Below are 54743 nucleotides of genomic sequence, written 5' to 3' on the forward strand. Positions count from 1 at the left end.
AATTTCATTAAGTGTTAAAGAAGTTTTTCACGGAGCAACAGAATGTAATGGTAATGGTCTTTGTTTCAATTTTGATGTGAATAGTCCCATGTGTCCATCGATGAAGTTATCAGGTAATCGAGTTTATTCACCAAAAGGCCGAGCAACCTTAGTGCGCGAATGGCTACGTTTAATGGTTAAATTAGGTATGACAGAACAAGAACTTAATTCGTTATTAACAACAAAACACAGTTCGTTAGTTGTATTTGCTAAAAAAATAGCCAACACCGTTAAAGCAAAATTTGGAGAATATGACTTTTCACATGATGTAAAAGATTCAATGAATCATTGTTTGTCATGTAAAGCGTGTTCAACACAATGTCCGATTAAGATCGATGTACCTGATTTCAAAGCGCGTTTTTTACAGTTATATCACACCCGTTATTTAAGACCTGTGCGCGATTACTTGCTGGGAAATATTGAGTCATACCTGCCTTTAATGGCAAAAGCACCACGCTTTTTTAATTTTTTTATGAAGATGCCCGTTACAGAATATGTGACTAATAAAACCGTGGGTATGGCCAGTTTACCTATGTTGTCTGTGCCAACATTAAAAAAACAATTGATTGGTCATAACACTGCAAATATCAAACTTGAACAACTACAGAAATTTTCACAAGAGGAGCGCGCTAAGTATGTACTTGTCGTTCAAGATCCATTTACCAGCTATTATGATGCCAAAGTGGTCTATGATTTTGTCTGCCTGATCGAAACGTTAGGATATAAACCCGTCGTTTTACCATTTGTACCCAACGGTAAAGCTCAACACATAAAAGGGTTTTTAAAGCAATTTGCCAAGACGGCACAAACAGCTGCACAGGTATTATCACAAATAGCTCAATTGGGTATACCCATGGTTGGGGTCGATCCTGCATTGGTACTTTGCTATCGAGATGAATATAAACTTATACTTCAAGATAAAGTCAGTAATTTTAAGGTATTACTTTCACATGAATGGTTAACCAATATTGCTGACCACTTGCCAAACAGCCCACAATTAAAAACAACTGATAGAGAAAAATGGTATTTGCTAGGGCATTGTAGCGAAACGACGCAATTACCCGCCAGTAATCAACAGTGGCAACAGATTTTTAAACAGTTTGGTACTGATTTACAACCAATCCGAGTAGGGTGTTGTGGTATGGCGGGCACTTATGGGCATGAAGTTAATAATCTTACCGCATCAAAACAGTTATATGAATTATCTTGGCAACAAGCATTGACCAGCTATCCTAAAGAACGTTGTTTGACAACAGGGTATTCTTGCCGTAGTCAGGTTAAACGATTTGATAAGTTTATTATGAAGCATCCGATCCAAGCATTACTCACTATGATGCAGATGAATTGATTGAAAAAATAGAAGAATATATAGAATACTACAACACCAAACGGATTAAAGCCAAATTAAAAGGCCTGACTCCGGTTGAATATCGAAATCAGGCCTTACAAGCCGCTTAATAAAAGTGTCCAACTTTATGGGGTCACTTCATTATTTGCGCTTTTAAAAGAATGATTGCAATAAGTTATTATTCTAAATAAAGATCTTGCATGGTTTTAAAATCTTGATCTGTAAAACCTAACTCTTGCTTAATGTAATTTGCTGGTGAGCCAGCCACTTTTTTCATTGTATCAAGAATTTCCATCATAAAACTGACGCGGGTATCGATTAAACTCAATAAATAACCGAGTACATCTTCATCATCGGTAATCTTACGATAGGCAGCCATTTTGATTTTATTTCGCTCTAAACGATTATCATGAGTCAGCATATAATCATAAATAATATCGGATTCAGATACACCTAACATAATTTGGATCAATAATACACCATATCCCGTTCTATCTTTACCGCCTCGACAATGTTGAAGACTTGGGCTGTTGTCGGCATCTAAAACGGCTTTTAACATTTGTCGATAGGCATTTTTAGATTTTTCACTTAACACAAAGTTACGATATTGTTCAAGCACTTGTATGCCATCGCCATTAACTAATTCTCGAGGAATATCTCTTAGTACACTCTCAATCAATGCTTGATCTTCATTGCTTGGGTCGGCTGCAAATTGAGCTGCAAGTTCCGCCGTTTGAGCTGATGCATCTAAATGAAACGTCTGTTTTTCCCCAATGGATGAATTAGGACTGGTTTTAATTTCATTAGCACTGCGATAATCAATAATTGTTTTAATATTTAATGCAGTAATATATTGTTGGGCATCGGGTTTTAAACCATGAAGATGATTGGAACGATATAATTGTCCCCATTTAACACGTTTACCGTTCGCACCAACATAACCACCAAAATCTCGGAAATTATTCAAACCGGTTATTGGTAACGTTCTTTCACCAAATATTAAGGGTGATTGACCTCCCTTTTCTAAAATGAAATAAATACGCTTTTTAGCTTGTAACGGATCATCAAAAATCACCGGACTTTGTACATTTTTGCCAATCAATGTTTTAGCTTGGGTATGGGCATTAGCCTCTTGAGTCCAATAAAGATCAACGGATTGTTGATCTAATGAATCAAATGTTATGACGATTTGTCCTTGATTATTACGCACTGCTGATACAGCTTCTTTATTTTGTTTTTCCATCGTTTTTTACCTAATTAATGTAGTATACCCAACATCGAAAGAATCACTCCAATCACCATTACTGCTATGATTAATGAAACAGTATATTTTCCTTGGAATTTTCTGACTAAATAAAACACACCTAAAGCAAAAAGGATAGTTAATAAATTCGGCATGACTTTATCAAACATATCTTGTACTTTGATTGACTGTTCACCAACTTCTATTAATAGGGGCGTTGAAACTTTAACGGTCGTGGCAATGAGAGAGCCGAGCACCATCACACCCACCACATTGGCTAAATTACTAATTCTTTGAATGATATTTGAATTTTTAGATTGTTCAATAAGATCAACCCCTTTATTGTAGCCATAGTGAACAAAGAAATATTTGGTGAAAATATTGACTAAATTATAAATAAAGAACATCAATATCGGTCCAATCACATTACCTTGTAAAGCAAAAGCTGCGCCGATACTGCCACAAATTGGCATCCAAGTGAATTTTAATAAGCTATCGCCCAATCCGGCAAAAGGTCCCATTAAACCCGCTTTTAATGAAATTACCGCATCTTTTTCTTCTTCTGTGGTTTTTTCTTCCATTGCAGCTGTAACACCCAATATCAATGCCCCAGCGTTAACTTGAGTGTTAAAAAACTCAAAGTGACGTTTCATGGCACGGATGCGAGTTTCTTTATCGGCATCTTTATAAAGCCGATCTAAAATAGGGATCATGCAATGTGCAAAACCGATGGTTTGTAATTTTTCATAATTAAAAGAAAAAGGTATGGTTTGTATACGCCAAAAGACACTATTGAGATCTTTTTTGGTAATTTTCTTTTCGTTATTCATAGATCATACTCCTCTTCAACTGCACTATTATTTACTGTAGATTTATCCTCTGTGTTACTACTTGAATTTTCATTCTTTTTACCAGCCATAAACGCCATGTCATATAGAACCGCAAACGCCAGTGCAATGAAAGTAATTGGGATAATCGGTAATTTAAGATAACTGGTTAATACAAAACCGAGTAAAAAGAAAAACCACATAGTCCCTTTTAAGAGCATGAGTAATAAAATACAGATACCCACAGCAGGAATTAATTTTGACGCAACGCCCATACCTGTAATGATATCTTTCGGAATCGCATCTAAAATGGTTTTAATTAAATCACTACCAAAATAGATTGCTAAGAAACAAGGTACAGCACGAATCAAGAACCAAACCGGTGTAGAAAAGTAATGAACTTTGACCAGTCCCTTATAACTCCCATTTTGAATACTTTTTTCTGCCAATGGATTTAGAAAGCAAGCAAAAGATCGCCAAACAATCAATAACTGCTGGCAAAGTATTGAAACAGGAAGCGCTAATGCGACACCTGCAGCAATTCCACCTTGAGTTGCAATGCCGAGCGAAACACCAATTATCGAACCTGCAACAATATCAGGTGCGGAATAGGCACCCACATTACCAATACCCATCCACATAAGTTCAAGAGTGGCACTGATTGCAAGTCCTTGAACCAGATCGCCCATAATAATGCCAGCTATCGTTCCTGTTAATAATGGTCGACGTAGCATTTGTGGACCAACATCATCTAATGAACAGATTCCCGCCCAAATGGCGACAAGAATAGCCTGTGTTAACATAGGTTAACCTCCAAATATAATTAATAAATAGCTAATTAAGACTAATTAATCAGTGTTTTGAGTAAAACAACGGGATCTTTGGGAACCATTTGAATCTCAACAATCACATTTTTTTCAATCAGATTTTTGAATGCTTGTTCTTCTTCAGGCGTAACGGAAACCGCTCGTGATAATTGATGGCGTCCTTCTTGCATGCGCATTCCGCCAACGTTAAGTTTTTCAAGCTCTAATCCTCCTGATACCAGCGCATCGACATCAATGCTGTTGGTAAATAACAACATAGTGCGTTTTTTGATAGGTGTTTTTTTGAGGATTTCAATAAATTGTTGAACGCCAAATACTAAGACTTTTAATTCTGGTGGGGCAGACATGGTTAAAACCGATTGTTGAACTTTATCGTTGGCAACTTTATCATTAATCACTAGAACTTGTTCAATATTATAATTTTTTACCCAAGTAGTGATAACTTGTCCGTGAATAAGACGATCGTCGATTCTTGCTACATTAATTGGCATATTGTTCTCCTTACAAATCAGTAGATTGTTCTCGTTGAGAATTTAGTACTTGTGCAACGTCAACACAGCTTTGCGGAAAAACTTCTTCAATGGCAGCTTTAACGTCGTTAAGTGATCCTTCTCGATTATTTAAAACTTCAAGCAATACGGGAATATTAAACCCACTAAATAGCAATACATCACCATGTTGTATTAATAGTTCACCGGCAAGATTACACGGCGTACCCCCCATAATATCAACGAGAATAATGACACCGTCACCTTTATTCAGACTCTGATAACTTTCAGCCATCTGCTGACGTAGATTATCAATATTGCTATCAACTAAAACCGATATTACTTTGATATCTTGTTGTTGCCCCATAAGCATCTGAGCACATTCAAGCGCACCTTGGGCAAAAGGGCCATGACTGGCTAAAATAATGGGTAATTGTTGTTCCATTTTCAGTTTCCTTTATCCAAACTACATTTAACAAAATGTAATAATGTTACTTTAAATTAATAAATATTTAGTAATAAAATTACATCTAAGTGAAAATTAAGTCATCCTTTTTTTTTTAGATTTTTAGGAATTTGTGAACTGGATCATGTTTAGTTAAAAAAATCGTTGAATAACTTAATGTTTTATTCATGATTTGAAAGGTTTAAACAATCCAATAAGAAAGGGAATGGGACAACATTAAAGCTTAATGAGTAAAAAGCGCTAATGTATCTTTGAGTAGAAATTAAAATAATATCTTTTAAAACCGTTATTTATGATGAGGATATTTACGTTTTTCGCGACTTTGAGTCTGCTCAAGCAAATGTTCATCATATTTTCGGATGAATAAATTGGTCAGTAACATATTCATAACCGATATTTGCGAAATTTTAGAACGAATTGGAATCAGTCGTGAAGCATGCTCCATCGAGGTAGTATGTAACACAATGTTTGCTAATAAAGATATCTGACTTTGCCCCATTTTTGTGATTGCAATAGAGGGCACTTTTAAACTTTCGGCAAGTTTTAATAGCTCCACACATTCTGGTGTTTCACCTGAATGTGAAATAATAATGATCAAATCATTTTTACCGAGCGTGCTAACAATACTTCGGCTGATATGCGAATCAAAATGGCAGTTAACATCTTTTTTAATTTTAATGAGTTGATACTCCAACTCTTTTCCAACTAAACCGCTACTGCCCACCCCAAAAATAACGATCTTGTTACTCGCTATAATCAAATCAATGGCGTTATCCAATGCGTTAAGGTTTACGATTGAATGGGTATCATCGATAGAAGATTTTTCCATAGCCTGAACTTTTCTATTCACATCTTGCAAGGTATCATTAAGATTAATGTCATCTTGTAAGATGTCCGTACTTAATTTTTGTGGTGATGATGAAATAAGATCAACTTTAAAGTCGCTAAATCCACTGTAACCGAGTTTATTGCATAACCTTAAAATAGTACTGGTACTGACACAATTGAGCTTAGCTAATGTCTGAATACTCATATTTTTTACTGCTTGAGAATTGCTTATAATGTACTGCGCAACCTCTAATTCTTTTACCGACAGGTCATTTTTTACTTCCCTGAGTTTCAAATTAATCATGCTCACCTCGAAATTGAAATACCTGAACGTCAGTATAGTAAATAAGTTCAAAAATTGAAAAATATTTTAAATTGCACACAAAGAAAGCAATCATTAATCTTAATTCAATTATTTAAACAATTATTTAAACTAATGATAGTTAAAATAATAGAATTGATTAAGTACTTATCTAAGATTTATTCGATTTATTATTAATTTTGAATAGGTAAACTAAACGATAACTTAAAGGGAAGTGGATATTAACGATGTGTTATTTTGAAAAGTTTATGGAGGCGCGTCCCGGAGTCGAACCGAGGTAGACGGATTTGCAATCCGCAGCATGGCCACTCTGCCAACGCGCCGTAGTGCTCTGTCTCAACAGGTGGCAAATAGTAGCATTGGCTTTATAAATCGTCAAGGCTTAATAGACTATAATTACAGCAGTCATAATAAATTGATTTAAAATGATGCATTTTTCTTGTAAAAAAGTTTCAGGTCATGCATGTGTTTCAGTAAAAAATCGATTTTAGGTCACAATTAATTGATATAAATTGAGTACAAAATAATTAATAAAAGTCGTAAAATCTAAAATTTGATTTAAGTGATGTAAACCAACAATCAATCCTTAGTACCATTGAGAGGAAAACGATCGCTTATTAAACGAGCTAATTATCAAAAAATTGACTGTTAGTAAGATCTAATTTTTAATCCGACTTGTTCTTATAAACTTTTACTTGAGTTGGAGAGAGTTAGAAAAATAGGGCGATAGCCTATTAACTATAATATTAAACGATAAGAGATGCATCACATTCATCAATAATTTCTTACAGGAAGTAAAAATGCTAAAAATCATCAATAGATCCATTTTTCTATTTTTATGCTGTTTTTTTGCATTGCAAGTCAATGCAAACCAAGTAAAGAATAATGCTAATATCCTACTAAGCCAAGAGACTATAAAATGGCAATTAGTTGCAATTGATCATCTCTCTAATGAGTCCATTGAACCTGAAATATTTCATAATCAATTGAAGAAAATAAAAAGCATAGTAATTAAAAGTGCAAAAGATAAATTGATTATTGATGAAACTCATAGCGTAAATTTAAATCAAACGCCCGATGACTTATCGCCAGCTAACCAGCGATTACTAAATAACATCTTGGAAAAATTAAATTTAACTTATCAGCAACAAGATTATCAACATTATACAATTAACACATTGCCAACGTTCTATGATCTAAATCAGTCGGTAGTCGTTATTTCCAATTACCTATTTTTGTTCACTAATAATGAAATTGTTTTGGCGTTCAAAATCAAACAAGAAATACAGCATGAATTAGCAAATATTGAAAGTAAACTGAATTTAACCCATCTACCATTAAATAATCGTTATTGGTCTAGTGAAAATGAACTTGGTGTTTTTACTCCAATAAATAATCAATTTAATTACTTTTTTAAAGGCAATATTGAAGAAAGTGATCTAATGCTTTTAAAGATAAAATCTAACAAAAAAATAAAATTGTTATTACTTTTTACATATAATGAAAATTCATCGGGTAATCTATCCCTAATAAGCCTGACAAATGATTTTGATGTAATTGACCGATTAGAAATTGGTGAAATCTATGAATTAGAGGATGGGGGAATCATTACAGAGTATTCTATTGATGCCAATTATCTCATTACACTCAATCAAGTCGAACACCGAAATAATCAATCACCCAAATTATTAAGTAAAACTTACTATAAAATGAATGAGGAAGGGCGGTTTATTCAAGTGCAATGATCATTAAGTTCTCTTGTATAAAAAACTTAGCAATAGATTCTATCTAAAACTAAAATTCAGACAAGAAAATAAAACGGTATAGACTCCTGAAAAATTTTTACAGATTTGATGTTAATTATTTAATATAATTGGATTTATCATTTAATATTCGTTTATCTATTTATAAATAATTAAACCTTATTGACGGTTTGTCAGAATTTTATAAAAAATGAAACGGTATAAACTCCTGAATAATTTTTACAGATTTGGTGTTAACTATTTAATATAATTGGATATTATCATTTAACATTCGTTTATCTATTTATGATTAATCAAACCTTATTGACTGTTTGTTAGAATTTTATAAAAAATGAAACGGTATAGACTCCTGAATAATTTTTACAGACTTGGTGTTAAATAGTTAATATAATTGAATTTATTATTCAACATGCGTTTATCTATTTATGATTAATCAAACCTTATTGACTGTTTGTTAGAATTTTATAAAAAATAAAACGGTATAGACTCCTGAATAATTTTTACAAATTTGATGTTAATTATTAAATTTAATTGAGTTTATTATTTAATATTTGTTTATCTATTTATGATTAATTAAACTTTATTGACTGTTTATTGGATTGAATAAAATGAACTATTCGGAATCGATAAAAGGGTATTTGTCAAAAAGTGTCAGTTTTTGCTTAGAGTTCAGAAAAAAATAGAGTTAACTAAAACAGTATATTCTTTGTTCAACTTGAGTGAATTAGTATTTCAACGCTTCTAAAATCAATTTAAATACATTTGAATGACCTTTTCGGCTTGGGTAATAGATATAAAATGGTTCATAGGTCATGGCAAAATCGGCTAATAATTCAACTAATGTTCCTTTTGCTAATTCTTCTTCTACTTCTAACCGACCCACCCAAGTAATACCTAAACCGTCTAATGCTGCCTGTTTACGGAGATGATTATTAAAAATTAATTGTGATGAAGGATGATAAATTAGAGTATTACCATTATCGTTAAATTCCCATGATAATTCTGCACCATGATGAGAAGAGATTCTTAATCCTATTAATTTATGATGATCTAAATCATTAATATGCTTGGGTTTTGTGGTATTTTTTAAATAATCTGGGCTGGCAACCAATGCCATTTTTAACGGCTCTGATATTTTTACTGCAACCATATCTTTAGCGAGATCGTCACCGATACGGCAGCCCATATCAAAACCTTGTTCAACAATATCGACCCAATTATTGTCGGCTTGAATTTCAACTTTTATTTGAGGATATTGAGTTAAAAAATCGCGCAATTTAGGATAAAGAATCATTTCTACCGCAAGACTTGTCGAATTAATTCTGATTGTTCCCGACGGCGTTTCAAGAAAATTTGCTAAGGCATGAACTTCGTCATTAATCGATTTGAATAAGGGGGCAACTTGCTTAAATAACTGTTCGCCTGCTTCGGTTAATGACATACTGCGGGTGGTACGATTAAATAATCGTAAATCAAGACGGCTCTCTAAATTACGCATACTATGACTCAGTGCCGAGGGAGAAATTTGTAAAGACTTGGCCGCTTTTGCAAAACTGCCCGCTTGGGCTATCGTTATAAAGTAATTTAGTTCATTAAAGTTATACATATCGGGTTGGATTAATGAATTTTATTCATCATACTATAAATCAATACCCTGTTTATCTCAATAAAATTACTGTTTAAAATCAGTTCATCAAAAGACTGTTATCTGTTTTTTGTTGAAACAATCGTTTACCTAAGTCAATTTAGCAGCAAGAAAGGAGGAAGTTATGGATTACATTAAACTTGGCACGTCGAACATTGAAGTGTCGCGATTTTGTTTAGGGTGTATGAGTTTTGGCGATCCAGCCAGTCAAATGCATGCATGGACACTTGATCCTGATCAAAGTGAAGCGATTATTAAACACGCTCTTGATTTAGGCATTAATTTTATTGATACTGCTAACACTTATTCGGCTGGTACCAGTGAAGAATATGTAGGACGAGCAATTAAAAGAAACATTGCCCGCGATAAAGTTGTGATTGCAACCAAAGTTTATTTTAATGAAGGTCATCTTTCCAAAAAAGCGATCGAGACAGAGATCAATGGATCACTTAAACGCCTTGGCACTGATTATGTGGATTTATATATTATTCACCGTTTTGACTATAGCACGCCGATAGACGAAACAATGGAAGCGTTGCATAATCTGGTGAAAGCAGGAAAAGTCCGTGCATTAGGTGCGTCAGCGATGTATGGTTATCAATTTCATAATATGCAATTAGCTGCTCAGCAAAACCACTGGACACAGTTTGTATCGATGCAAAATCATTATAATTTATTGTATCGGGAAGATGAACGTGAGCTCATTCCTGTTTGCAAGCAATTTAATGTTTCATTAACGCCATATAGCCCTTTAGCGGCAGGCAGATTGTCTCGTTTAGAGTGGAAAGCTGACACATTACGCAGTAAAACTGATAAGGTTGCTATCTCTAAATACGACAGTACCCAAAATACCGATGCCAATATTGTAAAAAGAGTTCATGAAATTGCCGAAAAATATAATGTAACTATGACACAAGTGGCTTTAGCATGGCAGTTTGCTAAAGGGGTTGCTTCACCTATCATTGGAGCAACTAAAACGCAATATCTTGACGATGCAGTAGGGGCATTGAAGGTTAAATTAACGCAAGAAGATGTTACTTATCTTGAGGAACTTTACATACCACATCGTATTATGGGCGCTTTATAACTCGAATTGAGTGATTGAAATTATTACCCTTAAAAAGGTTTGATATCATTTTAGGGGTAATTGTCAAAAAGCTTGAGAATAGCCTTAAGGTTTAACTCTATCTTACTTTTAATTAAATCAATATCGGTTAAATTTTAACTTGATATCAAGCCATCAAATTCAATTTAGAAAAATTTACCAGCAATTCTATAACAAAATGAAATAATTAATTTTTAATTTTGTTACGAAAATTACTCATCTTATGTCCTACTGATTTGAAAGAGTGATCATTTATCTCAGTACTATTTCGAGTTTCTTCAAACTTAACTATTTTCTATTAAATTTTGTTCGCATATAGCCAATTTGCATAATGATATAATTTTTTTGTATTAAATGATTGCTGCGCTAGTCACTATAATGTTAGTGGTAAGAATAATAAATATTATTTAGATATATTTAATATACTCAAATTTAAGGATTAATGATGCGAAGGATTTTTAATTTAGCCATTTTAATGTTGAGCTGTTTATTTTTGTTTGGTTGTGAACAAAAATCAAATTCAGAACAAGCCAATAAAACTGACAAAAAAGAGATCGTTGTTGGTTTACCGCCGAGTATGCACAATATTTTGATGGAGCGAGTGGTAAAACCAGAATTAGAACAAAAAGGTTATACGGTAAAACTGGTTAATTTTAGTTCTTTAAGAGATTCGAATACTGCGTTAGTTGAAGGTAGTATTGATATGAATGCAGCTCAGCATCAAGCGTATTTAGATGTTTATAATAAAGAAACGAATAACGACTTAGTATCATTAGTCCATATTCCATCCATTTCGGCTGCGCTGTTTTCACAGTCGCATCGGTCTGTTAATGAGATTGCCCCAAATCAAATAATTGCTATTCCAAATGATCCCTCTAATACCGCTAGAGCGCTGTTATTGTTGCAAAAATTAAATTGGATCACACTTAAACCAGACACAAAATCGGGTACAGCAAATATCAATGACATTGCTGAAAATAAGTATGACTTAAAATTTAGATTATTATTATCAGAAATCATACCCAGAACGTTAGGTGAAGTGGATTATGCCATTATGCCAGGAGGTGTAGCATGGTTAAGTAAGATACCCGCTGATAATGTTTTATTTCAAGAACAATTATCCCCTAATTTGGAGTTAATGGTCGTTGTAAAAAAAGAGAATTTAAATACGGCATGGGCTAAAGAGGTTAAAGCGATTTATCAGTCTGATGTTTTAAAAAGATTTATTAACGAAGATCCTGATGCTAAAGGTCGATTCATCTGGCCTCAACAGTAGATTAAATTATTGAAATTTTTTGCAGGGATAACGTTATTATTAATAGCAAAATATTTACTTAATCAGTTATTGTATATATTTATAGCATAATGATTATATCCAGTTAGTTATCTCTGTAACGAATTAGATAAACAGTGATTTGAAGTAGGTATTTATTAATATTAATGATAAAATTTATCCACATTAATAATAATTTTAAAATTTTAATACGATGAAAAAAATAAAATATACTTTACTTGTTACTTGCAGTTTAAGCTTGGTGGGCTGCTTTGAAAGTAGTTCACTCGATCGTTGGATAGATAATCCGACGGCTAATGAAATTAAATTGACTATTGATGATAATGAATTAACGATTCCTGCACAATCAGGCATACAATATAAATTTGATTATGGCAAACATACTTTAACGTATAACAATGATTCACTAAACTTCATTGTTAAACCCGCTAAATTTGGAATGGCAAGCTTTATTAATCCTACCCAAAGTAACTATTTTATTTATACTGTCGTATATTCAACTTCAAATATAAGTCAGGAAGAGTATGACAAACTTTCACAAAGAGCGATAAAAAAATTACCTATAATTGTCAATGGTGAAGAAGCAGAAATAGAACTTCCAACTGTCGAGATTAATGATGTATTCATCGATAGAATGGATACTAAGTGGGATTATTCGTTTGATGAACCTTTTCCTGAAGAGTTATTTGAAGAGCTAAATTTACCTAAAGGCTCGTATTATTACGATGACAAAAGAAAACTGTTTCGAGAAGTGGATTTTATTGATTATTTGAAAAATGATGGGGTAGAAGAAGCGATCAGTTTCTCTTATCAACCCAAAAAGTTCAACGAAACTACCAAACATGTCTTTCCAAATATTGATTTAACAGCCATAAAATGTGAAGCCGGTCAAACGTACATGAAAGAATTATTAAATGACTGGCATCATTTATTCACGCTAAAAGGTGGAGATTTTGCAAGTACTTATAATAAATTGACGTCTAATGACGCAAGTCATAAAAATTATGAATCAAAAAAATTGTGTAATCCTGAGACAGATCCAGACGGTACCTATGATAAAGCATTGACTAAAATTACTGATGCTATTCGTGATATTCGTGATGTGCACTTTTTTGTAATTAAATCATAATGCACTGATAATTTAGAAATTATCTAAACGATATTCTTAATCCACTCGTCATAAATAGGCGTAATATTATTTGTAATAATATTATGCCTGAATATTTTTTTTACCTTTCTTCTTTTATATTATGTAATGATTACTCATTAAATTTTTAAAAATGTGTTATATAAAAAGATGAAAAAATTTAAGACAAGTAATCAATCAACAATCAAATAAAAGTGTGATGAATATCTGATCTTTATTTAAAAACCATTAAGAAATATTATAATTTTGCAAGTGATTATGTTATTATTTACGCCATCTTTTAACAAAATTAACAAATGAATGTGATGAAAAAAATTAAATCTACTTTAACTCTTATTTGTAGTTTAACTTTAGTTGGCTGTTTCGACTCTACTTTTAGCAATAGTTCTGTTGACCGATGGATTGATAATCCTACTGCAAACGAAATAAAAGTCACTATCGACGACAAAGAACTCACCATTCCTGCAAAATCAGGCATTAAATATGCCTTTGAGTATGGCAAACACACTCTAACATATAATGGTGATTCACTTACTTTCATGGCAAAACCTGCAATATCAAACAATACTGGATTTATTAATCCAACACAAAGTAACTATATTTTGTTAACAACCTACTATACCAACAGTGATGAAGTCTATGATCAATTGATCAAGCCTTACCTTAAACTTATTCCAGTTTCCGTAAACGGCGTACCCGCAGAGATGGAATTACCAGTACAAATTTTTAATGATGTATTTATCGAAAAAAATAGTAATTCTTGGGATTATTCAGTCGATGAAGAACTGCCTGATTCCGTGACGGTTCGAGGTGAAAACCAATATCAAGCACAAAAGCGTAAAATGTACCGCGAAGATGATTTTCTTGATACCATAAATTCAGAAGATATCGATGAAAAAGTGAGTCTTCCTTACACGCCTAAAAAATTTTCTGAAATCAAGAAACATGTATTACCAACCCTTGATTTAGACAAAATTGAATGTAAAGAAGGACGCGAGTTTCTGGAATCACAGCTTAAAGATTGGAATAAATTTTTTACCACTAAGGGCAGTGAATCAGGTAATACTTATAAACAGTTGACTTCACACGAAACGTTCAAGAAAAAACATTCACTATGTTCTGGTCAAGACCCGCAAAATACTTACCAATTCACGACCAGAGAAATTGAAGACGCAATGGATGATTTGAGACAAATAAATTTCTTTGTTACCGAATAGGTGAATCTTTACCTAACAAACCAAAGCGATTATTAAATACCTAATAACGCTTCATAAGAACTTACTAAATGGGCATAAAATCAGTTTAATTTTATGCCCGTATTTTTTACTCTTATTTAATCTTATATAACGATAAAAATGTTTAGTCATTTTTTACTTCATAAGGTATTTTGTAATTTAATGCCTTAACTAAAGTTCCATTAAAACAACCAATCATGCAAAATTGAAATAAAATTATTGAGCTATATCACACAAATTATAAAAAAAGATTTATTTATTATTCATTCTAGATAATATTTATCAAAAGAATAAATGAAAGGAATATCGTATGGGTAAAACTAAATTAAAATTAGCCGCTATTATCGGAGCCGTAATTCTTAGTTCTTCGATGGCTTTTGCTTCACTTGAGGATGCAAAAGATTTAAAAATCATTAGTTATAATGTCTATAATGGCATGAAATTGGATGAGTCAGAAGGAAAACAAAAATTTATTGATTGGGCGAAAATGCAGGATGCCGATATTATTGCTTGGCAAGAAATGAATTTTTTTACTCGTGAAAAACTTGAAAAATTTGCGGCAAGTTATGGTCACAATTATGCAGTATTATTAAAAGAGGCACCAGATGATCCCGCCTCTTTCCCTGTTGCGATCACGTCAAAATACCCAATTGTGAATGTAAATAAAGTCGTTGATAATTTATGGCATGGCGCTTTATATGCGGATGTGGGTAATTATCATTTTGTAATAACCCATATGAACCCATTTTGGACGTCAAAAAGAATAGATGAGATCAACTTGATTATTGATTCAATCAAATACAGTACAGATCCAAAAGGTAAATGGATTATTGCTGGCGATTTAAATTCATTCTCCCCAGCAGACAAAACGGAATATGACAACAGCAAATTATTGGAAGATATCAAAGATAAACAAAAGAAACGACCAATCTTAGATAATCTTGTGAATGGCCAATTGAGTTATACGGTACAACAAAATTTACTGGATGCGGGTTATATTGATGCTTTAAAATTGAAAAACAAACAATTTATTTCAACTGCACCAACTAAAGTATTTTATGATCAGGCATCAACGCCATTGCGATATGATTATATTTATGTTTCTCCGAAACTTAAAAAGGATGTCATTGATGTTAAAGTTTTGAAAGATGAATTTACTGATACTTATTCCGATCACTATCCAGTACAAATGATCATTCATAATAAATAATAACAATACTACTTAACTTAACTTAACTTAACTTAACTTAATTGCTTAATAAGTCAGCCATACTGCAATAGTATGGCTTTTTTATATTCATCAGTTTTAATGCTAAAAGTGATAGGTTGTGATAAGACTCTCAAAAACAAAATGTAATTTAAAGTAATATTAATGTTTAGCAATTTTAACTCGCTAAATCTTTTTAAAGGATAAATAACGATGAAAAAAAATTTTTGGGTAGTTAGTTTGATTGGACTGTTTTCACTTTGTTTCAATGTTTATGCTGATGACGATCTGGTAAAAACACAATATCAAAGTTCGCCTAATAAAGTCTATGCCGAAGGTAAACAACCACAAATAACGGTGGCTAATTACAATATTGCTGGCGGACTTAGGAAGCATAAAGTGGATCTAGATTTAGTCGCTAATGCCATTAAAGCCATGAATGCTGATATTGTTACACTTGAAGAGGTCGATCAAAAAACCTCTCGCAGTGATGGTTTGGATCAGGCAAAAGTTTTAGCTGAAAAAACTGGAATGCATTATGTTTTTGGTAAAGCGACTGAAATGAAAGGGGGAAATTACGGCAATGCAATTTTGTCTAAGTACCCAATCGAAAAAAATAAAGTTTTTTTATTGCCATCGGGTTCTTTCGAGCAAAGGTCACTTATGCTTAGCAAGATTAATGTTCCCGGCTTTGATTCTCCTATTTATATCTTCAATAGTCATTTTGATTGGCATGAAGAAGATGAAGTGAGAATGTCACAAGCTCGATTTATTAATAGCATCGTTTTTGATGATCTTGATTTAGATGATGAGTTTCCTAATTTAGCAACGGGAATTATGATCTTGCTAGGTGACTTTAATTCTGTTGAAAGTGACAGGGTGATTAAAGAACTTGATAAATATTGGAATCGAGTTAAAAAAGATGGTGTTGATACACGTACTTGGCCAGCGGGCAATCCTGGATTAGATCTTGATCACATATTTACCAGTCGTAACCAAGTCTGGAGTGTAGAGCAATTAACCATACCTAATGATGGTAATGAGTGGAACGGTATTAAATGGCCATTAGTCAGTGATCATATACCTGTTATTGCTAAGCTAAAATTATTAGAACAATAATGAATGGGCGGAATGCCCATTTTTTATGAATATACGCAAGCACTGGATTTATCACTATGACTAATACACTCGTGCCTTGTATACAAGAAGCTAAAATAATGGCAACGACAATCGTCACAAAGTAAAGGGTAATTTGCTGTTTTGCTAATAATTCTTTGATAGTTGGCAAATCAATAATAGATTTTTATTTAAAGAAGATTGTTTTATAGCTTATCAGAAAAGTAGATGTTTATCTTCATACTCATTGGCAAAGTATAGTTTGTTTATTTTCAGCTTTGTTAACAGATATTTTTTTACTTTTTTACTTTTTTACTGGTGATTATTTGTTAGTGAAAAAGTTTCAACTCAAAATGATTATTATGAAAATCAATGATGTTAAGCAAATTAACTTAATTAAAGTTTTAAACAAAAAGCACTAACTTAGTTAAAAAAACTCAATATTGTGAGTCTCATCACATTGCACAATAAAAGCAAGCATATCCCTGAAATTATTAAATGCTTCCGTTTTTAATTACTCTTTACTTTCCTAACTGTAAGTTAATTAAATTAAATTTACTCAATCTGGGATTTATCATATCACATTTAATATTTCATTTTGTTAAAACCAAAAGTATTTATTGAGGAATATGAACAAAGTAGAAACTGCTATCACGATCACAATTTATTTTTTCTAACCCGTTTATACTACTTATTGAATTTGTTAATCTTTTCCTTAAGTTTTGTTATCGAAAGTGAGGTAGTAATGAAAAAATGTATGAAAAATTGGATAACTGTGGGGATATTGTCCACTCTGTGTTTACCCATCCATTCTGTTTGGGCTAAGGACTATCAATTGTCTGGGAAGAATACGACTATTAAAATTTCAGATAGTGCCAATCAAAAAAGTATTACTTCCTTAGATTTTATTAATGCTAAAAATAGTGATCAAATCAAGGTGAACACCTTGTTTGAAATTACACTGAGCACGGGTAAAAAATTGACGGATAAAGATTTTCAATTAAAAACATTAAAACAAAATGATAATAATTTAACGTTAACCTATACTGGTCATGATCTTAATGTTGAAACGTTATTAAATTTAAATGATGATAATCATTTTGCGAGTTTTGAACTGCAAATCACCCCTAAAACTAAATCACTTTCAATGACGGCTATTTCTTTGATGCCATTTCATTCACAAGCACCTTTTGTTTATGGTTCTGTGGTGAGTTCACCCATTATTAGTGATACCTTTTTTATCATTCCTGAAAATCCGCTAACAAACACTGTTGCTTATGAGGGGGGCGTTTCGCAAAAAATTCCTCAGGAAATTCCTTTACAAGCAAATCATACTTTAAGTTATAAAACCTATATCGGTACTTTTGAAACAGGTCAGTTAAGACGTCATGTTAACCAATTTATTAATTATGTGCGTGAACGCCCTTATGCACCTTATTTACACTATAATTCTTGGCTTGATATTGGTTTTTTTAATCCTTATACCGAAAAAGAAGCATTACTACGCATCGATCAGTATGGAAAAGAATTGGTAGAAAAACGTCATGTTAAGCTTGATGGTTATCTATTTGATGATGGTTGGGATAACTTAAAAGGTAACTGGGGATTTGGCAGCAATTTTCCTGACGAATTTAATAAACTAAAAAGTGCTTCAGAAAAATATCATGCTGCATTGGGTATATGGTTGTCACCATGGGGTGGCTATAACAAACCACGAGATACTCGTGTTAAAAATGCATCTGAATTTGGTTATGAAACAATGGATGGCAAATTGGCACTATCAGGGCCTAAATATTATGCTAATTTTCATAAACGTATTATTGAGTTAATTAATCAGCAAAATATCAGTATGTTTAAACTTGATGGCACAGGTAATGCTGATAAGGTTATTGCAGGTAGTGAATTCACCAGTGATTTTGATGCTGCTATCCATCTAATTAAGGATATGCGCAGTGCTAATCCTAATTTGTATGTCAATCTAACTACAGGTACACAAGCCACACCATCTTGGTTGTTTTATGCTGATTCCATCTGGCGGGGAGGCGATGATGTTAACTACTATGGCCCAGGTACAAAAGTTCAGCAATGGTTGACCTATCGTGATGCGGAAACCTATCGTTCAATTATTATGAAAGGTCCTTTATTTCCATTAAATTCGTTAATGTTACATGGCATTGTCTATGCTAAACAGGCCAAACATCTACAAAAAGAGAGCGACACTGATTTTGCTGATCAAGTTTGGAGTTATTTTGCAACGGGTACTCAGCTGCAAGAAATGTATATAACTCCTGAATTACTTTCAACTACAAATTGGGATACTTTGGCTAAAGCCGCGATCTGGTCGCGTGATAATCAACATGTATTATTTGATACACATTGGATTGGGCAAGATCCTACCAAATTAGCTGTTTATGGTTGGGCAGGTTGGTCAAGTGATAAATCAATTATTACGTTACGTAATCCGTCTGATAAACAGCAAGTTTACTATCTTGATTTACAAAATGATTTAGAACTACCTACCAATGCCGTTCAACATTTTCAAATCAATATTGATTATATAAGTAAATCTCATGCAGATAAACCAGCCAAAATTGACAAAACTGCAATGATAACATTAGCGCCATTTGAAACAGTGATCATGTCTTTAACGCCTCAGTAATCATAAAACACCTTATCTTACTTTGTTAAGGTAAGGTGTTATCTTTGAGCGATTAAATAGAGTATTAATTAAACTTGAAAAATTAGTAATTAAACAATAATAGATACATTAGATTATCAACAATCGTTAATAACCAATTTATATACATCGACAACCTAGAAAAATCCTACAACATTTTGATGACACTCAATAAAGAGTGAACAGCCATTTATATTCTATAAAAAAGGTTTGGCTTGAAAATAAAGTGAATAAAATAAAAAACTAACAATCGTTAATAACCAATTTATATACATCGACAACCTAGAAACATCCTACAAAATTTGATTACACCCAATAAAGAGTGAACAGCCATTTATATTCTATAAAAAAATTTTGGCTAGAAAATAAAGTGAATAAAATAAAAATTCATAATTTGCCTATTAAATTGGCAGATTATTCAGTTATCTTTAATCAGACAAGTTAACTTCAGCTTTTCTTCTGGCAAGGTAGATAGCTTTATGATTATCATTCGCCCACTTGATAAGCGTATTCATTGGTTTTAAAAACGATCGTCCCAAATCGGACAAAGCATATTCAACACGTGGTGGGGCTTCGGCATAGATGGTTCTAACAATATAACCATCTTTTTCTAGTTTTTTTAATGTGCGCGAAAGCATTTGCCGAGAAATGTCACCAATTTCTTTATGTAATGCAGTAAAACGTATCGTTCGGTTTTCAAGTGTTTTTAAAATTAATAAACTCCATTGGTCACCGATTCTATCAAGCACATCACGAATTGGACAGGGATGATCAAATTGGATCGACGTATCATCAAATAGTTTGGTCATTTTAACTCTATTTTCTAGTAATAATTAGATAAGTCACACCGATGTGACCTAGTTACATTTAGGTTACTTATTGTTTTAGTTCAATTTTATTGCTACCATTTAATCAGTCTACATTATAGACTAATATAAATTGATTGCACGGATTTTTGAGTTTAATTGACTATTTAGGAGTGGATATGAGTATATTAAAAAACAGTATTGTAGCAATATCATTATTATTTATAACAACTGGTGCAATTGCCAATGAAAAACCAACTCGTGATATTGCCCAAGAAGAAAAGAATAAAACATTGGTCGTTAATTTTTATAATGATTTCTTTAATAACCATCAAATTAACGAAGCGTTAAACATTCTTACTGAAGATTATAAACAGCATAATCCATATGTACCGGATGGTCGAGCACCGTTTATTACCTACTTTTCCGCATTTTTTAAAGAACATCCTCAATCCAGTGCGCAAATTGTTCGTACTGCTGTAGATGGAGATCTTGTTTGGCTTCATGTTCACTCTAAAGAAAATGAAAAAGATCTGGGTAAAGCGGTACTGGATATATTTCGAGTCAAAGACGGTAAAATTGTTGAACACTGGGATATCATTCAAAATGTGCCAGCAACTGCTGCAAATTCTAATACCATGTTTTAATGAGTATTCGCCTTTAACCAATATTATTTTAAAAGATAGGATATGGTAATTAATACGGCGTCTTAGCAAATGTCTAATTTAAATAAAAGCACTTAATGAGTGCTTTTATTTATTATTCTTTCAATATTTAATTGTTTCAACTACCTCAATTTTCACTGCTCAACATTTTTAGCGTATACAGATAATACAATTTATTGGCTGGATTTATAAAAACATTATCCCTACTCATGTTGAAATAACAATAGTGAAAGCCTCTATATTTTTCTTTTCATTTTCTACTAAACCCAATATACTTGCCAACCTATTAATTGATAATAATTATCATTATTAATTGCGTGGTTGATATTCAATAATTATCTATCACTTAATATATTGATTAATATTATGGAAGGAATCAGATATGAAACATAAAAAGACAGGCCTATTATTACTCTTTATGAGTTGCTCTCTCCACGCTGAATCATTGATAGGTGAAAACCTCACATCTGATAAGGATGATAAGCAACAAAAAGTCGCCGATAAATCTAACTCACCGAATTCAGTGAAAAATAACGCTCAAAATGATGATATTGATGATGTTATAACTGTTATTGCTCGATCGACGTCTCAAGATGAACTTAAAAAGATTAATAGTGTTATTGCAGGCCGTTCCACACTTTCTTCAAGGCTAATTGAACAAAAACAAGCCGACAATGTCGCCGAATTACTCAATACATTACCCGGGGTCAGTTCTACGGGATCAGTAAGACCAGGCGGGCAAACTTTAAATATATGGGGATTTGGCAAAGTTGAAGATGTCAAAATTATTGTTGATGGTGCGCAAAAAGGCTTCCAAAAATATCAACAAGGTTCAGTATTTGTTGAGCCTGAATTATTAAAACAAGTGGAAGTTAATAAGGGTCCACACGATGTAAAGTTTGGTAATGGTGGCTTTGGTGGTGTGGTCAAAATGGAAACGAAAGATGCAATAGATTTGCTTGATCCTGACCAATATGTAGGTGCTTTGGTGAAATACAGTTTCCATTCTAATAATCATCAAAATATGATGACAAGTGCCGTTTATGGGCGAACACAAGATGATATGTTTGATGGGCTGGTTTATTACACCAATCGCAATAGTGGTAATTTTAAGCGACCAGACGGCTCCAGATTTGTCTTTTCAGAAGATGATATGTATACCTACATGGCTAAGTTAAATTTTAGACCCAATGAAGAACATACATTCACTGTTTCAGGTATTCGTTCTAAACGTGATTCATGGCAACCATGGGCAGCTAAATATGTCGAAAAAATGACGCCCCCAACGGCTGCTCAAATTAAAAAATATGGTTATAAAGCTGCGTGGTTAAGAAAGTTAGTCAAACGCGATCAAACCGATGAATCAGCCCAATTTAAATGGAACTATCAACCAACTTATAATCCATTTATTAATTTTACTTTGCATACCACTTATTCTAAAACCAAACAGCATGATACGCGTCCGAGTAAATATAATCCCGTTTCATCATTGGGCACAATGGGTAACGAAAGTTGGGTTAGCTATACGGATAAAACAGTTGAACTTGAAAATATCAGTATTTTTTCTACAGGACCGATTGATAATGCTTTAAAAATCGGTGCACAAGTACATTTACACGACCGTGATACCTTGATGTATTATAAGGGTTATGAAAAGAAACCTAACTATAATCATGGTTATTTTCAACCTGCTTATATGCCATCTGGTAAACAACAGAATTATAGTTTTTATATCCAAGATGAGCTTTCTATTGATACTTTTGTTCTAACACCATCACTTCGTTATGATTATGTTCGTAATCATGGTAAGCAAAATTATGCTTCAGCTTACAACGATCCAGATCCTCGTTTTGGTCATGACTATTCACCCGTGAATTATTCTGGTTGGACACCAAGATTTGGAGCTTATTGGCAGACAACACAAAATATCGGATTTTTTAGCGATATTAGTTATGCTTGGCAAGCTCCGACAATTGATGAAACCTATGAAGTGCAATTTACCCCTAAAAATGGTGGTTCAGGTAAAATCAGTGCCACAAGTCGTAATTTAAAAAAAGAGCGTAACTTGTCAATTCGGGCAGGTAATATTCTCGATTTCAGTAATATATTATTAGAAAATGATAAATTACAAATCAGAAATACGTTATTCAGACAGCAAGTTAAAAACGAAATTTTTATTACGCGTGGCTTTAATGGTTCAATTTGTGGACCCGGTAACTCATGCCCGCTTGGTCAATCCAATTATCATAATGTTCCGGGTAAACTTGTGATACAAGGTTTTGAATTAGAAGCTTTCTATGATAGTCGATATTGGTTTGCCAGTGCCACTTACTCTATCCAAAAAGGGGAACGTGATTCAACACCGCAGGCAATATGGATGCATAACAAAACTTATGTGGCAACGATTGCTCCGCGCACAGCAACCTTAACCTCTGGTTTTAAAATTCCACAATGGAATGTTCGGGCAGGTTGGAATGCTCAATTTGTGAGAAAACAAGATCGCACAGGTCTTGAAGATAGAAATCATGATGGTATAAAAGATCTGGGCGCTTACGGTTTAGGGCGTTCATCAGGCTATTCAATCCATAATTTATTTGCAACATGGCAACCAACCTTTTTACCGAAAGCGGAAGTTAAGTTAGCTGTTGATAATCTATTTAATAAAGATTATAGACTTTATTTAGGTGAAAATACCTATGGATTAGCGCGTAACTTTAAAGCCAGTTTTTCATATCGATTCTAGTGTGTATATTCAAATTCTGCTAAATAATGGGCAGAATTTGAAAATTGCAATTCATTTTATTGCTATCACATTATGCTTTTAAAAATTCCGTTCTCATTTAGAAAGGAATTTTTTATTATGGATGAGATTTATTTTAATCGTTGAAATAGCCGAAGTTTGACTTTTTTGCACTTAAAAAAAGCTGCGATCTGATGACTTATTTTTTCAGTTATCTTGATGTGATCAAAGAAGTGTCGAATTAAAACGAAGTTAAGCAATAAAATTGGGTAATTTATTTTTTTATGTCACAATGGGATGAATTGACGCAGTTTATCTTCAAAAATCTTTTTTATAAAATGCATGAAATAAGCCATATAAAAGTGTTTATTCATTAACTATTTTATAAAAACAGGTTTTTTATATCGTAAAATCGATTTAACTCAAGTCAAATTATCTGCCAACTAAAAATATCAAGAGGAAAAAGTAAATGACTCAATCAAGACACACAAAAGGTCTGGAAAATATCGAATCTTTATATGGTGAAATGGGGGTCAATGGTTTAAAAACTAACGCAAAATTAGCGCCGAAATTCGATGAATATATTTGTGATTTTGCTTATGGTGATATTTATAGTCGTCAAAGTTTGTCCTTGTTACAAAAACAGATTGTCACCATATCTTCGCTTATTACTCAAGGTTGTGTGCCAAAAGAGTTAAAAATGCATATTCATGGTGGCTTAAATGCTGGATTAACGGAGGAACAAATTTTAGATATTTGTGTTCATTGCTTACCTTATGTAGGCTTTCCTCGTGTAACTAATGCATTAGAAATTGCCCACCAAGCTTTTGAAGAAAAAAAAACGAAATAAACCATTCAAAACAGCACACATTAATTTTAATATCACACGTCAATGTGAATGAAATGCCATAAAAATTCCATAAAAATAGTTTTTATGGCATCCACAAGGATAATGATTAATAAATAATCCTAACGATTTCCTGATGAGTTAAAGTAAAACATAGCGTTTGGATTGTTTAATCCATATAACCAAAAACAGGGTTCGGCCAAAACTAAATAAAATATAAGAAAACCATAAGCCATTATTTCCAAAGACGGGCACAGCAAAGTATTGTGCTATAAACCAAACTAACAACGCCAATAACATTGAGTCGCGTATAGATGAGGTGTAGCTAATACCTGAAAACACGCCATAATAGATTAATCCACCTGCTGCAACAATAGGGAATACCATTAACCAAGATTGATACTGTAGCGATAGGGTGATAATCTCAATTTGATTCGTTAATAGTTTTATAATTGCAGTATCAAAGGCTAACCAAATTGCAATCAAAATTATTGGGCAAATAATGCAGGCTTGTAGTGACCATCGTAAAGTTTGATTATAAAGTTGAATATTTTTATTACCTTTAGCTCGACCACTAAAGACGCTTGAAGCATTAGCAAAACCGTCAAATAGATAAGCCATCATGTAATGAATCTGAAATAGAACGGCATTGGCGGCTAATACTTCAGTATTGAATGTTGAGCCAATCGAAATAAAGTGGTTAGTTACCGTTAATAAACAGATGGTGCGAATCATTAAATTAGTATTAACTAAAATGACCCCTTTTAATGATTGCCATGACAAAATAGATTTTACATCCATTTTTTGCTTAGTTTTGGGTAAGTACTGGTAGATAAACCAAATACCGACCAAAGTACAACATATTTGAGCAATCAATGTTGCAAAAGCTACTCCTTGAATGTCCCAATGCATCCACCAAACAAAAAGCATCGCCATTATAATATTTAGTAGATTGATAAAGACTTGTAAAAACAGCACGGCTTTTACTTTGGATATCCCCATTAACCAGCCAACTAGGACATAATTAATCAGAACAAAAGGCGCCCCCCAAATTAAAATCGAAAAATAGAGATCCGCATAATGCTGTACATCTTGATTAGGTTGGATGATGTGCATTGAGGCACTAAAAATTAACTTTTGAAAAATAATAAATATCAAACCTAAAAAAAGAGCAATAAACAGAGGTCGGATAAGAGACGATCTTAATAATAAACAATCATCCAAAGCTTGCGCAGCAAAACCAGTGGTACTGACCCTTAAAAATCCAAATAGCCAATAAATGGTATTAAATATTACTGTTCCTATGGCAATACCAGCAATAAAGGCAGGATTAGGCAAATGACCAACTAAAGCCGTATCGACTACACCCAGTAGTGGAGTGGTGATGGTTGAGAGAATAAACGGAATAACTAATTTGAGATAATCTTTAAACTGATATTGATGATTCGAAGTTGATGAATGGGTCATTTTTAAAAACCTAAAATTGATTCAAGTAACTGTTTAGAATAAGGATTTTTAACTTGACTTAATTGTTCTATTTTATCAATGTATTCAATGATTTCACCTTTATAAAAAAAGGCAATTTTATCACAAAGGTAAGTGATTGTGGTTAGATCATGGGTAATAAAAATACTGGTTAGATTAAGCTCTTTTTGTAAGTCGGCAAGTAGTGCTAAAATTTGAGTTTGGACTGAAATGTCTAATGAGCTAACTGCTTCATCAAATAAAATAAATTGAGGAGAGCAGGCTATCGCTCTTGCAATGCAGACGCGCTGCAATTGACCACCACTCATTTCATGTGAAAACCGCTCATAAAAAGAGCTGTCTAATCCTACTTGTTCTAACAAAGCATTGATACGCCGCTTTCGATCATTTTTAGCTAACTTTTCATAAATATCAAGTGGTTCAGCAATAATCTGTGCAGCAGTAAAATAGGGGTTAACAGAAGCATTATAATCTTGAAATACCGTGCTGATATTTTTACGCATGGCTGATTTTTTCCATGCACGAGTACTAATATCTTGCCCATTAAAATAGATTCTGCCACTGTCAGGTTTTTCTAAGCCTAAAATTAGCTTTCCTAATGTACTTTTCCCACTACCACTTTCACCAATGATACCGAGACACTCTCCTTGCTTTAAATCAAACGATACTCCTTTAATAACCGTCGTTTTTTTATTACTAAACAAACGTTGGTTAGGTTGTAGAAAAGATTTTTTAACATTAGCAACTTGTAATAACGGTGGCATTAAATTGTCTCCAATATTAAATTTGGATGATTGGCATAAGTAACCGCATTAAATTTATTTAATAATTGTTTGCGAGTATCGATTAGATAACGAGTATATTCATGTTTAGGGTGATAAAAAATCTGATCACGACTCCCCGATTCAACAATCTTTCCTTTATTCATCACAATAATCTCATCGGCAATATGATGAATGACACCTAGATCGTGAGAAATAAAAATCATGGTCGTTTTGGCTTTGATCTTTTCAAGCATTTTTAAAATATAAAACTGGCTAATCGAATCTAATGCCGTTGTGGGTTCATCAGCAATAATAAGTTCAGGCTCTAGCATTAACGCCATACCAATCATTATGCGTTGTAACATGCCACCACTTAACTGATGAGGGTACTTTTTATAAATCTCTTTGGAATTATCAAGACCTATATTATCAATCATCGCTAACGTTTTAGCGATTGCGTCGTTTTTGTTAATAGTGAGATGTGCTTGCAAGGTTTCGACCACTTGCTTACCAATGCAATAAAGTGGATCAAAAGCACTCATTGGGTGTTGTAAAATTATCGAAATGACACTACCACGCATTTGATTCAACGTCTTTTTATTCTGTTTTAATAGATCGAACGCTAAATTAGCATTTTGGGGTTTAAACAGGATTTGCCCAGTCACGCTAAAGTAGGATTCTAATAAGCCGATGATCGCTTTACATGTCAAACTTTTGCCACTGCCACTTTCCCCAACAATGCCTAAGCATTGATGATGATTGACCGTAAACGATATATCATCGAGTAGCTTGTTACCCTTATCAAGGGAAACGGTCAGTTGTTTTACGGTTAACAATGGGCTACTCATGCAGTTTTTTCCTTTGGATCTAAAATATCTCGTAAACAATCACCCAACATATTAAATGCTGCCACAACGATTAAAATGGCTATACCCGGAAAGACCATTTGCATCGGGTGCTGTGTCATAACGTTTTTTGCTTCACTTAACATTAACCCCCATTCAGCAGTAGGAGCTTGGACACCTAATCCAATGAAAGATAAAGCCGAGATATTTAAGATTACCCAACCCGTATCTAACGTTGCTAATACAACCAGTTCTGACAGTATATTAGGCAATAAATGACGACAAATGATAAAGGAATGCGGTGCACCAATGGCTCGTGAAAAAAGAATATAATTTTTTCGACTGTACTTGATCACTGAACTACGAATCATCCGACTGTACCAAGCCCATTTAACGACAATATTAGCAATAATGACGTTTTCAATACCTACGCCTAATACCCCAACAATCGCCAAAATCATCACTTGGCTTGGAAATGAGAGCATAATGTCACAAAGGCGCATTATACATTCGTCAAGTTTACCTCGCTGATAACCAGAAATAAGGCCGATAACACTACCAACGATTATGGTAATGATCATGGTTAATAGTGATAAGAATAGGGTTGAGCGAATACCATACAGTAGTCGAGAAAAAATATCTCGACCAAGATGATCACAACCAAGCCAATGTTCGCTCGATATCGCAGCATATTTACGAACGATGCGAACTTTATTGGGATCAAACGGTGCAATATAAGGGGCTAATATGCCTAAAATAATCATTGTGGTGATGATGATCAGGCAAATTAAAGCCGTTTTATTGTTAATCAGTTTCTTAATTAGATTCATATCGCACCACCATTATCACGTAATCGAGGATCTAGCCATTGATGAATAACATCTACAATAAAGTTACATACCACAAATAAAATAGCCATAATCAATATATAAGCTTGAATGACGGGATAATCGCGATTCATAATAGCTGCGATACACAAACGACCCAATCCCGGCCAAGAAAATATATATTCGACAACAAAAGAGCCAGCGATTAATTGCGGAATAGTCATGCCTAAGGCGGTGATGGTGGTGTGCAGTGAATTAACAAGCACATGTTTAAGTATAATCGTTTTCTCTTTCAAACCTCGACAGCGAGCATAAAAGACCGAATAATTATGCATGTTTTCTAACATATTATTACGAATAAAACGGATATATGTTGAGATATAAACAAACGATAAAGTTAAGGTTGGTAGAATCAGATTTCGCCATGTTCCATAACCATTGGTGGGCAATAAATCTAAATAATTGGCAAACAGCCAAATAAAGAGTAAACCTAACCAATAACTCGGCATTGCCGTGCCAAGAAAAATAATAATACGAACAATATGATCGAAAGCTGAATTAGCAAAAATTGCACATAATACGCCTAAAATCAAACTGATGATGAGTGTAAATGCAAATGATGACATTGCTAAAATTAAGGTCGGTATTAAGCTGCGAATTATCTCATCCCAAACGAGTCTGTCTCGATGAATAAAAGAACGACCAAAATCAAGATGTAAAACATCATAGAGCCAAATAAAATATCGTTCCAAAAAAGGCTTATTTAATCCGAGTTCTTGGCGCATACTTTCAATAGCATCTGGGGTTGGCATGATTTCGTTTAAGCGTAATGCAACTTCAGCAGGATCAGAAGGTGCTAGATTGATAAGTAAAAAAGCGATAAAAGAGATACCGAATAATATCGGTATCATCATCGTTAAACGTTTAATAATATAATTTAACATTATTGGTCAATAATATTAGTCTTTTAAAAATGCATTTTCTCAAACGGAATATCAAATTGAGAAGGGGCGAACTCAATTCCTTTTAAAGATTTAACCGCAATCGCACGATTACGCTCATAAGTCAGCGGAATATAGACTGCTTCATTATGTAAAGTTTCTAACACATAACGGAATAGATCTTGTCGCTCTTTTTCATCCGTTGAAATTAATGCTTTACTGATACTTGCATCAATTTGTGGTTTTTCTTTTAAACCTTGTTGTGCCATGTAATCACCATATACAGGTAATTTCATCCCTGATAAAAATGATTGTGGATCATATGGCGTACCCCATGAAATATCAAACACCATATCAAAATCACCGGCTTTTTGGCGATCACGATAACCTTGTTCTTCTTCACCATGAATATTAAGTTTTAATCCGACTTGCTCAAATTCATCTTGCATATATTGAGCAATGGTTTTTTGAGATGCGGTATTACTGTCGTAATATAAGGTAATTTCAAAAGGTTTACCGTCTTTTTGACGATAATCTTGACCTTTAACTTTCACCCAGCCAGCTTTATCAAGTAAGGTTTCAGCTAGTTTAGTGTCATAGACATAAGGTTTTAAACCAAGATTAGCATAAGGAATATTGGTTGCCATTAATGTATCAGCAGGCGCTTCACTGTTATTGAAAATACCCTCTGAGATATCTTTTTTACTGATGATATGTTCAATTGCTTGGCGCACATTCACATCGCTAAGTTGGCTTCGAGTTGTATTCATTAGAACAATTCGGCTTGAAACTGGTTTAGACATTAAGGTTTGAAACTTATCCATGGTAGAAAAACGTTCAAACGAATCAGCATCAACCATATTTTTACCATAAATCAGATCGATTTCGCCTTTTTCCAATGCCATTAGTCGACTTTGATTATCCGCGATAACTTTCATCGTCACTCTTTTTAGGATTGGTTTTGTTCCCCAATAAGTTGGATTTGCGTTAAATACTGCATATTGATCTTTCTTATGATCACCTAAAACATACGGGCCGGTACCAATGTAAGACTTAACCCCATTTTTAGTTTCACCGTCGATCATAGAGTTAGGTGAAATAAAACGCATTGGGCGAGTTACAGCAATTTCAATCATAAAAGGGTAGTAAGGTTCGGAAAGATTTACTTGTAACGTATAATCATCTATCGCTTTGACTTCGGTAATCAAACGCACCATTTCTAACCAAGTATGACGGACTTTATTTGATAATACCGCATCCCAGTTTAGTTTTGCACTGTGCGCATCAAATTTTGCGCCGTCACTAAATGTAACGTCTTTTCTAAGTTTGAATGTATATGTTTTACCGTCGTTAGTGATAGTCCAGCTTTCTGCAAGCCAAGGCGAAAAAGTACCGTCTTCGTTATAGTGAACTAATGATTCATACAACATATTTTGCGCCCACATTTCACCTGAGTATAAATGCGGATTTAAATCACGAATATCACGAAAATTGGCGAAAGTAATATCATCTTTAGCAAAACAGTTAAGACTAAAGCTGCTTAAAATTAGAATGATGAGTATTTTTTTTAAATGAGGGAAATTAAAAGACATACCTATTCCATGAAATAATTATTGTCAGGGGAGGCGGATGATACAACAAATGAGAATGATAATCAATATCATTTAAGTGGGATGATTTAAAAACAGACAGAATGCGGATATTTATATTCAATTAACAAATAATACCACATTTTATGGGGTTAATCTTACTAAATATTAACATTTATTAATACTCGCGTTGAAAAGGTAAAATAATAAAACAATTATTATCAAATTACTTTATAATGCCTATGATTATTCATCTTTCGTTTATTTTAGGAATCAATACATGTCATTTGACTCTCTTGGCTTAGATGCCGAGATTTTAAAAGCAATCCACGAACAAAACTACACCCAACCCACACCCATTCAACAACAAGCTATCCCCGTTATTTTATCCGGTAAAGATTTAATGGCCAGTGCTCAAACAGGTACAGGCAAGACAGCTGGCTTTGGCTTACCCATTTTGCAGAAGTTAGTTGAACAGCAAGCAAAGGCAAGCAATCAGTCTCAACCTAAAAAAGGTAAACGTCGATTATATGCTTTGATCTTAGCCCCAACACGCGAATTGGCTGCTCAAATTGGAGAAAATATTCGTGACTACAGCCGATATTTACCGATTCGGTCTTTAGTGGTGTTTGGTGGCGTAAGCATTAATCCTCAAATGATGAAACTACGTGGAGGGGTCGATATTTTAATTGCAACTCCGGGTCGTTTACTCGATTTGGTGCATCAAAACGCAGTGGATCTGTCGTCGGTTAAAGTGTTAGTATTGGATGAAGCCGATCGTATGTTAGATATGGGTTTTATTCATGATATTCGGCGTGTGATTGCTAAATTACCTAAAAAACGTCAAAATTTAATGTTTTCGGCGACTTTTTCAGATGAGATAAAAGCGTTAGCACAAACCATTTTAAACTCACCTGAATCTGTTGCTGTGGCAAAAACGAATAGTGCATCAGAACAAATTACCCAGTATGTGCATCGGGTAGATAAGCGTCGTAAACGTGAATTGCTCTCTTATTTGATTGGTAAAAACCAATGGCAACAGGTATTAATTTTTACGCGAACCAAATATGGAGCCAACCATCTTGCTGAACAACTGACCAAAGATGGCATTAAAGCTTCGGCGATTCATGGTAATAAAAGTCAAGGCGCTAGAACTAAAGCTTTGGCGGACTTTAAAAATGGTCAAATTAGAGCGTTGGTGGCAACCGATATTGCGGCCAGAGGTTTAGATATTGAACTATTGCCTTACGTTGTCAATTATGAACTACCACAAGTGGCAGAAGATTATGTGCATCGTATTGGTAGAACAGGGCGAGCACAAAATCAAGGGCAAGCAATATCTTTAGTTTGTATTGATGAACTGGCTCAATTAAAATCAATTGAAAAATTGATTAAAAAATCGATTCCAGAAATTTTTACTCCGGGATTCGAAGTTGATCCTAGAATTAAAGCGGAGCCTGTAAAAAAAGCGACAGCAAAGCGTGCTCCAGCAAAAAGAAGACGTGTTGATAAAACGCGAACTTCTAAAAATAACCAGAATAGTATGAAGCAATCTAGTCATCATACATATTCTAAAACGAACTAAATTATCTACAGTAGAAGGATATTATTATGGCTAAGGTTAATCGCAGTCGTCGTTTAAGAAAAAAATTACATATTGAAGAATTTAAAGAGTTAGGTTTCACGGTAAGTTGGTCATTTGACGAAGGGACCAGTGAAGAAACCATTGATAATGTCGTTGATCAATTTATTGTTGAAGCAATACAAGCAAATGGTTTGGCCTATGAAGGAAGTGGTTATTTAAGCTGGAAAGGCATCATCTGCACTCAAAAATTGGGTAATTGCAGCGAAGAAAATCGTGATGTTGTCACTAAATGGCTTGAAAGTCACGGCTTAAAAAATGTCAAAACCAGCGAATTAATTGATATTTGGTGGGATGAATTAGATTTCTAATTTCTAAATATTAAATAAAAATAGCCACCAATGTGGCTATTTTTATTAAAGATATCTTTGCGTTACTCAATTCCTTGACTACGCAGGTAATCTTCATAATTACCGGTATAATCAATCACTTTTTCTGGGGTGATTTCGACAATTCGAGTAGCAAGTGAGCTAACAAATTCACGGTCATGTGATACAAAAAATAGCGTTCCTTGATAAAGCTCTAATGCCATATTCAATGATTCAATCGACTCCATATCCAAATGGTTGGTCGGTTCATCCATCACAATAATATTTGGACGTTGCATCATTAATTTACCAAATAACATACGTCCTTTTTCACCACCTGAGAGGACTTTAACTTGTTTTTTAATGTCATCTTGTGAAAATAATAAGCGACCTAAAATACTGCGTACAGCTTGCTCATCATCGGTTGGCTGTTTCCATTGACTCATCCAATCAAACACAGTTAGATCTTGTTCAAATTCATATTCGTGATCTTGGGCATAATAACCAATATTGGCATTTTCAGACCATTTAATATCACCTTGTTCTGGCGTTAGTTCGCCCATTAAGGTTTTTAATAAAGTTGTTTTACCAATACCATTCGTCCCTAAAATAGCCACTTTTTCGCCAACTTCGACCATTAAATTTAGATTTTTAAATAGTGGTCCGTTATCAAAACCTTTAGTTAAGTTTTCAACAACTAGAGCATTACGAAATAATTTTTTGTCCTGCTCAAAACGAATAAATGGATTTTGTCGGCTCGATGCTTTAACTTCTTCAAGTTTAATTTTTTCAATTTGTCTTGCACGAGAAGTCGCTTGTTTTGATTTAGATGCATTCGCACTAAAACGACTGACAAAAGATTGCAGTTCACTAATTTGAGCTTTTTTCTTGGCATTGTCGGCTAATAAACGTTCTCTGGCTTGCGTGGATGCAGTCATATAGTCATCGTAGTTACCTGGATAGATTCGAAGCTCGCCATAATCCATATCCGCCATATGAGTACAGACCATATTTAAAAAGTGTCTGTCATGCGAAATGATGATCATGGTGCTTTCGCGTTCATTTAAGGTATCTTCCAACCAACGAATGGTATCAATATCCAAGTTATTGGTCGGTTCATCTAATAATAAGATGTCCGGATTAGAAAACAGAGCTTGAGCTAAAAGTACTCGCAATTTCCAACCGGGCGCGATTTCGCTCATTAATCCATAATGTTGCTCAATTGGAATACCGACTCCTAGCAATAATTCACCCGCACGAGCTTCGGCACTGTAACCATCTATTTCGGCGTATTGAGTTTCTAAATCGGCGACTTTAAACCCATCTTCTTCGCTCATTTCTGGAAGTCCATAAATGCGATCACGTTCTTGCTTGATTTGCCATAATTCAGTATGTCCCATAATCACAGTATCAAGAACAGTATATTCTTCAAAAGCAAATTGGTCTTGGCGTAATTTACCTAATCTCTCATGTGGATCTAATGCAACATTTCCTGATGTTGGCACTAAATCACCCCCAAGAATCTTCATAAAAGTTGATTTGCCACTTCCATTGGCGCCAATTAATCCATAACGATTACCATTGCCAAATTTAACAGATATGTTTTCAAATAAAGGTTTACTGCCAAATTGCATCGTGATGTTATTTGTACTTAACACTAAACTTTTCTCTCGCTTTAAATACATTTTGCTTTAAAGATATCTATCTCTTTAAGCAAAACCGTTGAAATGTGATTTGGCGCACATTATGCCATAAAATGCCTTTTTTGAGGATCTTTGATTTTTTTAACTGTATCAGTTATCCGTTAGGCGATTATGTCTTAAGATAGGATTTATTGATATTACAAATTATTAATATCTATATTTAAAAAAATAATGAATAAATAGATGGATAGAGTGATTAAACCTTTTAACCATTGTAATCAATTTATAATTCAAAAGGTTTACAACTGATAGATGAATTGTTACGATGCGTGCCTATTTATTACTATTTAACTCATTTTATTATGTTTTATCTTATCTTTGTGACTTTGGTTTGGTCATTCTCGTTTAGTTTTATCGCGGTCTATTTAAGTGGACAGGTTGATACTTGGTTTGCGGTTGTAATGCGTGTTTTACTGGCGTTTATTACTTTTCTACCTTTTTTACGCTTTAGAAACATTCAACTAAACACGATGTTACTTTTAATGGGCGTTGGGGCTTGTCAATTAGGTATCATGTACTTTTTTTATTATAACTCATTCCAATATATTTCAGTGCCTGAAGTGTTGCTGTTTACTATTTTTACACCGATTTACGTCACGGTTATTTATGATTTATTGCAACATCATCCGTTACGTTTGAGTTATCTTTTTACCGCCATTATAGCCGTAATCGGAGCGGCTATTATTCGTTATGACCATATTAGTACAAATTTTATCATTGGATTTTTATTAATTCAGGGAGCCAATATTGTTTTTGCTTTAGGGCAGGTTGGTTATAAAAGAATTATGGAAGTTTCCCCATTACCACAACATCAAGCTTTTGCATGGGTCTATTTAGGTGCAGTCATTGTCGCAACAATTGGTTGGCTATTATTTGGTGATGCATCCAAATTGCCAACTACTAATGTACAATGGGGCATTATTATTTGGCTTGGCGTAATTGCTTCGGGATTATGTTATTTTTTATGGAACTATGGTGCGACTAAAGTCGATTCTGGAACATTAGCAATTATGAATAATGTCGTCATTCCGACTGGCATTATTGTTAATGTGGTGATTTGGCATCAGTCACTTGATTGGGGGCGTTTTATATTAGGTAGTGTAGTCATTATTTTAGCATTAATCCTACACTACAAAATTAAAAATCGTTCTTCTAACTAAGGTAAATGGGTCATGATGGATAATATCAATGGTGTTGTCACAGATGATAATGCCGTTGATATTAGTAAACTTGATGCAATAGGACCTTGCAATACCTCAAATTGTCTTGCCATCATATAACAATTGATGGCAATAGATACCGAACTTAATAATACGACAACTTGTAACTCTAAAGTCGGTAATCCTAAAAGTTTGCCAACTATATAGGTTACAATCGGTAAAATCGCTAATTTTAAAATACAGATCGAACCCGTAATTAGAAACTGGTCGCGGATTTTATACTCCGCAAGTCCCATACCTAATACAATAAGTGATAAAGGTGCGGTCATATCACTGACCATTTTCGTTGACTGATTAATAAAATTGGGTATTGGTAAACCGATATAATTGACGGCAATTCCTGTGAAAATACCAATAATAATCGGGTTTTTTGATACATTTTTTAGTGCCTTTATAAAGCTACGCCCCGAGAGTTTACCCATTTGTACAAACTCAATTGATACGGTTGCTAACGTCCACAATATTAATGCATTAAATATAACAATGATGGCGACAATGGGAATAGCTTGATCGCCGAGTAACATTTTTATAATTGGGATACCAACAAAGACAGTATTGGTGTAGATGCCTCCCATTGCAAATAAAGTGCTTTGAGAACCATTTAATTTGAATATTTTCGATGCAATTAAGCAACCAAAAGCAAATACGATAAACGAACCACCAAAAAATACCAATAACAGTTTGATATCAATTTCTGACTGCTCAGAAAAGTGACTCATTATCTGAAATAGCATTATTGGAAATGCAATATAAAAGGTAAATTTAGTTAAACTATCCGTGACCGTTTTTTGCCATCGACCTAACTTTACAGCTAAAAATCCAAGCAATATTAAAATAAATAAAGGCAGAGTAGATAAAAACTGTGCCCATAATGTTATCAAAAAATTCATAAAGATTATGTTATTGGTGATTACGAATAAAGTACCAATCTAATTCAGTTGACCGTTTCGAGTCAAATTGATAACCAGAGAGATTAAAATCTTTAATATCATTACTCTTATCAATGCCATTTTTTATAATATAGCGACTCATAAGTCCACGTGCTTTTTTGGCGTAAAAGCTAATAACTTTATATTCGCCTTTGCTTTGATCTAAAAAAATGGGCTGAATAATTGTCGCTTTCAACTGTTTAGCTTTAATGACTTTAAAATATTCATTTGACGCTAAATTGATCAAAGTCGGATGAGTGGATTTGCTGAGTTCTTTATTGAGATGATCGGTTAGATGATCGCTCCAAAATTGATAAAGATTACTGTTATTGCCATTTTTTAAACGTATGCCCATTTCTAAACGGTAAGGTTGTATTAGGTCAAGCGGTCTTAATACACCATACAGTCCAGACAGGATTCGTAAATGTGATTGAGCAAATTGAAGATCATTATCATTAAAATCTTCTACATTAAGCCCCTCATAAACATCCCCTTTAAAAGCTAATATCGCTTGTCTTGCATTATTTAAATTAAAATCAGAATGCCAATTTTGGAAACGTTCATGATTTATCTCAGCTAATTTAGGACTGATGGACATCAGTTTAGCCAAATCATCAACCGTTAATTTTTTACAATCTGTGATGAGTTTTTCTGAATACGAAATAAATTGTGGCAAAGTATGTTTTTTAGTTATTAATGGGCTTTGATAATCAAGCGTTTTAGAAGGAGAAATAATCGTTAGCATAAGCGATTGCCTATTGTAATTTGCATAGTTTGGGGTTATTTTACACCTAATCAACCAAAAGAGGAGTGATAAAATGAATCCAACCAAAAAAGATATACATGATATTCGTTCTTGGGCTAGTGTTCGTGAAACTTCTATTGAGATTGCCGAAGCTATTTTTGAATTAGCTAATGATGATGAAAAACTAGCAGAACAGATTTGGGAAGAAGGAAGCGATGAAGTATTAAAACTCGCTTTTGCTAAAACCAAAGCCGATAAGCTCTTTTGGGGTGAGCAAACTATCGAACGTAAAAACGTTTGACTTATGACATAAATCACGATTTTAAATAAATTTTTTGTGATCTACAGGATGTTTAAGTTTTATGAAAATAATAAAATTAATGACTATATTTATTATTTCTATGCCACTATTCGTTTATGCTAATTCGAAATACGCTGATTTAAACCAAAGACAATTACGCAATTATTGTAGTAATAATACTCTTTCAGAAGCAGAACTGACTGAATGTTTAGAAAAAATTTTTCATACCAGTCAAGCTGAGTTAGATAAATCGCAGCAGAATTTTTTTAATGCTCTTTCAAATTGGGATGAATACAAAGAGTACATCGTAATTGCAAAAAATAAACTTAAAAAAGCTAATAAAGAATTTATTAAATATCGTGATTTACAATGCAACTTTGCTTATTCGTTAGGGGGCGGAGCAATTGATAATGCTCTAAATATGTATAAATTCTCTTGTCTAGCCGAACTAAATTTTCAACGAGTAAAACTACTTGATCTTTATCGTTCAACATTAAGCATTGTTATAACTGAATGATTAAAAATTATGTATTTTTATTCTCGCTATTTACTGAGACATGTAACGAAAGATTGATTTAGTTATAAAATTAATTTTTTAAGGATTAAATAAATTTTTTGTTACCTATAGGATATTAAGGTTTTATGAAAATAATAAAATTAATGATTATATTTATTATTATTACACCATTATCTGTTTTTGCTAATTTAAAATATGCTAATTTAAATCAATCTGAATTACGTAGATACTGTGGTGAAAAAGTTTTTTCACAAGTAGACTTAGCTTATTGTTTAGAAAAAATTTTTTATATCAGTGAAGCTGAGTTAGATAAATCGCAATGGAAACTTTTTAATGTACTTTCAAAATGGGATGAAAGCCAAAATTACATTGTACGTGCTAAAAATAAACTTAAAAAATCTCACAAAGAATTTATTAAATATCGTGATAGAGAGTGTGATTTTGCTCATTCGTTAGGGGGAGGAGCAATTGGTTTAAATAAAATTACATATTCTTGTCTAGCTGAACTAAATTTTCAACGAGCAAAACAACTTGATCTATATCGGTCTGAGTCAATCATTATTAAAACTCAATGACCTAAGCTTAGGTAGCTTATTCTCGCTATAGTGAAGCATGTAACAAAAGATTAATATAATTATGAAATTAACTTTTTTAGGAACAAGCGCAGGTTTACCAACCGCTGAGCGCAATGTAAGTAGTATTATGCTCGATCTCCGACAAGAGAGAGGACGATTATGGCTTTTTGATTGTGGTGAGGCAACTCAAATGCAAATGCATAAAGCAAAATTTAGCTTAGCCAAATTAGAGATAATTTTTATAACACATTTGCATGGTGATCATCTGTTTGGTTTACCGGGTGTTTTAACTACACGTTCATTAATCCAAAATCAATCGGAACTAACTTTGGTTGGCCCCAAAGGCATCAAACAATTTATTCAAACTATGATTGATATTAGCTATTCTTGGCTAACTTATCCTTTAAACATTATTGAACTTGAGCAAGATGGTTTAGTATTTGAAGATACTAAATTTCGGGTTGAAGCCAAATTATTAGCGCATCGAGTACCTTGTTTTGGTTATCGTGTTATGGAAAAGGATTTGCCACCTGTCTTAGATATCGACAAATTACAGCAAGATAATATTAATGCGGGTTCACATTATGCCTATTTAAAAGAAGGCAAAACAGTAACACTAGCCGATGGTCGTATCATTGATGGTCGTAATTATCTTGGTGATTTTAAGCAAGGGAAAAAATTGGCTATTTTAGGTGATACAATACCTTGTGATGCTTCAATTGAATTAGCTAAAGATGTTGATGTACTTGTCCATGAAGCAACGCAAGAAGATGCATTAGAACAAAAAGCAATTGAGCGTGGTCATTCTACCACTGTTCATGCGGCGATGATTGCTAAACAAGCCAATGTTAAAAGATTAATTATGACGCATATAAGCCCTCGATATTCCCTTAATGACAATGCCAAATTAGTTAATGAAGCTAAGAGCATTTTTAACCATACTGAAATCGCAACTGATTTTGCCACGTTCCAAATATAGAAAAATATGCCGACATTATCGACTAGTTTGCTGATATTTCAGTCAGTAATAAAATTTTGCAAGAAAAGCTAATTGAGCCTAAAAATTATCGATATTTGTGAAAAATATTCAGGAGTCTATATCGTTTCATCCTTTATTCAGAATAAAATCATTAAATACCAATTACATTAGAAAAAATTAATAAATATGCCGTATATTTATTAATTTTTTAGTTCACAGTAGATTTATTTAGTAATAAGCATGGATGAATTTTAATGACCTATTTTAAATTAGTATTCCTAATTTTTTCATCCAATTCACATAATCATCTGCACTTTTATCGATATCTTTTTGTGTAATTTTATCTGGATAGTCTGGCTCATTATTTGCGCCATAAATTGCAAAAATGGGCTGATAATCAGCCTGAACGTAATTTATTGTTAATTCAAAAGGGCTGAGAAGTTGCTCAAGTGTATATTTATAATGTCCTGTTTGCGAATAGTCTGCTTTCTTTATACCTGCCGAAACTGCTAAACCTACTTTTTTACTTCTTAATTTATCGCCCATGGCACCAAATGCCCATCCATAGGTGAAAACTTCATCCAACCATTGTTTTAATAATGGTGGACAATTAAACCAATATATCGGAAATTGAATTACCAAATTTTGATGATTTTCAATTAAGTTTTGTTCGAAACTAGAATCTATTTTATAAGAGGGATAATAAGAATATAAATCATGTATGGTTACTTGTTCATGATACTGATTTAATCTATTAATCCAACATCGGTTAACACTTGAAGAGGCTAAGTGAGGATGAGCAACAATCACTAAAGTGCGTTTCATTGTTAAATATTCCTTCTATATTATTATCAATAATTAAGTCATACTAATATTAATACGATTAATTTTGAAGTACGGTAATTACCGTTATGTACTATCTTTATGGAAAGTGTCAACATGGAAAATCATCATTGTGCCGAAGAGCATTTTGAGAATAGTGGATTTAATTACACACTCTCAATGATTCGAGGTAAGTATAAAATTGTGATTCTTTATTGGTTAAACGAGAATCAGCCAACAATGCGATTTAATCAACTTAAACGAAGCATTAATAATATTTCTTTTAAAACACTGAGTAATACCCTAAAAGAGATGGAAAAAGATAAATTAATTTTTAGAAAAGAATATCCGCAAATTCCACCTAAAGTGGAATATGGGTTATTAGAACGAGGTAAATCTTTAGCTCCTATTTTAGATATGCTTTGCCAATGGGGAAATAATCATAAAGATGACCCATTATCATAATCTGAAAAAACTTTATCCGCCGACATGGTCGGCGTATTTATATGACTAAAGGCAGAAATCTTTAATTAAATTTTCAATAGTTAATTTTGTCGGTTTTATAAAATCCATCGAAATAAATTCGTCAGGTTGATGAGCTTGTTCAATCGATCCTGGTCCTAAAACAATGGTTGGAGCAATTTGATTTAAATAGGGGGCTTCAGTACTGTAATTAACGGTTTGTGCTTGATGACCGACTAATTTTTCAATATGTTGTAATGCTGGATGATCTTTTTTACACTCATAGCCTGGAATTGGTGAGACTTCATATTCTACTGCTATACGATTAGGGTACTTATCCATCACAGGTTGCAATGCTTCACATAATGCATTATAGAGCGAATCAACATCATTATCTGGTAATACCCGTATATCAATAATTAATTCACAACAGCCGCATATACGGTTTGCTGCATCGCCTCCATGAATTACACCTAAATTTAGCGTTGGATAGGGCACGCTAAAGCCTTCATTATGATATTGTTCTTTAAATTTTTGTTTAAGGAGCAATAAACGTTCAATGACTAAATGCATAATTTCGATAGCGTTAATACCTTTGTCTGGATCGCTTGAGTGACCAGATTTACCGATAACTTTAATTGAATTAGATAAAAATCCTTTGTGAGCACGGATGGGGATTAATGAGGTGGGTTCTCCAATGATGGTACAATCGGGTTGTAATTGTGTTTGTCGGGCAAAAAACGATGCGCCCGCCATTGAAGTTTCTTCATCGGCAGTGGCAAGTACATAGATTGGTTTAGTTAGTTTTTTTAGGTCTATATCTCGTAATGCATCTAAAATAAAAGCAAAAAATCCTTTCATATCAGCAGTACCAAGTCCATATAAATTGTTATTTTCTTCGGTTAATTTGAAAGGATCTTTTGTCCATTGTCCTTCGTCAAAAGGGACAGTGTCACTATGGCCACTAAGTAATAATCCACCTTGTGTGCTATTTTCATCATTGGTATATGTTGCCAGCATATTATATTTATCGCGAGTATTTGGAACGGATTGTATATCGATAGTAAAGCCTAGATCCGAAAACCACGATGCTAATTTTTCGATGAGAATTTTATTGGAGTAATCTAATTTTTCATTAGTAACATTGCTAATTGTTGGGGTTGAGATAAGTTCATTATATAGTGTTAAAAAAGATGGAAGAGCCATAGAAATCACCTTAAAAAAATAGTCAATATGTCCTTTTACAAGGTGATAAGAATAGCACTTAGATGATTATTTGCATATCGAGGTATTTAAAATAATAATTTAAATTCATATTTTTAACATTTCTTGCTGTTAACTATTGTGTTTATTTTATTTATAAAGAACTTTTGTTATTATTTAAACCATATGGATAAAGTTTACAAAAATTTATTATTCATTTAGTCTTTATAAAAATTAATTATACTCAAACAAGGCATTATTCATGAAAAATATTAGCAAGAAATGGATCATTATCGCGTTTATCGTTGTTGTGCTTGGTTTTGTTTTGTGGCAACAATTCAAAACCGATGGCTATGGAGCCGATTTCATCAGTGGTAATGGGCGTATAGAAGCAACCGAAATCAACATATCTACAAAACTAGCAGGTAGAATTGAAAAAATTAATGTTGATGAAGGTGAATTTGTCACAGCAGGTCAGCCTCTGGTTATCATGCAAACTGATACTTTGCAAGCTAAATTAAATGAAGCCCAAGCACAACATCGACAAGCAATGAGTAATGAAGCTACATCTAAAGCTCAAGTTGCCTTAAAAATGAGTGATAAAGTAGCTGCGTTAGCAGGCGTTACTCAAAAAGAAAGTGATTTAGATATTGCGAATAAACATTTACAAAGAACGGCTACACTTTATCAAAAAGGTGCCATTTCAGTTCAACAATTTGATGATGATACCGCTAAAGTTAATAGCGCGAAAGCCGCTTTAGATTCCGCTAAATCCCAAGTAGCGGCTGCCGATGCTGCAATTGAAGCTGCGCAAGCAGGTGTGGAAAGTGCTCAATCAGAGATAAACGTAGCTCTAGCAAATATTAGACAAATTCAAGCTGATATCGATGACAGTACTTTAACTGCACCTGTCGATGGACGTATTCAATATCGTATCGCTCAACTTGGTGAAGTCTTACCTTCTGGTGGTAAAGTTTTGAATTTGGTCAATTTATCAGATGTTTATTTAACATTCTTTTTACCTGAAACCATTGTAGGTAAAGTGGCTATTGGTGATGAAGTTCGATTAGTTCTTGATGCTTTACCAGAAAAAGCTATTTCTGCCAAAATTTCATTTGTATCAAGTGTTGCGCAGTTTACGCCTAAAACGGTAGAAACAAAAGATGAGCGTCAAAAGTTGATGTTTAGAGTAAAAGCACAATTAAGCCCAGAACTTTTAAGATGTTATATTACCTACGTTAAAACAGGTCTTCCTGGTGTTGCTTGGGTAAGACTTGATCCTAATACGGAGTGGCCTTCAGAGTTATCTGATGTTGCAAAATGCCAAACAAAATAATTGGAGATAGCAAATGTCAGAATCGGATAAAAAGGATTTAGCTTTACTTGCTGAAGGTAAAACCCTTGATGATGCTGTAGTAAATGTTAGTAATGTAACCTTAAAATATAAAAAGACCTGTGCACTCAATGATATCAGTATTGCAATCCCACCAAGATGTATGGTGGGATTGATTGGACCTGATGGGGTAGGTAAATCCAGTCTATTATCATTGATTTCAGGGGCACATGTTATCCAAGAAGGATTAGTGTACGTTCTTGATGGTGATATGAAAGATAAATCACATCGAAAAAACGTTTGTACACGCATTGCTTATATGCCACAAGGATTAGGTAAAAATCTCTATCCTACACTTTCAGTTGAAGAAAATTTACAATTTTTTGCTCGTCTATTTGGTAATGACGCAGCGGAAAGACGGCGTCGTATTGACGAATTAACTAAAAGTACGGGCTTATATCCCTTTTTATCCCGACCAGCGGGTCGCCTTTCAGGTGGTATGAAACAAAAGGTCAGCTTATGTTCTGCCCTGATTCATGACCCTGATTTACTGATTCTTGATGAACCGACTACGGGTGTTGATCCTCTTTCTCGTGCCCAATTTTGGCAATTAATCAATAAAATTCGTGAACAACGACCGCAAATGAGCGTGATTGTCGCAACGGCTTATATGGATGAAGCGCAAAACTTTGATTGGTTGGTTGCAATGTATGGCGGTAAAATTCTTGAAACAGGCACGCCACAAGCATTATTAGCCAAAACGGGTAAAGATAATTTAGATGATGCTTTTATTCAGTTAATGCCAGAAGATGCTAGGGAAGGTTATGAAGCCGTTGAAATCCCCCCATTAGCCATAAATCAAGATTTACAAGTTGCAATTGAAGCTAAAGACTTAACCAAACAATTTGGCGATTTTATTGCAGTTGATCATGTTAATTTTTCAATAAAACAAGGTGAGATATTTGGCTTTTTAGGATCAAATGGTTGTGGTAAATCAACAACCATGAAGATGTTAACTGGATTATTACCGATATCATCAGGCGAAGCGTGGTTATTTGGTAAACCGGTCGATGCCAGTGATATCAATGTTCGACGTCATTTAGGTTATATGTCTCAGGCATTTTCGCTTTATAGTGAATTAACTGTTGAACAAAATCTCATTTTACATGCACGCCTATTTGGTATTGAAGAAAGCAAAATACCAGCAAGAGTGAATGAATTACTTAAACGTTTTGGTTTAGAAAATGACGTAAAAAGTTTGCCTGAAAGTCTACCTTTAGGTGTTAAGCAAAGGCTTTCTTTATCGGTTGCGGTGGTTCATAATCCTGAAATTCTTATCTTGGATGAACCTACCTCTGGGGTCGACCCCATTGCTCGTGATGACTTTTGGCGTTTGATTATTGAGCTTTCTCGAAAGGATAAAGTAACCGTATTTATTACCACCCATTTTATGAATGAAGCTGCTCGATGCGATAGAATTTCATTAATGCATGCAGGTAAAGTATTAGCCAGTGATACACCAGATAATATTATTCATTCTAAAAATGCGAACACTCTGGAAGAAGCGTTTATCCGTTATTTAGTTGATGCAGGAGCCGATGATACAGATATGGATGAAAAGGAGAGTGAAACACCCAAAACCGTAACGAATGAACCTGTTAAGGTAACTCAAGGAACCCATCATCTACAAGTATTTAGCTTGACTCGTATGATTGGTTGTTTGTGGCGTGAAACATTAGAGTTATCACGTGATCCTTTGCGTGCTTTATTAGCCTTTTTAGGTTCGGCAATCTTAATGCTGGTTATGGGTTATGGTATCACCATGGATGTACAGGATTTAAGATTTGCAGTGTTAGATCGTGACCAAAGTATTATCAGCCAAAATTACACTCTAAACCTTTCAGGGTCTAAGCGCTATTTTATCGAAAAACCTCCCATCCTTGATTATGATGATATGGATCAAAGAATGAGAAGTAATGAGATCTCTTTAGCTATCGAGATACCGCCTAATTTTGGACGAGATATACAACGCGGAGATCCCGTTAATATTGGTATTTGGATTGATGGTGCTATGCCATCTAGAGCAGATACGGTTAAAGGCTATGTGCAAGGTATGCATCTTGCTTGGTTAAGTGAAAAGATAAAAACAACAACTGGAACAGAATCTAGCTCATTGGCGAACATTGAGACTCGATATCGTTATAATCCTGATGTTAAAAGTTTACAAGCAATGGTTCCGGCTGTAATTCCAATTCTATTATTAATGATTCCATCTATGTTAGCAGCCTTATCCGTTGTTCGTGAAAAAGAGATGGGCTCAATCATCAATTTATATGTTACTCCTGTTACAAGAACTGAGTTTTTATTAGGTAAGCAAGTTCCTTATATTGTGATTTCGATGCTGAGCTTCTTATTACTCCTGATTATGGCCATCACCATATTTGATGTGCCGATAAAAGGAAGCTTCCTGACTTTATGTTTAGCAGGATTAGCTTATTGTATTATTGCAACAGGATTTGGATTGCTTGCCTCGACAGTAACACGCAGTCAAGTCGCGGTTATATTTTTAACTACGGTTGGTACGATGTTACCTGCAATACAATTCTCAGGATTACTTAATCCAGTCGCATCTTTAGAGGGTATTGGGCGATATATTGGTGAAGTTTATCCAACAAGTCATATGCTTGTTATTGCGCGAGGCGTTTTTAATAAAGCATTAGGACTTGTTGATTTACATAATTCGATATTTATATTACTCATTACCATTCCGATTATACTTGGTGCAAGTATATTTCTTCTCAAGAAACAAGAAGGATAGATATTATGCAAGGTTTTATTAATATTTATCGCTTAGGTGTTAAAGAATTATGGGGATTAATTCGTGATCCAATCATGTTAATTTTAATCGCCTACTGTTTTACAATTGATATTTATTCTGCTGCAACAGCAACTTCTGATTCGCTTCATCACGCTTCGATTGCCGTGGTTGATGAAGATGATTCACCTTTATCAAGGCAAATTATTGCGGCATTTTATCCACCAATGTTTAATAAACCCGTTAAATTACATTCAATGGATGTTGTCGATCGTGGAATGGATACAGACACTTATACCTTTGCATTAAATATACCGCCTAATTTTCAACGCGATGTCTTAAATAATCAAAGTCCTGAAATTCAACTTAATGTTGATGCAACGCGAATGGGGCAGGCGTTTGTTGGAAATGGCTATATTACTCAAATTGTGAATAACGAAATAACAAAATATTTTAATCAAATTGATAAACCAACCAGTTTGCCAGTTAACATTGAAGTTCATGCTGCATTTAATCCAAATTTAACTCGGTCTTGGTTTGGTTCGGTTGTTGAAATTATTAATATTGTTACTACTTTGTCGATTATTTTGACTGGTGCTGCTTTAATGAAAGAACGTGAACATGGCACGATCGATCACTTGCTTTCAATGCCAGTTACACCATTTCAAATTATGATCTCAAAAGTTTGGTCTATGGGGCTTGTCGTTCTGGTTTCAACATGGGGAGCACTTTTACTGGTTGTTCAAGGTTGGCTTAATGTACCGATTGAGGGGTCGATTACTCTATTTTTGATTGGTGCTGCTCTGCACTTATTCGTGACAACGTCACTTGGTATCTTTATGGCTACCGTTGCTAAATCAACAGCACAGTTTGCAATGTTATTCATTTTAATTCTTTTGCCGTTACAGATGCTTTCTGGGGGGAGTACACCACGAGAAAGTATGCCTGAAGTGGTTCAAAATATTATGTTATTTGCTCCTACTACTCACTTTGTTGAATTAGGACAAGCCATTTTATATCGTGGCGCGGGTTTAAGTGTGGTTTGGACTTCCTATGCTTGGCTGTTAGCCATTGGTTGTGTGTTCTTTCTCATTGCCCTTAAGCGTTTCCGTAGTTCAATTGTCAATATGGGATCATAAGATCCCATATCTTCATAATATGACAAAATGATTTATTTTGTCTCTTTTTGACTTGTTATTCTTTTTCATCACTCTTACTGCAATAGACACATTTTTTTATGCATACAAAAGGTATCTACACAGAATAAGATATTCGGTAATATTAAATCAGTACATCTAATTTATAACCATAATAAGATATGCCATTGATTTCATAATGCGAAAAAAATCATATTAAATTAATCAGTTATTTCAAAATCACTCAAATAGTTTACATAACAAAACGTACAATATCTTTAATAAAAAATCTAAATATCATTTTTTAGAACTAGGCAATAATATTCAATATAAATAGATCATTTGAGTCCATTTCAAAAAACAATGAATCATGATTTTGAATAGAAATGTTACTTATTGGTACAAATTTGAAATAAAAAGGTACAATATTTGTCTCCTCTCAAATAGATAGATATGTATATTTTCTCATTAATTATCAATTAGTAAGCATTAAGAAATCGTGCAAATCTCATCATGTCATGCGACTTGTAAATCTCAATCTTAAGGTTATGTAAACAAATTGAAAGATTTTGTTAATAAAATGAATTTAATTGTTATTTTTTTTACAAAATTACTTGTTATAATTTAGCACATATCGCAAATGAGGTTGGGTATTAAATCATACCAACATTGTAGTTTGGGATAGGGTATTTATAGAAATACTGTCATTTTATGGATATTTTGATAGTGTAAAAAAATCAGTATTAATCCTTTTAGTTTAAAAGGAATTAGTTCTAAAAGGAGTTAGTTCTAAAGGGAAATAGTTCTAAGGAAAAATATCTGATTTAATTGATATCAAAGTAAAGGTCATTTTTGGCTTATTACCCATGGATGATTGGTATCACTAAAAACCTTTGCAATTTTGCCATGGAAGGCATTATTGCAAACTCCAATCTAGTTTTTTAACGTTTATTAACTCTTTTTGTGCAAATTCGAACGCCACTGATACTATTTAACTTTGATATTAATTGTTTTTAAGATAAATAATTATAATTCTACATGAATAGGGTAATTTGTTGATAACTGATTTGCCGTTATCTATTTGTATTTAAAAATTTATCTTAAAAAAATACTGATATTTTAAAATGATAAAAACGTTTACTTGGACTAACTTTATCCAACAAATATTGTATATTAAAAAAAATCCCAATTTAATGGGATTTTTTATATTAAAAAACGATTAAATTCGTTTGGTATTTTTTAATTCTTTTGGTGATAATCCAAAATAAGCTCTAAATCGTTGAGAAAATCGAGCAGTAGATGAATAGCCAACCATTGTGGCAATGTGTTCTGTTGAAAAGCTCGATGTTTGTAATAAGTGAAGTGCTCGTCCCATTAACACCTTTTCTTTTATTTTTTGGATATTTTCCCCTTCAAACTTTAATTTGCGATATAACGTCGCTTTACTCATGCAAATTTCTTTACTCACATCATCTATTGTAATTTTTTTATTGTCGTTTCTTTTAAATATTTCGATAACTTTTAGGGTAGTTTCTTTTTGACTAGGAAGGCAAGCTAAATTCGGATATCCTGAACTAGCCAATAAATTGATGATCTCTTTTCTTCGGTTTTCTATTATATCTTCTGTTGCCCAATCTAAACATTCAACAAGTTGAGATATACATTTGTATAAAGCGCTATTAGCTTTACCGAATGTATATGTTTCAGATTTGTTAGCATTATTATTTATTAAATTATTATCAAAATCAGAAAATTCAAACTCAACGAGTACTGCAAGATAATTGGTATTGGCAGGAATATTTCGCATATTCATTGTTTGTACATCGGTAAAAAAAACAAAATTACCTACGTTACACGCAACTTTAGTTTCGTTACCAACGATTTTACAACCATTTAATACAACAACAAGCAATGGTTTTAATATAGGTATATTAGAAAGATCCTGTTGTTGCTTTGATTTATAAGTTGAAACACATTTTTTATGATTCAATGTAGTACTTAACGTTTTGAGTCTTTCTATTTCTAATTCTGTATCTTTCATCCTAATCAATCCGTTTTTATGTTATGGTCAATTATTGAGGATATTTAATATCCATCGCTAGAATAAATGTTACCCTTGAGCTTATTATATATAATAATGATTACTATTTTTAGTTATTTATTTCACTAATGGTAATTCATTCCAATGAGTTGTATAACGTTTGCTTAATAATTGACGTTTTATTTGCCAAGGCGCAGACTTTTGTATTCCTCCTAATTGGATCGTATTTTTACCCATTTTTTGATTAATGCTATCAATTGTTTTCATAAGTTTGTCGTTTTTATGCAGCGATGGGTTTGTTAAAGGTGTAGTGAAAAAGTCTGGTTGTGAATGGCTGTTTTTAATTTTTAGGTCCAATAACATTATCCCTGATTTCATAAATAAAACATCTTGCTTATATATTGCTAGCAAACCTTTTTGTGCTGCGTGAATAATTAATCGTGAGTCATCTGTTGGAAAAGAGAGTGGTACTACGATTGATGGGTGATATTGATTTGAATTGTCACAAAAGCGATTCGTTTTTAAAAAGACTAGAATAGCGCTAGCGACAGATTGTTGTTGTCTAAGCTTTTCAGTTGCACGGCTTGCATGCAGACGAATCGCTTCTTGTAAATCAAATAGTGTACTCGTTAAACGACCAAAACTACGTGATATCATGATATTTTTCTTCGGAGTGGATAGGTCATCTAACTCAATACAGTTAATACCTTGTAATTCTAATACGGTTCGTTCTAGAGTTACCGAAAAGTTCTTTCTAATATATTTTAGATTAGCTTGACGCAGATCCCATGCAGTATGAATATTAATTCTATTTAGTTTGTTTGCGATATGTCGACCTACGCCCCAAATATTATTAATTGAAAAAGTTTCTAATATATTTTTTAGTGATTTTTCATCTGTGGGTAAACAATAAACATTTTGATAAATGGCTTGTTTTTTGGCTATATGATTAGCTAACTTTGCCAATGTTCGCGTTGGAGCAATACCGATACTAACAGGAATACCCGTATCTCGTTTTACAACATTTTTTATTTTTAAACAATGTGCTGTTATATCTGTAAATCCATCTAGTTGAATAAAAGCTTCATCAATAGAATAAAGCTCAATACTCGGGGTATGGTTTTGTACAGTATCAAAGACCCGCTGACTCATATCACCATAAAGTTCATAATTTGAACTTAGCAAAATTATTTGTTTACGAATTTTAGATGGGATCTGATAAGCCGGCATCCCCATAGGTACTAATGGTTTTAATTCATTTGAACGCGCGATAACGCAGCCATCATTATTGGACAAGATCCCAATTGGTTTTCCTTCTAATTTAGGATTAAAAACGCGTTCACACGAAGCATAGAAATTATTGCAATCAATTAGACCGATCATACATGTGCTCTTTTTCGTAATGAATGGATGGTATGTATGACAATTCCCCAAATATGAACATCTTTCCCCACTAAGGGAATTGGCGGATAAAGAGAATTACCTGACAATAAATGATGCTGGTTATCGAATATTCCAAGACATTTGCATGTTAACTCACCATCAACAGCGGCAACTACAATATCACCGATTTTAGGCTCCAAAGAACGATCAACAACTAACAAATCACCACTAAAAATACCATAATCGATCATAGAATCGCCCACGGCTTTAATATAATAGGTTGCGCTAGGATGCTTTACTAAATGTTCAGTCAAATTAAGTTTCGTTTCCAAATAATCATCTGCAGGGGATGGAAATCCAGCTCTTACTGGCGTATCAATTAAAGTTAAATAATTTTTATCGGCAGTATTAACCATGCCAAGTATAATACAATTATTACGCAAGTACGTTCTCCTTAAAATTAACATATAAATCTACTTCATTGTGTTATGGACATAAAGTTATAGACATATTAAAAAAACGAATATATGTATAAATATACAGTATAAAATAGCTGATACAAAAATTTTTGACTGTAAAAAAATAGAAATTGAGCAAAAAAACGCAATTGATATTAAGCAACAGCTAACATTTTTGGGCTTTCCAATTCTTGTGGAATTAAAAATAGTAGGGCAAAGATAAGCAATTTTTAACTTAAAAATAGTCCAAATGACATTATTGATTTTCTCATGTCACATAAATCGCTTACATTGTATTAATTATTCATTGATAGTTTAAAAACATAATTCACTATCTGTTATGTTAATTATTTATCTTGATAATATAAAGATAAATAATCATGTGTTGTTGCCATGCTTTTATATAAACAAATTAAATCAGTTTTTTAACTATAAAATCAGTCGCTTTTTATTGTTAATAAAGTGCTATAAAAAGCAGCAAAACGAAAGGGTTAATGGACAAATTAACTTTTACCATAATTTAACACGCGTTTTCTCTGTGATCTTATTTATTGATTTTTATGAAATAAAACTTTGCTATTTAGTGGTGTCAAATCAAAATTGAATGATTTTTTATTCTTTTTAAGATAGGTTGCAGACCTTGCTTAACACAAGTTAAAAAAGAATAAGTATAATACCGCGCAATTTACAGAATTTTCCATTTGATATAACAAAGGTTGACATATTAACAATGTATTTAGTTAAGCTTACATCATGTAAAACAACATTAAGCAATATAGAATTTCAAAAAACAAACATGCACTTTTACATGTAATAAATACATTCAACTTTGTTATCCGCTTTAGCTCGGTCTAAAAAAAATCTAATCAAAAGTTACCGAACAATTACCGAATTTGTATTTCAAGTAATATTATTTTAGGAGTTTTTAAAAAATGAATCTAATCTGGTCTGCAGTTGGACAAGTTGTAAGTTCTTGTCTTCCGGTTTTTTTACTTATTTTTCTTGGTTGGTTGTGTGTACAGCAAGGAATATTTACGAAAGATTCTAAAAAATTATTATCTGGACTTGTATCTAACTTTGTATTCCCAGCATTACTATTTGTGCATACATCACACGCTAAGCCATCGCAAATATTCAATGGTATTTGGATGATTGCCTTTTTCTGCACTATGTCATTTTTATGGATCGTTTGTTTCTTAGTGAATAAATACGTTCTACATAAAGATCTCAAATCAACAGCCATGAGTTCAATGTTATGCTGCTTCCCAAATATGGGGGGAATGGGGGTTCCGTTCTTAACGTTAATGTTAGGCGCCTCATCTACCATTTCTGTTGCAGTCGCTAACTTTGTTGTGGCATTGTCATTAATTCCTATGACTATTTTTCTATTAGAATTATGTGACACCAAAATATCAGGTGGTAAAGTAACGGGTGCAATGGTTTTTAGTGCAGTAAAAAGTTCACTGATGAAACCAATGTTCTTAGGTGTTATTCTTGGTTTAGTGGTGAGTGTGACTGATGGTACAACTTGGATGCCACACTTTATATTTAACACTTTCGATATCATGTCTAATGCTTGTAACTTCATCTCGTTAATTGCGGTAGGTGTGGGTATCTACGGTGTTAAATTAAAAATGTCAAAACCACTTATGATCAACGTAGTTTTGAAAAGCTTCTTTACACCAGTTGTTGCGTTAATTGCTGTACATCTATTTGGTATCACAGGAATGGAAGCAGAAGAGTTAGTTTTCTTACTTGCAATGCCAACGGCATCAACAGCGGTTATTTTGGCTTATAACTGGAATGTTGAACAAGAGCATGCATCAAGCATTTTCTTTGCTTCAACCGTTTTATCAATCTTTATTTTACCAACATTATTACTCATCATGGAATATACCATTCCAGGTGTGCAATAAGCATTTATAATCGATCCGAACCGCCTCATTTAGCTCGTCTAAATGGGGCTTTTTTATTGGTTTTATTTTTTATTATCATGTTTTCAATATTAATAAAAATTGCCATTCCTTAGTTTTCTTTGTGTTTTTATTTATGTTTTAACTTCTTAATTAAAAATAAAATCCATCTGAAAGTAATCAGAATTTTTTATCTTTTTATAATTAAAACTAAAAGAGCAACACCAAATAACAAAACATCAATATCATCATTTTATTATTTAAAATTACGAAATAATTGTCTAACTATAAATGGATGAAGAATAGAAACTGGCATCATATATAATTTTCCCCAAAAGTTATGATTATTAACTGAAGCAATAAGATACATTATATTAGTCTTCTCCGTATTATTAGTAATCCGTAAGCATAGGCAAACATCAAGATGCGAGTCTTTTACCTGTAATGTGAGTTTATCTGGGGTCTGTTCAATAACTGTAAAAAAATGGAGGGTATTTGAAGTTTCAAGATTGTGATGGTGTGGCTCAGGCTTATTAAATCCATGAACAGGTTTAATTCCAACTAATCTAACTAAAAAATCTCTTATTTTAAATAGAAACTCTAACCATTTAGGCTGATAAGATGTCATTATCTTATAAGCATCAAGCGCCGTAATATTTTTTGCTATGGCTATTGTTTGATAATCTAAATAATCTATTTTTTCGCTAACTAAGGTAGTACCGTTAGGCAAAACAGCTAATATTTGTTGAATATGCTTTTTTTTCATTTTTCTATATTGGATACGTTAATTTAAATTTATAGCAAAATAACTCAAGTTAAACAGTAAGTTAATTTAAGAAAAATGCCTAATATGGATTATGTGATATTGTTATTATGGCACTATACCGTTACTTTTCCTAGCAAATGATAAATATCTTTCATTGAATTATTTCTATTCAAAAAATTCTTTTTTTTCTTAATTTTGCTAATAATAACGTTAAACCGTAAATGAACAAAAAAGACTGGTTTCCACAATGTTTTTAAACTCAGTAGCTATTTATTAACATGATTTATGAGTATAAATTAAATTTTATGAATTTTATTTAATGAAATGGTATAGACTCCTGAATATTTTTTACAAAATTAATTTTAACTTATTAATATAATTAAATTATTTTGAATAACTTCAACTC

Annotated in this window: 47 protein-coding genes, 1 tRNA gene and 1 pseudogene (1 of these 49 only partly in view); 25 read left to right on the top strand and 24 right to left on the bottom strand. The window is 33.2% G+C overall.

The genetic code is table 11. The features are described 5' to 3' along the window. Positions 1 to 1387, top strand: partial view of an FAD-binding and (Fe-S)-binding domain-containing protein gene (locus tag H3T96_RS06025; RefSeq protein ID WP_144091447.1) — the 3' portion only. The gene continues 1676 nt to the left of window position 1, outside the view; 1387 of the gene's 3063 nt are visible here — the last part of the coding sequence; the start codon falls outside the window, past its left edge; the stop codon is at positions 1385 to 1387. An 8-nt stretch (positions 1388 to 1395) separates the two neighbouring features. Beyond that, positions 1396 to 1497, top strand: a pseudogene (locus tag H3T96_RS06030) (IS3 family transposase); the annotation flags it as partial. A 68-nt stretch (positions 1498 to 1565) separates the two neighbouring features. On the opposite strand, the gene H3T96_RS06035 reads toward H3T96_RS06030, so the two are convergent. The 7 genes from H3T96_RS06035 to H3T96_RS06065 form a co-directional block, all read right to left on the bottom strand. Continuing rightward, the gene (locus tag H3T96_RS06035) at positions 1566 to 2630 is read right to left on the bottom strand and encodes a tyrosine-protein phosphatase (protein ID WP_144091448.1); all 1065 of its coding nucleotides are present in this window, start codon (positions 2628 to 2630) and stop codon (positions 1566 to 1568) included. A gap of 14 nt (positions 2631 to 2644) precedes the next feature. After that, positions 2645 to 3460, bottom strand: coding sequence for a PTS system mannose/fructose/sorbose family transporter subunit IID (locus H3T96_RS06040; RefSeq protein WP_086326836.1), 816 nt, complete (start codon positions 3458 to 3460; stop codon positions 2645 to 2647). After that, positions 3457 to 4260 carry a PTS sugar transporter subunit IIC gene (locus H3T96_RS06045; protein WP_039130301.1) on the bottom strand — a complete coding sequence of 268 codons (804 nt, stop codon included), beginning with the start codon at positions 4258 to 4260 and terminating at the stop codon, positions 3457 to 3459. Before H3T96_RS06045 ends, H3T96_RS06040 begins: the two co-directional genes overlap by 4 nt. Before the next feature lie 41 nt (positions 4261 to 4301). Then, positions 4302 to 4775 carry a PTS sugar transporter subunit IIB gene (locus H3T96_RS06050; RefSeq protein WP_065737145.1) on the bottom strand — a complete coding sequence of 158 codons (474 nt, stop codon included), beginning with the start codon at positions 4773 to 4775 and terminating at the stop codon, positions 4302 to 4304. 10 nt (positions 4776 to 4785) lie between these two features. Next, positions 4786 to 5217: a PTS sugar transporter subunit IIA gene (locus tag H3T96_RS06055; protein WP_039130087.1), complete on the bottom strand. Its 432-nt coding sequence runs from the start codon at positions 5215 to 5217 to the stop codon at positions 4786 to 4788. Positions 5218 to 5524: 307 nt separating this feature from the next. After that, entirely contained in the window at positions 5525 to 6370 is an 846-nt protein-coding gene (locus H3T96_RS06060) for a MurR/RpiR family transcriptional regulator (protein ID WP_144091449.1), read from the bottom strand. 267 nt (positions 6371 to 6637) lie between these two features. Further along, positions 6638 to 6711: transfer RNA gene (locus H3T96_RS06065), tRNA-Cys, on the bottom strand. Between the two features lie 477 nt (positions 6712 to 7188). Here H3T96_RS06065 and H3T96_RS06070 point away from each other — a divergent pair. Continuing rightward, positions 7189 to 8133 carry a hypothetical protein gene (locus H3T96_RS06070; protein WP_144091450.1) on the top strand — a complete coding sequence of 315 codons (945 nt, stop codon included), beginning with the start codon at positions 7189 to 7191 and terminating at the stop codon, positions 8131 to 8133. Positions 8134 to 8875: 742 nt separating this feature from the next. Here H3T96_RS06070 and H3T96_RS06075 read toward each other — a convergent pair. Then, on the bottom strand, positions 8876 to 9757 hold the full coding sequence (locus tag H3T96_RS06075; RefSeq protein ID WP_144091451.1) for a LysR family transcriptional regulator: 882 nt from the start codon (positions 9755 to 9757) through the stop codon (positions 8876 to 8878). 163 nt (positions 9758 to 9920) lie between these two features. Between H3T96_RS06075 and H3T96_RS06080 the strand changes: the two genes are divergently transcribed. From H3T96_RS06080 to H3T96_RS06110, 7 genes are all read left to right on the top strand, one after another. Then, entirely contained in the window at positions 9921 to 10883 is a 963-nt protein-coding gene (locus H3T96_RS06080) for an aldo/keto reductase (RefSeq protein WP_086327620.1), read from the top strand. A 463-nt stretch (positions 10884 to 11346) separates the two neighbouring features. Beyond that, positions 11347 to 12177, top strand: a complete 831-nt coding sequence (locus H3T96_RS06085) for a MetQ/NlpA family ABC transporter substrate-binding protein (RefSeq protein ID WP_186279212.1) — start codon at positions 11347 to 11349, stop codon at positions 12175 to 12177. A gap of 211 nt (positions 12178 to 12388) precedes the next feature. After that, positions 12389 to 13324: a hypothetical protein gene (locus H3T96_RS06090; RefSeq protein WP_144091453.1), complete on the top strand. Its 936-nt coding sequence runs from the start codon at positions 12389 to 12391 to the stop codon at positions 13322 to 13324. A 323-nt stretch (positions 13325 to 13647) separates the two neighbouring features. Then, positions 13648 to 14559: a hypothetical protein gene (locus H3T96_RS06095; RefSeq protein WP_086327663.1), complete on the top strand. Its 912-nt coding sequence runs from the start codon at positions 13648 to 13650 to the stop codon at positions 14557 to 14559. A gap of 328 nt (positions 14560 to 14887) precedes the next feature. Then, positions 14888 to 15787: an endonuclease/exonuclease/phosphatase family protein gene (locus H3T96_RS06100; RefSeq protein WP_144091454.1), complete on the top strand. Its 900-nt coding sequence runs from the start codon at positions 14888 to 14890 to the stop codon at positions 15785 to 15787. A 210-nt stretch (positions 15788 to 15997) separates the two neighbouring features. Then, a complete protein-coding gene (locus H3T96_RS06105; RefSeq protein WP_144091455.1) occupies positions 15998 to 16903 on the top strand; it encodes an endonuclease/exonuclease/phosphatase family protein in 906 nt (301 codons plus the stop codon). Positions 16904 to 17657: 754 nt separating this feature from the next. Beyond that, complete coding sequence (locus H3T96_RS06110; RefSeq protein WP_198248615.1) at positions 17658 to 19559, top strand: hypothetical protein; 1902 nt, start codon at positions 17658 to 17660, stop codon at positions 19557 to 19559. Positions 19560 to 20005: 446 nt separating this feature from the next. On the opposite strand, the gene H3T96_RS06115 is transcribed toward H3T96_RS06110, so the two are convergent. After that, positions 20006 to 20386, bottom strand: a complete 381-nt coding sequence (locus tag H3T96_RS06115) for a helix-turn-helix domain-containing protein (RefSeq protein ID WP_144091457.1) — start codon at positions 20384 to 20386, stop codon at positions 20006 to 20008. 176 nt (positions 20387 to 20562) lie between these two features. Here H3T96_RS06115 and H3T96_RS06120 point away from each other — a divergent pair, with 176 nt between their 5' ends. The 3 genes from H3T96_RS06120 to H3T96_RS06130 all read left to right on the top strand — a co-directional run bounded on the left by H3T96_RS06120 (position 20563) and on the right by H3T96_RS06130 (position 24638). Continuing rightward, positions 20563 to 21030 (top strand): nuclear transport factor 2 family protein, encoded by a 468-nt coding sequence (locus H3T96_RS06120; RefSeq protein WP_186279213.1) that lies wholly within the window; start codon positions 20563 to 20565, stop codon positions 21028 to 21030. A gap of 400 nt (positions 21031 to 21430) precedes the next feature. Continuing rightward, complete coding sequence (locus H3T96_RS06125; protein ID WP_144091458.1) at positions 21431 to 23791, top strand: TonB-dependent hemoglobin/transferrin/lactoferrin family receptor; 2361 nt, start codon at positions 21431 to 21433, stop codon at positions 23789 to 23791. 466 nt (positions 23792 to 24257) lie between these two features. Next, positions 24258 to 24638, top strand: a complete 381-nt coding sequence (locus H3T96_RS06130; RefSeq protein ID WP_144091459.1) for a carboxymuconolactone decarboxylase family protein — start codon at positions 24258 to 24260, stop codon at positions 24636 to 24638. A 138-nt stretch (positions 24639 to 24776) separates the two neighbouring features. Here H3T96_RS06130 and H3T96_RS06135 read toward each other — a convergent pair whose 3' ends face one another. Genes H3T96_RS06135 through nikA form a run of 6 tightly spaced genes read right to left on the bottom strand, consistent with a single transcriptional unit; the run spans position 24777 to position 31089 of the window. Then, entirely contained in the window at positions 24777 to 26102 is a 1326-nt protein-coding gene (locus tag H3T96_RS06135; RefSeq protein ID WP_144091460.1) for an MATE family efflux transporter, read from the bottom strand. Between the two features lie 2 nt (positions 26103 to 26104). Next, positions 26105 to 26884: an ABC transporter ATP-binding protein gene (locus H3T96_RS06140; protein ID WP_144091461.1), complete on the bottom strand. Its 780-nt coding sequence runs from the start codon at positions 26882 to 26884 to the stop codon at positions 26105 to 26107. Next, the gene (locus H3T96_RS06145) at positions 26884 to 27732 is read right to left on the bottom strand and encodes an ABC transporter ATP-binding protein (RefSeq protein WP_144091462.1); all 849 of its coding nucleotides are present in this window, start codon (positions 27730 to 27732) and stop codon (positions 26884 to 26886) included. The genes H3T96_RS06140 and H3T96_RS06145 overlap by 1 nt, the downstream gene beginning before the upstream one ends. Beyond that, on the bottom strand, positions 27729 to 28559 hold the full coding sequence (gene opp1C / locus H3T96_RS06150; RefSeq protein WP_144091463.1) for a nickel/cobalt ABC transporter permease: 831 nt from the start codon (positions 28557 to 28559) through the stop codon (positions 27729 to 27731). The genes H3T96_RS06145 and opp1C overlap by 4 nt, the downstream gene beginning before the upstream one ends. Next, positions 28556 to 29500, bottom strand: coding sequence for a nickel/cobalt ABC transporter permease (gene opp1B / locus H3T96_RS06155; RefSeq protein WP_144091464.1), 945 nt, complete (start codon positions 29498 to 29500; stop codon positions 28556 to 28558). Before opp1B ends, opp1C begins: the two co-directional genes overlap by 4 nt. Before the next feature lie 23 nt (positions 29501 to 29523). Then, positions 29524 to 31089 carry a nickel ABC transporter substrate-binding protein gene (gene nikA / locus H3T96_RS06160; protein ID WP_144091465.1) on the bottom strand — a complete coding sequence of 522 codons (1566 nt, stop codon included), beginning with the start codon at positions 31087 to 31089 and terminating at the stop codon, positions 29524 to 29526. Positions 31090 to 31366: 277 nt separating this feature from the next. On the opposite strand from nikA, the gene rhlE reads away from it, so the two are divergent. Together rhlE and H3T96_RS06170 are read left to right on the top strand one after the other, a co-directional pair. Continuing rightward, positions 31367 to 32671 carry an ATP-dependent RNA helicase RhlE gene (rhlE, locus tag H3T96_RS06165; protein ID WP_144091466.1) on the top strand — a complete coding sequence of 435 codons (1305 nt, stop codon included), beginning with the start codon at positions 31367 to 31369 and terminating at the stop codon, positions 32669 to 32671. Positions 32672 to 32697: 26 nt separating this feature from the next. After that, a complete protein-coding gene (locus H3T96_RS06170; protein ID WP_144091467.1) occupies positions 32698 to 33039 on the top strand; it encodes a YggL family protein in 342 nt (113 codons plus the stop codon). A 62-nt stretch (positions 33040 to 33101) separates the two neighbouring features. Here H3T96_RS06170 and H3T96_RS06175 read toward each other — a convergent pair whose 3' ends face one another. Further along, the gene (locus H3T96_RS06175; protein WP_370545718.1) at positions 33102 to 34721 is read right to left on the bottom strand and encodes an ABC-F family ATPase; all 1620 of its coding nucleotides are present in this window, start codon (positions 34719 to 34721) and stop codon (positions 33102 to 33104) included. Between the two features lie 320 nt (positions 34722 to 35041). On the opposite strand from H3T96_RS06175, the gene H3T96_RS06180 reads away from it, so the two are divergent. Continuing rightward, entirely contained in the window at positions 35042 to 35899 is an 858-nt protein-coding gene (locus tag H3T96_RS06180; RefSeq protein ID WP_144091501.1) for a carboxylate/amino acid/amine transporter, read from the top strand. Here the strand turns inward: H3T96_RS06180 and H3T96_RS06185 are convergent. Both H3T96_RS06185 and yaaA read right to left on the bottom strand, forming a co-directional pair. Further along, positions 35896 to 36849 (bottom strand): AEC family transporter, encoded by a 954-nt coding sequence (locus H3T96_RS06185; protein ID WP_144091469.1) that lies wholly within the window; start codon positions 36847 to 36849, stop codon positions 35896 to 35898. The two genes, H3T96_RS06180 and H3T96_RS06185, sit on opposite strands and share 4 nt — an antisense overlap. A gap of 10 nt (positions 36850 to 36859) precedes the next feature. Further along, the gene (gene yaaA, locus H3T96_RS06190) at positions 36860 to 37633 is read right to left on the bottom strand and encodes a peroxide stress protein YaaA (RefSeq protein ID WP_144091470.1); all 774 of its coding nucleotides are present in this window, start codon (positions 37631 to 37633) and stop codon (positions 36860 to 36862) included. A gap of 73 nt (positions 37634 to 37706) precedes the next feature. Between yaaA and H3T96_RS06195 the strand changes: the two genes are divergently transcribed. The 4 genes from H3T96_RS06195 (at position 37707) to rnz (ending at position 40005) form a co-directional block, all read left to right on the top strand. Then, positions 37707 to 37934: a YccJ family protein gene (locus tag H3T96_RS06195; RefSeq protein WP_025315495.1), complete on the top strand. Its 228-nt coding sequence runs from the start codon at positions 37707 to 37709 to the stop codon at positions 37932 to 37934. A 61-nt stretch (positions 37935 to 37995) separates the two neighbouring features. Continuing rightward, a complete protein-coding gene (locus tag H3T96_RS06200) occupies positions 37996 to 38451 on the top strand; it encodes a lysozyme inhibitor LprI family protein (protein ID WP_144091471.1) in 456 nt (151 codons plus the stop codon). Between the two features lie 125 nt (positions 38452 to 38576). Then, complete coding sequence (locus tag H3T96_RS06205; RefSeq protein ID WP_144091472.1) at positions 38577 to 39026, top strand: lysozyme inhibitor LprI family protein; 450 nt, start codon at positions 38577 to 38579, stop codon at positions 39024 to 39026. A gap of 61 nt (positions 39027 to 39087) precedes the next feature. Continuing rightward, complete coding sequence (gene rnz / locus H3T96_RS06210; RefSeq protein ID WP_144091473.1) at positions 39088 to 40005, top strand: ribonuclease Z; 918 nt, start codon at positions 39088 to 39090, stop codon at positions 40003 to 40005. 264 nt (positions 40006 to 40269) lie between these two features. Here the strand turns inward: rnz and H3T96_RS06215 are convergent, their stop codons facing one another. Then, positions 40270 to 40830, bottom strand: coding sequence for an NAD(P)H-dependent oxidoreductase (locus H3T96_RS06215; RefSeq protein ID WP_144091474.1), 561 nt, complete (start codon positions 40828 to 40830; stop codon positions 40270 to 40272). A gap of 114 nt (positions 40831 to 40944) precedes the next feature. On the opposite strand from H3T96_RS06215, the gene H3T96_RS06220 reads away from it, so the two are divergent. Continuing rightward, entirely contained in the window at positions 40945 to 41292 is a 348-nt protein-coding gene (locus H3T96_RS06220; protein WP_144091475.1) for a helix-turn-helix domain-containing protein, read from the top strand. 45 nt (positions 41293 to 41337) lie between these two features. Here H3T96_RS06220 and argE read toward each other — a convergent pair whose 3' ends face one another. Beyond that, entirely contained in the window at positions 41338 to 42501 is a 1164-nt protein-coding gene (gene argE / locus H3T96_RS06225; protein ID WP_144091502.1) for an acetylornithine deacetylase, read from the bottom strand. A 253-nt stretch (positions 42502 to 42754) separates the two neighbouring features. On the opposite strand from argE, the gene H3T96_RS06230 reads away from it, so the two are divergent. Genes H3T96_RS06230 through H3T96_RS06240 form a run of 3 tightly spaced genes read left to right on the top strand, consistent with a single transcriptional unit; the run spans position 42755 to position 47779 of the window. After that, positions 42755 to 43828, top strand: coding sequence for an HlyD family secretion protein (locus H3T96_RS06230; protein WP_086327028.1), 1074 nt, complete (start codon positions 42755 to 42757; stop codon positions 43826 to 43828). 13 nt (positions 43829 to 43841) lie between these two features. After that, positions 43842 to 46643: a ribosome-associated ATPase/putative transporter RbbA gene (rbbA, locus tag H3T96_RS06235; protein ID WP_144091476.1), complete on the top strand. Its 2802-nt coding sequence runs from the start codon at positions 43842 to 43844 to the stop codon at positions 46641 to 46643. A 5-nt stretch (positions 46644 to 46648) separates the two neighbouring features. Beyond that, positions 46649 to 47779, top strand: coding sequence for an ABC transporter permease (locus H3T96_RS06240; protein WP_086327030.1), 1131 nt, complete (start codon positions 46649 to 46651; stop codon positions 47777 to 47779). A 1216-nt stretch (positions 47780 to 48995) separates the two neighbouring features. Here H3T96_RS06240 and H3T96_RS06245 read toward each other — a convergent pair. From H3T96_RS06245 to H3T96_RS06255, 3 genes are all read right to left on the bottom strand, one after another. Beyond that, positions 48996 to 49817 carry a helix-turn-helix transcriptional regulator gene (locus H3T96_RS06245; protein ID WP_086351362.1) on the bottom strand — a complete coding sequence of 274 codons (822 nt, stop codon included), beginning with the start codon at positions 49815 to 49817 and terminating at the stop codon, positions 48996 to 48998. A 117-nt stretch (positions 49818 to 49934) separates the two neighbouring features. After that, entirely contained in the window at positions 49935 to 51200 is a 1266-nt protein-coding gene (locus tag H3T96_RS06250; RefSeq protein ID WP_144091477.1) for a Y-family DNA polymerase, read from the bottom strand. Continuing rightward, positions 51197 to 51643 (bottom strand): LexA family transcriptional regulator, encoded by a 447-nt coding sequence (locus H3T96_RS06255; protein WP_198235953.1) that lies wholly within the window; start codon positions 51641 to 51643, stop codon positions 51197 to 51199. Before H3T96_RS06255 ends, H3T96_RS06250 begins: the two co-directional genes overlap by 4 nt. Before the next feature lie 947 nt (positions 51644 to 52590). Between H3T96_RS06255 and H3T96_RS06260 the strand changes: the two genes are divergently transcribed. Then, positions 52591 to 53574: an AEC family transporter gene (locus H3T96_RS06260; RefSeq protein ID WP_025315506.1), complete on the top strand. Its 984-nt coding sequence runs from the start codon at positions 52591 to 52593 to the stop codon at positions 53572 to 53574. Between the two features lie 253 nt (positions 53575 to 53827). On the opposite strand, the gene H3T96_RS06265 is transcribed toward H3T96_RS06260, so the two are convergent. Then, positions 53828 to 54337, bottom strand: coding sequence for a DUF2867 domain-containing protein (locus H3T96_RS06265; protein WP_144091478.1), 510 nt, complete (start codon positions 54335 to 54337; stop codon positions 53828 to 53830). Positions 54338 to 54743 lie beyond the last annotated feature (406 nt).

The organism is Gilliamella sp. W8136, assembly GCF_016101285.1.
Classification (GTDB): domain Bacteria; phylum Pseudomonadota; class Gammaproteobacteria; order Enterobacterales; family Orbaceae; genus Gilliamella; species Gilliamella apicola_N.

Coding starts and splice junctions, on each gene's coding strand:
- H3T96_RS06035 (WP_144091448.1), bottom strand. CDS start 2,630: ATGGAAAAACAAAATAAAGAAGCTGTATCAGCAGTGCGTAATAATCAA.
- H3T96_RS06040 (WP_086326836.1), bottom strand. CDS start 3,460: ATGAATAACGAAAAGAAAATTACCAAAAAAGATCTCAATAGTGTCTTT.
- H3T96_RS06045 (WP_039130301.1), bottom strand. CDS start 4,260: ATGTTAACACAGGCTATTCTTGTCGCCATTTGGGCGGGAATCTGTTCA.
- H3T96_RS06050 (WP_065737145.1), bottom strand. CDS start 4,775: ATGCCAATTAATGTAGCAAGAATCGACGATCGTCTTATTCACGGACAA.
- H3T96_RS06055 (WP_039130087.1), bottom strand. CDS start 5,217: ATGGAACAACAATTACCCATTATTTTAGCCAGTCATGGCCCTTTTGCC.
- H3T96_RS06060 (WP_144091449.1), bottom strand. CDS start 6,370: ATGATTAATTTGAAACTCAGGGAAGTAAAAAATGACCTGTCGGTAAAA.
- H3T96_RS06070 (WP_144091450.1), top strand. CDS start 7,189: ATGCTAAAAATCATCAATAGATCCATTTTTCTATTTTTATGCTGTTTT.
- H3T96_RS06075 (WP_144091451.1), bottom strand. CDS start 9,757: ATGTATAACTTTAATGAACTAAATTACTTTATAACGATAGCCCAAGCG.
- H3T96_RS06080 (WP_086327620.1), top strand. CDS start 9,921: ATGGATTACATTAAACTTGGCACGTCGAACATTGAAGTGTCGCGATTT.
- H3T96_RS06085 (WP_186279212.1), top strand. CDS start 11,347: ATGCGAAGGATTTTTAATTTAGCCATTTTAATGTTGAGCTGTTTATTT.
- H3T96_RS06090 (WP_144091453.1), top strand. CDS start 12,389: ATGAAAAAAATAAAATATACTTTACTTGTTACTTGCAGTTTAAGCTTG.
- H3T96_RS06095 (WP_086327663.1), top strand. CDS start 13,648: ATGAAAAAAATTAAATCTACTTTAACTCTTATTTGTAGTTTAACTTTA.
- H3T96_RS06100 (WP_144091454.1), top strand. CDS start 14,888: ATGGGTAAAACTAAATTAAAATTAGCCGCTATTATCGGAGCCGTAATT.
- H3T96_RS06105 (WP_144091455.1), top strand. CDS start 15,998: ATGAAAAAAAATTTTTGGGTAGTTAGTTTGATTGGACTGTTTTCACTT.
- H3T96_RS06110 (WP_198248615.1), top strand. CDS start 17,658: ATGAAAAATTGGATAACTGTGGGGATATTGTCCACTCTGTGTTTACCC.
- H3T96_RS06115 (WP_144091457.1), bottom strand. CDS start 20,386: ATGACCAAACTATTTGATGATACGTCGATCCAATTTGATCATCCCTGT.
- H3T96_RS06120 (WP_186279213.1), top strand. CDS start 20,563: ATGAGTATATTAAAAAACAGTATTGTAGCAATATCATTATTATTTATA.
- H3T96_RS06125 (WP_144091458.1), top strand. CDS start 21,431: ATGAAACATAAAAAGACAGGCCTATTATTACTCTTTATGAGTTGCTCT.
- H3T96_RS06130 (WP_144091459.1), top strand. CDS start 24,258: ATGACTCAATCAAGACACACAAAAGGTCTGGAAAATATCGAATCTTTA.
- H3T96_RS06135 (WP_144091460.1), bottom strand. CDS start 26,102: ATGACCCATTCATCAACTTCGAATCATCAATATCAGTTTAAAGATTAT.
- H3T96_RS06140 (WP_144091461.1), bottom strand. CDS start 26,884: ATGCCACCGTTATTACAAGTTGCTAATGTTAAAAAATCTTTTCTACAA.
- H3T96_RS06145 (WP_144091462.1), bottom strand. CDS start 27,732: ATGAGTAGCCCATTGTTAACCGTAAAACAACTGACCGTTTCCCTTGAT.
- opp1C (WP_144091463.1), bottom strand. CDS start 28,559: ATGAATCTAATTAAGAAACTGATTAACAATAAAACGGCTTTAATTTGC.
- opp1B (WP_144091464.1), bottom strand. CDS start 29,500: ATGTTAAATTATATTATTAAACGTTTAACGATGATGATACCGATATTA.
- nikA (WP_144091465.1), bottom strand. CDS start 31,089: ATGTCTTTTAATTTCCCTCATTTAAAAAAAATACTCATCATTCTAATT.
- rhlE (WP_144091466.1), top strand. CDS start 31,367: ATGTCATTTGACTCTCTTGGCTTAGATGCCGAGATTTTAAAAGCAATC.
- H3T96_RS06170 (WP_144091467.1), top strand. CDS start 32,698: ATGGCTAAGGTTAATCGCAGTCGTCGTTTAAGAAAAAAATTACATATT.
- H3T96_RS06175 (WP_370545718.1), bottom strand. CDS start 34,721: ATGTATTTAAAGCGAGAGAAAAGTTTAGTGTTAAGTACAAATAACATC.
- H3T96_RS06180 (WP_144091501.1), top strand. CDS start 35,042: ATGTTTTATCTTATCTTTGTGACTTTGGTTTGGTCATTCTCGTTTAGT.
- H3T96_RS06185 (WP_144091469.1), bottom strand. CDS start 36,849: ATGAATTTTTTGATAACATTATGGGCACAGTTTTTATCTACTCTGCCT.
- yaaA (WP_144091470.1), bottom strand. CDS start 37,633: ATGCTAACGATTATTTCTCCTTCTAAAACGCTTGATTATCAAAGCCCA.
- H3T96_RS06195 (WP_025315495.1), top strand. CDS start 37,707: ATGAATCCAACCAAAAAAGATATACATGATATTCGTTCTTGGGCTAGT.
- H3T96_RS06200 (WP_144091471.1), top strand. CDS start 37,996: ATGAAAATAATAAAATTAATGACTATATTTATTATTTCTATGCCACTA.
- H3T96_RS06205 (WP_144091472.1), top strand. CDS start 38,577: ATGAAAATAATAAAATTAATGATTATATTTATTATTATTACACCATTA.
- rnz (WP_144091473.1), top strand. CDS start 39,088: ATGAAATTAACTTTTTTAGGAACAAGCGCAGGTTTACCAACCGCTGAG.
- H3T96_RS06215 (WP_144091474.1), bottom strand. CDS start 40,830: ATGAAACGCACTTTAGTGATTGTTGCTCATCCTCACTTAGCCTCTTCA.
- H3T96_RS06220 (WP_144091475.1), top strand. CDS start 40,945: ATGGAAAATCATCATTGTGCCGAAGAGCATTTTGAGAATAGTGGATTT.
- H3T96_RS06230 (WP_086327028.1), top strand. CDS start 42,755: ATGAAAAATATTAGCAAGAAATGGATCATTATCGCGTTTATCGTTGTT.
- rbbA (WP_144091476.1), top strand. CDS start 43,842: ATGTCAGAATCGGATAAAAAGGATTTAGCTTTACTTGCTGAAGGTAAA.
- H3T96_RS06240 (WP_086327030.1), top strand. CDS start 46,649: ATGCAAGGTTTTATTAATATTTATCGCTTAGGTGTTAAAGAATTATGG.
- H3T96_RS06245 (WP_086351362.1), bottom strand. CDS start 49,817: ATGAAAGATACAGAATTAGAAATAGAAAGACTCAAAACGTTAAGTACT.
- H3T96_RS06250 (WP_144091477.1), bottom strand. CDS start 51,200: ATGATCGGTCTAATTGATTGCAATAATTTCTATGCTTCGTGTGAACGC.
- H3T96_RS06260 (WP_025315506.1), top strand. CDS start 52,591: ATGAATCTAATCTGGTCTGCAGTTGGACAAGTTGTAAGTTCTTGTCTT.
- H3T96_RS06265 (WP_144091478.1), bottom strand. CDS start 54,337: ATGAAAAAAAAGCATATTCAACAAATATTAGCTGTTTTGCCTAACGGT.